The 47,717-nt window shown below is 62.9% G+C and carries 58 protein-coding genes; 19 read left to right on the forward strand and 39 right to left on the reverse strand.

Annotation, left to right across the window (positions count from 1 at the left end; genetic code table 11):
* Window positions 1–431: 431 nt before the first annotated feature.
* From G3N97_RS09825 to G3N97_RS09835, 3 genes are all read left to right on the forward strand, one after another.
* Entirely contained in the window at window positions 432–956 is a 525-nt protein-coding gene (locus G3N97_RS09825; RefSeq protein WP_205993031.1) for a gamma carbonic anhydrase family protein, read from the forward strand.
* A 63-nt stretch (window positions 957–1,019) separates the two neighbouring features.
* Window positions 1,020–1,967, forward strand: coding sequence for an Hsp33 family molecular chaperone HslO (gene hslO, locus G3N97_RS09830; protein WP_205993032.1), 948 nt, complete (start codon window positions 1,020–1,022; stop codon window positions 1,965–1,967).
* 270 nt (window positions 1,968–2,237) lie between these two features.
* A complete protein-coding gene (locus tag G3N97_RS09835) occupies window positions 2,238–2,567 on the forward strand; it encodes a hypothetical protein (protein ID WP_241030502.1) in 330 nt (109 codons plus the stop codon).
* A 152-nt stretch (window positions 2,568–2,719) separates the two neighbouring features.
* Here the strand turns inward: G3N97_RS09835 and ftsB are convergent, their stop codons facing one another.
* The 6 genes from ftsB to G3N97_RS09865 form a co-directional block, all read right to left on the reverse strand.
* Entirely contained in the window at window positions 2,720–3,145 is a 426-nt protein-coding gene (ftsB, locus tag G3N97_RS09840; protein ID WP_205993033.1) for a cell division protein FtsB, read from the reverse strand.
* A 101-nt stretch (window positions 3,146–3,246) separates the two neighbouring features.
* Entirely contained in the window at window positions 3,247–4,530 is a 1,284-nt protein-coding gene (eno, locus tag G3N97_RS09845) for a phosphopyruvate hydratase (protein ID WP_065060251.1), read from the reverse strand.
* A 413-nt stretch (window positions 4,531–4,943) separates the two neighbouring features.
* Window positions 4,944–5,798: a 3-deoxy-8-phosphooctulonate synthase gene (gene kdsA / locus G3N97_RS09850; protein WP_205993034.1), complete on the reverse strand. Its 855-nt coding sequence runs from the start codon at window positions 5,796–5,798 to the stop codon at window positions 4,944–4,946.
* The gene (locus tag G3N97_RS09855) at window positions 5,795–7,456 is read right to left on the reverse strand and encodes a CTP synthase (RefSeq protein ID WP_065060252.1); all 1,662 of its coding nucleotides are present in this window, start codon (window positions 7,454–7,456) and stop codon (window positions 5,795–5,797) included. Before G3N97_RS09855 ends, kdsA begins: the two co-directional genes overlap by 4 nt.
* A gap of 151 nt (window positions 7,457–7,607) precedes the next feature.
* Window positions 7,608–8,411 (reverse strand): alpha/beta hydrolase, encoded by an 804-nt coding sequence (locus tag G3N97_RS09860; RefSeq protein WP_205993035.1) that lies wholly within the window; start codon window positions 8,409–8,411, stop codon window positions 7,608–7,610.
* On the reverse strand, window positions 8,408–8,749 hold the full coding sequence (locus tag G3N97_RS09865; RefSeq protein WP_205993036.1) for a hypothetical protein: 342 nt from the start codon (window positions 8,747–8,749) through the stop codon (window positions 8,408–8,410). The genes G3N97_RS09860 and G3N97_RS09865 overlap by 4 nt, the downstream gene beginning before the upstream one ends.
* Window positions 8,750–9,123: 374 nt before the next feature.
* On the opposite strand from G3N97_RS09865, the gene G3N97_RS09870 reads away from it, so the two are divergent.
* Both G3N97_RS09870 and G3N97_RS09875 read left to right on the forward strand, forming a co-directional pair.
* Window positions 9,124–10,476 (forward strand): DEAD/DEAH box helicase, encoded by a 1,353-nt coding sequence (locus G3N97_RS09870; RefSeq protein ID WP_241030497.1) that lies wholly within the window; start codon window positions 9,124–9,126, stop codon window positions 10,474–10,476.
* Window positions 10,473–11,288 (forward strand): hypothetical protein, encoded by an 816-nt coding sequence (locus tag G3N97_RS09875; RefSeq protein ID WP_205993038.1) that lies wholly within the window; start codon window positions 10,473–10,475, stop codon window positions 11,286–11,288. Before G3N97_RS09870 ends, G3N97_RS09875 begins: the two co-directional genes overlap by 4 nt.
* Here G3N97_RS09875 and G3N97_RS09880 read toward each other — a convergent pair.
* Genes G3N97_RS09880 through G3N97_RS09890 form a run of 3 tightly spaced genes read right to left on the reverse strand, consistent with a single transcriptional unit; the run spans window position 11,221 to window position 13,256 of the window.
* The gene (locus G3N97_RS09880; RefSeq protein WP_205993039.1) at window positions 11,221–11,742 is read right to left on the reverse strand and encodes a hypothetical protein; all 522 of its coding nucleotides are present in this window, start codon (window positions 11,740–11,742) and stop codon (window positions 11,221–11,223) included. The two genes, G3N97_RS09875 and G3N97_RS09880, sit on opposite strands and share 68 nt — an antisense overlap.
* 8 nt (window positions 11,743–11,750) lie before the next feature.
* On the reverse strand, window positions 11,751–11,903 hold the full coding sequence (locus tag G3N97_RS09885; protein WP_205993040.1) for a hypothetical protein: 153 nt from the start codon (window positions 11,901–11,903) through the stop codon (window positions 11,751–11,753).
* 9 nt (window positions 11,904–11,912) lie between these two features.
* Window positions 11,913–13,256: a hypothetical protein gene (locus G3N97_RS09890; RefSeq protein WP_205993041.1), complete on the reverse strand. Its 1,344-nt coding sequence runs from the start codon at window positions 13,254–13,256 to the stop codon at window positions 11,913–11,915.
* Window positions 13,257–13,280: 24 nt separating this feature from the next.
* Here G3N97_RS09890 and G3N97_RS09895 point away from each other — a divergent pair, with 24 nt between their 5' ends.
* Window positions 13,281–13,643 carry a hypothetical protein gene (locus tag G3N97_RS09895; RefSeq protein WP_205993042.1) on the forward strand — a complete coding sequence of 121 codons (363 nt, stop codon included), beginning with the start codon at window positions 13,281–13,283 and terminating at the stop codon, window positions 13,641–13,643.
* On the opposite strand, the gene G3N97_RS09900 is transcribed toward G3N97_RS09895, so the two are convergent.
* From G3N97_RS09900 to G3N97_RS10040, 29 genes are all read right to left on the reverse strand, one after another.
* Window positions 13,640–15,208 carry a hypothetical protein gene (locus G3N97_RS09900; protein ID WP_205993043.1) on the reverse strand — a complete coding sequence of 523 codons (1,569 nt, stop codon included), beginning with the start codon at window positions 15,206–15,208 and terminating at the stop codon, window positions 13,640–13,642. The genes G3N97_RS09895 and G3N97_RS09900 overlap by 4 nt on opposite strands.
* A gap of 1 nt (window position 15,209) precedes the next feature.
* Window positions 15,210–16,640 carry a hypothetical protein gene (locus G3N97_RS09905; RefSeq protein WP_205993044.1) on the reverse strand — a complete coding sequence of 477 codons (1,431 nt, stop codon included), beginning with the start codon at window positions 16,638–16,640 and terminating at the stop codon, window positions 15,210–15,212.
* Window positions 16,641–16,648: 8 nt separating this feature from the next.
* A complete protein-coding gene (locus G3N97_RS09910; RefSeq protein WP_205993045.1) occupies window positions 16,649–17,620 on the reverse strand; it encodes a hypothetical protein in 972 nt (323 codons plus the stop codon).
* Window positions 17,621–17,686: 66 nt separating this feature from the next.
* Window positions 17,687–17,971, reverse strand: coding sequence for a hypothetical protein (locus G3N97_RS09915; protein ID WP_205993046.1), 285 nt, complete (start codon window positions 17,969–17,971; stop codon window positions 17,687–17,689).
* A complete protein-coding gene (locus tag G3N97_RS40150) occupies window positions 17,968–18,531 on the reverse strand; it encodes an aspartyl/asparaginyl beta-hydroxylase domain-containing protein (protein WP_205993047.1) in 564 nt (187 codons plus the stop codon). Before G3N97_RS40150 ends, G3N97_RS09915 begins: the two co-directional genes overlap by 4 nt.
* Window positions 18,528–18,905, reverse strand: coding sequence for a 3TM-type holin (locus tag G3N97_RS09925; protein ID WP_205993048.1), 378 nt, complete (start codon window positions 18,903–18,905; stop codon window positions 18,528–18,530). Before G3N97_RS09925 ends, G3N97_RS40150 begins: the two co-directional genes overlap by 4 nt.
* Window positions 18,895–19,449: a glycoside hydrolase family 19 protein gene (locus G3N97_RS09930; RefSeq protein WP_205993049.1), complete on the reverse strand. Its 555-nt coding sequence runs from the start codon at window positions 19,447–19,449 to the stop codon at window positions 18,895–18,897. Before G3N97_RS09930 ends, G3N97_RS09925 begins: the two co-directional genes overlap by 11 nt.
* A complete protein-coding gene (locus tag G3N97_RS09935) occupies window positions 19,446–19,658 on the reverse strand; it encodes a hypothetical protein (RefSeq protein WP_205993050.1) in 213 nt (70 codons plus the stop codon). The genes G3N97_RS09930 and G3N97_RS09935 overlap by 4 nt, the downstream gene beginning before the upstream one ends.
* Window positions 19,659–19,667: 9 nt before the next feature.
* Window positions 19,668–19,859 (reverse strand): hypothetical protein, encoded by a 192-nt coding sequence (locus tag G3N97_RS09940; RefSeq protein WP_205993051.1) that lies wholly within the window; start codon window positions 19,857–19,859, stop codon window positions 19,668–19,670.
* A complete protein-coding gene (locus tag G3N97_RS09945) occupies window positions 19,849–20,133 on the reverse strand; it encodes a hypothetical protein (protein ID WP_205993052.1) in 285 nt (94 codons plus the stop codon). The genes G3N97_RS09940 and G3N97_RS09945 overlap by 11 nt, the downstream gene beginning before the upstream one ends.
* Before the next feature lie 44 nt (window positions 20,134–20,177).
* Window positions 20,178–20,792, reverse strand: coding sequence for a hypothetical protein (locus G3N97_RS09950; protein WP_205993053.1), 615 nt, complete (start codon window positions 20,790–20,792; stop codon window positions 20,178–20,180).
* A gap of 3 nt (window positions 20,793–20,795) precedes the next feature.
* On the reverse strand, window positions 20,796–22,415 hold the full coding sequence (locus tag G3N97_RS09955) for a hypothetical protein (protein WP_205993054.1): 1,620 nt from the start codon (window positions 22,413–22,415) through the stop codon (window positions 20,796–20,798).
* Window positions 22,416–22,424: 9 nt separating this feature from the next.
* Window positions 22,425–23,129: a hypothetical protein gene (locus tag G3N97_RS09960; protein WP_205993055.1), complete on the reverse strand. Its 705-nt coding sequence runs from the start codon at window positions 23,127–23,129 to the stop codon at window positions 22,425–22,427.
* A 1-nt stretch (window position 23,130) separates the two neighbouring features.
* Window positions 23,131–23,553, reverse strand: a complete 423-nt coding sequence (locus tag G3N97_RS09965) for a hypothetical protein (protein WP_205993056.1) — start codon at window positions 23,551–23,553, stop codon at window positions 23,131–23,133.
* 8 nt (window positions 23,554–23,561) lie between these two features.
* The gene (locus G3N97_RS09970; protein WP_205993057.1) at window positions 23,562–24,056 is read right to left on the reverse strand and encodes a hypothetical protein; all 495 of its coding nucleotides are present in this window, start codon (window positions 24,054–24,056) and stop codon (window positions 23,562–23,564) included.
* A gap of 11 nt (window positions 24,057–24,067) precedes the next feature.
* Entirely contained in the window at window positions 24,068–25,435 is a 1,368-nt protein-coding gene (locus G3N97_RS09975; RefSeq protein ID WP_346778043.1) for a N4-gp56 family major capsid protein, read from the reverse strand.
* 69 nt (window positions 25,436–25,504) lie between these two features.
* Window positions 25,505–26,257, reverse strand: a complete 753-nt coding sequence (locus G3N97_RS09980; RefSeq protein WP_205993058.1) for a hypothetical protein — start codon at window positions 26,255–26,257, stop codon at window positions 25,505–25,507.
* 10 nt (window positions 26,258–26,267) lie between these two features.
* Window positions 26,268–26,786, reverse strand: a complete 519-nt coding sequence (locus G3N97_RS09985) for a hypothetical protein (RefSeq protein WP_205993059.1) — start codon at window positions 26,784–26,786, stop codon at window positions 26,268–26,270.
* 56 nt (window positions 26,787–26,842) lie between these two features.
* Window positions 26,843–27,196: a hypothetical protein gene (locus G3N97_RS09990; RefSeq protein WP_205993060.1), complete on the reverse strand. Its 354-nt coding sequence runs from the start codon at window positions 27,194–27,196 to the stop codon at window positions 26,843–26,845.
* A 12-nt stretch (window positions 27,197–27,208) separates the two neighbouring features.
* Window positions 27,209–28,438 (reverse strand): hypothetical protein, encoded by a 1,230-nt coding sequence (locus G3N97_RS09995; protein WP_205993061.1) that lies wholly within the window; start codon window positions 28,436–28,438, stop codon window positions 27,209–27,211.
* Window positions 28,435–28,683, reverse strand: coding sequence for a hypothetical protein (locus tag G3N97_RS10000; RefSeq protein WP_205993062.1), 249 nt, complete (start codon window positions 28,681–28,683; stop codon window positions 28,435–28,437). The genes G3N97_RS09995 and G3N97_RS10000 overlap by 4 nt, the downstream gene beginning before the upstream one ends.
* Window positions 28,676–29,026, reverse strand: coding sequence for a M48 family metalloprotease (locus tag G3N97_RS10005; RefSeq protein WP_205993063.1), 351 nt, complete (start codon window positions 29,024–29,026; stop codon window positions 28,676–28,678). The genes G3N97_RS10000 and G3N97_RS10005 overlap by 8 nt, the downstream gene beginning before the upstream one ends.
* Window positions 29,023–31,206, reverse strand: a complete 2,184-nt coding sequence (locus tag G3N97_RS10010; protein ID WP_205993064.1) for a hypothetical protein — start codon at window positions 31,204–31,206, stop codon at window positions 29,023–29,025. The genes G3N97_RS10005 and G3N97_RS10010 overlap by 4 nt, the downstream gene beginning before the upstream one ends.
* A gap of 4 nt (window positions 31,207–31,210) precedes the next feature.
* The gene (locus G3N97_RS10015; RefSeq protein WP_205993065.1) at window positions 31,211–31,387 is read right to left on the reverse strand and encodes a hypothetical protein; all 177 of its coding nucleotides are present in this window, start codon (window positions 31,385–31,387) and stop codon (window positions 31,211–31,213) included.
* A 2-nt stretch (window positions 31,388–31,389) separates the two neighbouring features.
* The gene (locus G3N97_RS10020) at window positions 31,390–31,551 is read right to left on the reverse strand and encodes a hypothetical protein (RefSeq protein ID WP_205993066.1); all 162 of its coding nucleotides are present in this window, start codon (window positions 31,549–31,551) and stop codon (window positions 31,390–31,392) included.
* A 2-nt stretch (window positions 31,552–31,553) separates the two neighbouring features.
* Window positions 31,554–33,551 (reverse strand): hypothetical protein, encoded by a 1,998-nt coding sequence (locus tag G3N97_RS10025; protein ID WP_205993067.1) that lies wholly within the window; start codon window positions 33,549–33,551, stop codon window positions 31,554–31,556.
* Window positions 33,552–34,062: 511 nt separating this feature from the next.
* Window positions 34,063–34,449, reverse strand: coding sequence for a helix-turn-helix domain-containing protein (locus G3N97_RS10030; RefSeq protein WP_205993068.1), 387 nt, complete (start codon window positions 34,447–34,449; stop codon window positions 34,063–34,065).
* 130 nt (window positions 34,450–34,579) lie between these two features.
* Window positions 34,580–36,601: an AAA family ATPase gene (locus G3N97_RS10035; RefSeq protein WP_205993069.1), complete on the reverse strand. Its 2,022-nt coding sequence runs from the start codon at window positions 36,599–36,601 to the stop codon at window positions 34,580–34,582.
* Window positions 36,602–36,608: 7 nt separating this feature from the next.
* Window positions 36,609–36,899, reverse strand: coding sequence for a hypothetical protein (locus G3N97_RS10040; protein WP_205993070.1), 291 nt, complete (start codon window positions 36,897–36,899; stop codon window positions 36,609–36,611).
* A gap of 183 nt (window positions 36,900–37,082) precedes the next feature.
* Between G3N97_RS10040 and G3N97_RS10045 the strand changes: the two genes are divergently transcribed.
* The 13 genes from G3N97_RS10045 (at window position 37,083) to G3N97_RS10100 (ending at window position 46,968) form a co-directional block, all read left to right on the forward strand.
* Complete coding sequence (locus G3N97_RS10045; RefSeq protein WP_205993071.1) at window positions 37,083–37,757, forward strand: hypothetical protein; 675 nt, start codon at window positions 37,083–37,085, stop codon at window positions 37,755–37,757.
* A gap of 155 nt (window positions 37,758–37,912) precedes the next feature.
* The gene (locus G3N97_RS10050) at window positions 37,913–39,199 is read left to right on the forward strand and encodes a hypothetical protein (RefSeq protein ID WP_205993072.1); all 1,287 of its coding nucleotides are present in this window, start codon (window positions 37,913–37,915) and stop codon (window positions 39,197–39,199) included.
* Between the two features lie 26 nt (window positions 39,200–39,225).
* A complete protein-coding gene (locus G3N97_RS10055; RefSeq protein WP_205993073.1) occupies window positions 39,226–39,774 on the forward strand; it encodes a hypothetical protein in 549 nt (182 codons plus the stop codon).
* A complete protein-coding gene (locus G3N97_RS10060; protein WP_205993074.1) occupies window positions 39,771–41,066 on the forward strand; it encodes a DUF2800 domain-containing protein in 1,296 nt (431 codons plus the stop codon). The genes G3N97_RS10055 and G3N97_RS10060 overlap by 4 nt, the downstream gene beginning before the upstream one ends.
* Complete coding sequence (locus G3N97_RS10065; RefSeq protein ID WP_205993075.1) at window positions 41,063–41,224, forward strand: hypothetical protein; 162 nt, start codon at window positions 41,063–41,065, stop codon at window positions 41,222–41,224. Before G3N97_RS10060 ends, G3N97_RS10065 begins: the two co-directional genes overlap by 4 nt.
* Window positions 41,225–41,230: 6 nt before the next feature.
* Window positions 41,231–41,821 carry an ssDNA-binding protein gene (locus G3N97_RS10070; RefSeq protein WP_205993076.1) on the forward strand — a complete coding sequence of 197 codons (591 nt, stop codon included), beginning with the start codon at window positions 41,231–41,233 and terminating at the stop codon, window positions 41,819–41,821.
* A gap of 7 nt (window positions 41,822–41,828) precedes the next feature.
* On the forward strand, window positions 41,829–42,005 hold the full coding sequence (locus G3N97_RS10075) for a hypothetical protein (RefSeq protein ID WP_205993077.1): 177 nt from the start codon (window positions 41,829–41,831) through the stop codon (window positions 42,003–42,005).
* Between the two features lie 489 nt (window positions 42,006–42,494).
* Window positions 42,495–43,010, forward strand: coding sequence for a hypothetical protein (locus tag G3N97_RS10080; protein ID WP_205993078.1), 516 nt, complete (start codon window positions 42,495–42,497; stop codon window positions 43,008–43,010).
* Entirely contained in the window at window positions 43,007–45,136 is a 2,130-nt protein-coding gene (locus G3N97_RS10085) for a DNA polymerase I (protein WP_205993079.1), read from the forward strand. The genes G3N97_RS10080 and G3N97_RS10085 overlap by 4 nt, the downstream gene beginning before the upstream one ends.
* Window positions 45,137–45,138: 2 nt before the next feature.
* Window positions 45,139–45,321, forward strand: coding sequence for a hypothetical protein (locus tag G3N97_RS10090; RefSeq protein WP_205993080.1), 183 nt, complete (start codon window positions 45,139–45,141; stop codon window positions 45,319–45,321).
* Window positions 45,314–45,619: a VRR-NUC domain-containing protein gene (locus G3N97_RS10095; RefSeq protein WP_205993081.1), complete on the forward strand. Its 306-nt coding sequence runs from the start codon at window positions 45,314–45,316 to the stop codon at window positions 45,617–45,619. The genes G3N97_RS10090 and G3N97_RS10095 overlap by 8 nt, the downstream gene beginning before the upstream one ends.
* 90 nt (window positions 45,620–45,709) lie before the next feature.
* Window positions 45,710–46,036, forward strand: coding sequence for a helix-turn-helix domain-containing protein (locus tag G3N97_RS39385; RefSeq protein WP_346778044.1), 327 nt, complete (start codon window positions 45,710–45,712; stop codon window positions 46,034–46,036).
* Entirely contained in the window at window positions 46,033–46,968 is a 936-nt protein-coding gene (locus G3N97_RS10100) for a site-specific integrase (protein WP_241030500.1), read from the forward strand. The genes G3N97_RS39385 and G3N97_RS10100 overlap by 4 nt, the downstream gene beginning before the upstream one ends.
* Here G3N97_RS10100 and G3N97_RS10105 read toward each other — a convergent pair.
* The coding region (locus G3N97_RS10105; RefSeq protein ID WP_205993083.1) for an MBL fold metallo-hydrolase at window positions 46,950–47,717 on the reverse strand (768 nt) is incomplete at its 5' end. The genes G3N97_RS10100 and G3N97_RS10105 overlap by 19 nt on opposite strands.

Genomic DNA, 47,717 nt, shown 5'->3' on the forward strand with positions numbered 1-47,717 from the left:
CCGCGCCGTCCTGGGCGAGCGCGTACAGCGCGGTCACCGCGCCGGACTTGGCGAGCGGATCGGCTTCGCACAGCGCCGCAAGCGCGGCGGCGCGCCAGCCTGGCTGCGATGTGGCGGCATCGACGGACAATTCGGCGCTGGCGCGCGCGGAGTCGGGAAATACGGAATTCATCGTCAAGCAGGCAGAAAAGCGGGCAGAAAACAGGCGGTCAAACGGCGGTGTACGAACGACGGCACGCGCTCAAACCGACGCCCCGCACGGCGGCGCAGTGGCTTGCATGAGACCTGCCGCACGCGGCGCGCAAGCCGGGCCAGGCGAACTCGGGGCGCAACCGTTTACAATACGCGATTCACCCGCTCTGCGCCGCCCGCGCCCGCTCTCACCCGCTCGCGCGCCGCAGCCTCGCAAGACAAAAAGGAGACGCAACACCGTGGCCATCTACAAGCTTGGCGAAGCCGCACCCACCATTCACGAAAGCGTGTTTGTCGCGGATAACGCGACCATCGTCGGCAAGGTCGAACTCGCCGAAGACTCGAGCGTCTGGTTCGGCGCGACGCTGCGCGGCGACAACGAGCTGATTTCGGTCGGCACGCGCAGCAATGTCCAGGAAGGCGCGGTGCTGCATACCGACCCCGGTTTCCCGCTCACGCTCGAAGCCAACGTGACGATCGGCCATCAGGCCATGCTGCACGGCTGCACGGTGAAGGAAGGCGCGCTGATCGGGATTCAGGCGGTGGTCTTGAATGGCGCGGTAATCGGCCGCAACTGTCTGGTTGGCGCGGGCGCGGTGGTCACCGAAGGTAAGGTGTTCCCCGACAACTCGCTCATTCTCGGCGCGCCGGCCAAGGTCGTGCGCGAGCTCACCGAGGCCGACATCGCCGGCCTCAAGCGTAACGCGGACGTCTACGCGCAACGCCGCGAGTATTTCAAGGCGCAACTCGTACGCATCGGCTGACGGCTGCACGCCGCCGTCACGCCGCGCGAGCGCGCCGCACGCATCGAAACGAAGGAAAAGATTGTGAACGACCAGTTGCAAAAATTCATGTTCAGCGCCGCTCCGGTGCGGGGCGAGATCGTCTCGCTGCGCAACACGTGGCAAGAGGTGCTGACGCGCCGGCAGTACCCGGCGCCGGTGCGCACCGTGCTCGGCGAAATGATGGCCGCCTGCGCGCTGCTCTCCGCGAATCTCAAGTTCGACGGCACGCTGATCATGCAGATCCTCGGCGAAGGCCCGGTCCGCATGCTGGTCGTGCAGTGCAGCTCCGACCTCTCCATGCGCGCCACGGCGCGTCTGGCCGAAGGCGTGGAAACCGTCGCCGACGACCTCTCGCTCGCCGAGCTCGTCAACGTGAACGGCCGCGGCCGTTGCGTGATCACGCTCGATCCGGCCAACAAGCAGCCCGGCCAGCAGCCTTATCAGGGCATCGTGCCGCTCAACGGCGAAGACGGCGCGCTGAAGTCGATCTCGGAAGTGCTCGAGCACTACATGCACCACTCGGAGCAGCTCGACACGCGCCTGTGGCTCGGCGCGAACGAAGATCGCGCGGTCGGCATGCTGCTGCAAAAGCTGCCCGGCGACGGCGGCATCGTGCCGCATCCGCACGAACTCGACGCCGACACGTGGGAACGCGTCTGCACGCTCGGCGGCACGCTCACGCGCGAAGAACTGCTCGAACAGGAGCCGGAAACGCTGTTCCGCCGCCTCTTCTGGCAAGAGAACGTGCAGCACTTCGAGCCCGCCGGCACGCGCTTCCTGTGCAGCTGCTCGCGCGAGAAAGTCGGCTCGATGCTCAAGATGCTGGGCCGCGAGGAAGTGGACAGCGTGATCGAAGAACGCGGCCACGTCGAAGTTCACTGCGACTATTGCAACCAGCGCTACGAGTTCGATCCTGTCGATGTGGCGCAACTTTTCGCCACGCCGGGGCTCTCAGAAGGAGTCTCTCCCGCAGCGGACCAGCGCCACTAAGCCAGCAAAGCAGTGATTGCCTCCCCGGCTCATGGCACGCCGTCTTCCGCCACGCGGACGGCGCCGCAGCGCGGCACCATGAGCCGATTCACGGAACCGGCTATCCAGGCGCCCGCGCGCGGGGCCCAGAGATCCGGAATCCGACCGATTAAGGGAAGCAAGAACATGAAGACGAACCTCCGGGCTGCATCACCTCACCTGCCCGCGCGCCGCGCGAGAACGCTCCTCACGCTCACCGCGCTGACGGCCGCCGCTGCGGGCGTGGTGCTCATGAGCGGCTGCACGCTCGATCCGCCCGGCCCTTCGCCGATCTACAGCCGCCTGCCCGCCGATCAAGCGGGCGCGACCGCCACGGTCGCGCCGCCGCAGCAGGCCGCCCCGGCTCTCACGCGCGAGCAGCTTCAGCGCTACGACGCGATCGACCAGCAGGCGCTGGCCGAATCCAATCGCGCCGCGAACGCCGAAGCAGCCGCACAGGCCTGGTCGCGCGCGTACACGCCGCCCGTGAACGTCTACGGCAGCTACTACAGCGGCGGTTGGGGCGGCGGATGGGGCACCGGGATCGGCTACGGCTATCCCGGCTGGGGTTGGGGCTGGTGAAATCGTAGCGTGCGCAACGATCGGCGCACGTTCGTATAAGGCTCGCATACGCCCGCCCCGCAAAAACACGCGGCAACAAAAAAGCGCGGCATCCGCTGGATGGCCGCGCTTTTTATTTCGACGCTATCGAGCCGCGTCGATTGTCTTGACGCTCAGCCTGCTTTCTTCTTCGTTTCCTTGCCGTGCCCGTGGTGTTTCTCGGGCACGCGCGACACCGGATTCGGCACCACCTTGACGGGCGCCGCCGACATCTCGCCACGCGTCGACGTATTCGACGAACCCGCAGGCGTCGCCGGCAACGGCTGATTCGGCGAGACGAACTGCACGAACACCTCGCCGTCCTTCACCATGCCCATCTCGTAGCGCGCGCGCTCCTCGACGGCCGCGGTGCCGTTCTGCAAATCCTGCACTTCGCCCGCGATGCGTTCGTTGCGCAGTTTTTCGTCGTCGTTCTGCTTTTGCTGCTGTGCGAGCTGCCCTTGCAGTTCGTGCACGCGCAGCCACCCGCCGTGGCCCCACCAGAGCGGATACTGGATCAGCGCGAGCAGGATGATCAGGACGACAGTGACAAGCCGCATGGATGGTGCCGGATAAACATACGCCGCCCTGCGCTGAACGCAGGGCGGCGAAGAAGGATAACGAAGAGTGACAGCAAGGCTGCTGTCGCGTTCAGGTCCGCTTAGCGGAGGTTATAGAACGCCGACTTGCCCGGGTAGCTGGCGATATCACCGAGATCTTCTTCGATGCGCAGCAGCTGGTTGTACTTCGAGATGCGGTCGCTGCGCGACAGCGAGCCGGTCTTGATCTGACCGGCGTTCAGGCCGACGGCGATGTCCGCGATGGTCGAATCTTCGGTTTCGCCCGAACGGTGCGAGATCACGGCCGTGTAGCCCGCGCGCTTCGCCATTTCGATCGCTGCGAAGGTTTCCGTCAGCGTGCCGATCTGGTTGATCTTGATCAGGATCGAGTTGGCGATGCCCTTCTCGATGCCTTCCTTCAGGATGCGCGTGTTGGTGACGAACAGGTCGTCGCCCACGAGCTGAACCTTCTTGCCGAGCTTTTCGGTCAGCAGCTTCCAGCCGGCCCAGTCGCTTTCGTGCATGCCGTCTTCGATCGAGACGATCGGGAATTTGTCGGCGAGCGTCGCGAGGTAGTCGGCGAATTCCGACGACGACAGTTGCAGGCCTTCGCCCGCGAGCTGGTACTTGCCGTCGTGGTAGAACTCGCTGGCTGCGCAGTCGAGCGCGAGCAGCACGTCTTCACCGGCGCGGTAGCCTGCCTTCTCGATGGCTTGCAGGATGGTCGAGAGGCATTCGTCGTTGCTGCCGAAGTTCGGTGCGAAACCGCCTTCGTCGCCAACTGCCGTGCTCATGCCGCGATCCGAGAGGATCTTCTTGAGCGCGTGGAAGATTTCCGCGCCGCAACGCAGCGCTTCGCGGAAGGTCGGCTGGCTCACCGGCACGATCATGAATTCCTGGATGTCCAGGCTGTTGTTCGCGTGCGCGCCGCCGTTGACGATGTTCATCATCGGGACCGGCAGTTGCATCGCGCCCGAACCGCCGAAGTAGCGGTACAGCGGCAGGCCGGCTTCTTCGGCTGCGGCCTTCGCGACGGCCATCGAAACGGCCAGCATCGCGTTCGCGCCCAGACGCGACTTGTTGTCGGTGCCGTCGAGCTCGAGCAGGGTCTTGTCGAGGAAGGCTTGTTCCGACGCGTCGAGGCCCATGATCGCCTCGGAGATTTCGGTGTTGATATGCTCGACGGCCTTCAGCACGCCCTTGCCGTTGTAGCGGCCGGCTTCGCCGTCGCGCAGTTCGATCGCTTCACGCGAGCCGGTCGACGCGCCCGACGGCACAGCCGCGCGGCCCATCGTGCCCGACTCGAGCAGCACGTCGCATTCGACGGTGGGATTGCCGCGCGAATCCAGAATCTCGCGACCGATGATATCTACGATTGCACTCATGGTTTCCTCAGGAAATGACAGTAATTCTTGCGAGACACACACCCGCTGCGAGTCCGGCGAAGCGCGGTCTACGCGCTCGCGCGGGACACACCGTCACATGGGACAGGCGGAGCGGTCGTCGGGTTCAACTTGTTGCGTCGCGAGGATTACACACTGCGTAATCGCTGCGCCGCCACGCTGCCTTGTACATCTGGCGCGGCGCGGTTCCCGTCTGGTACAGCATGGCATCGCTTCATGACACCTGCTGCGCCGGCGGGCCGCTCGCCGCGGCTCCTCCATCGCGCCGCTCATGCAATCGAAGCGGCGCGCGATGCTCTAGCACTACGAAAAAACTCTGCGATCCAACCTTGCGGTGAAGCCATACGACAAAGCACACGACGCGCATGAAGCGCGCCGGTGCCTGACTACGTGAATCAGTTGAAGTCGCTCTCGAGGAACGGCGTGCGCTTGACCGCCTGGTCGAGCGTCACGAGCGTTTCGAGCAGGTCGGCCATGCGGTTCAGCGGCACGGCGTTGGGACCGTCGGACTTCGCTTGCGCCGGGTTCGGGTGCGTCTCCATGAAGAGACCCGCCACGCCCGTTGCGACGGCCGCGCGCGCGAGCACCGGCACGAATTCGCGCTGACCGCCCGAGCTGGTGCCCTGGCCGCCCGGCAACTGCACCGAGTGCGTGACGTCCATCACGACCGGCGCCGCCGTTTCGCGCATGATCGCGAGCGAGCGCATGTCCGACACGAGGTTGTTGTAACCGAACGAGACGCCGCGTTCGCAAGCCATGAAGCGGTCTTCGGAAAGACCCGCTTCACGCGCCGCGTCGCGCGCCTTGTCGATCACGTTCTTCATGTCGTGCGGCGCGAGGAACTGGCCTTTCTTGATGTTGACCGGCTTGCCCGAACGCGCGCACGCGTGGATGAAGTCGGTCTGACGGCACAGGAACGCCGGCGTCTGCAGCACGTCGACGACCGACGCCACCGGACCCACTTCATCTTCCGTGTGCACGTCGGTCAGCACGGGCAGACCGAGCTGGCGCTTCACTTCGGAGAGGATACGCAGGCCTTCGTCCATGCCCAGACCGCGGAACGACTTGCCGCTCGAGCGATTGGCCTTGTCGAACGACGACTTGTAGATGAACGGAATGCCGAGCTTCGCCGTGATTTCCTTCAGGCGGCCCGCCGTGTCGATCGTCATCTGTTCGGATTCGACGACACAGGTGCCTGCAATCAGAAAGAACGGCTTGTCGAGGCCGACCTCGAAACCGCACAGATTCATGCTTTCTCCTGAGCGCGCGACTGCTGGTGCGCGAGCGACGCTTCGACAAACGCCTTGAAGAGCGGATGGCCGTCACGCGGCGTGGACGTGAATTCCGGGTGGAACTGAACGCCGACGAACCACGGGTGCATGTCGCGCGGCAGTTCCATCATTTCCGGCAGATCTTCAGTCGGCGTACGGGCGCTGATGATAAGGCCGCCGGCTTCGAGCTTGGGCACGTAGCCGTTATTGACTTCATAACGGTGGCGGTGACGTTCGTTCACGTCCTTGCCATAGATTTCCGAAGCGAGCGTGCCGGGCTTGATCGGGCAGCGCTGCGAGCCGAGGCGCATCGTGCCGCCCAGGTCCGAATCTTCCGTGCGCTTCTCGACCTTGCCTTCGCGGTCGGCCCATTCGGTGATGAGCGCGACGACGCGGTCCGGCGTGTCGGCGTCGAATTCCGTGCTGTTCGCGTGCTTCAGGCCCACCACGTCGCGCGCGAATTCGATCACGGCGAGCTGCATGCCGAGGCAGATGCCGAGGTACGGCACCTTCGATTCACGAGCGTACTGAATGGCCTTGATCTTGCCTTCGGTGCCGCGGCGACCGAAACCGCCCGGTACGAGAATCGCGTCGAGATGCTTGAGGCTGTCCACGCCCTGTTCGTCGATCTCTTCCGAGTCGATGTACTCGATGTTGACCTTGGTCGAGGTCTTGATCGATGCGTGACGCAGCGCTTCGATGAGCGACTTGTACGACTCGGTCAGGTCGACGTACTTGCCGACCATGCCGATCGTGACTTCGTGCTGCGGATGCTCGAGCTTCTCGACCATTTCGGCCCACATCGACAGGTCGGCGGGCTTGGCGGACAGCTTGAGTTCGTCGCAGACGATCGAGTCGAGACCCTGATCGTGCAGCATCTGCGGAATCTTGTAGATGCTGTCGGCGTCCCACACCGAAATGACGGCGTCTTCCGGCACGTTCGAGAACATCGAGATCTTCGAGCGCTCGTCGTCCGGAATGCGGCGATCGGCGCGGCACAGCAGCACGTTCGGATAGATACCGATTTCGCGCAGCTTCTGCACGCTGTGCTGCGTGGGCTTGGTCTTGAGTTCGCCGGCCGTGGCGATGAACGGCACCAGCGTGAGGTGCACGAAGCACGCGCTGTTGCGGCCAAGGCGCAGGCTCATCTGACGCGCGGCTTCGAGGAACGGCAGCGACTCGATGTCGCCGACCGTGCCGCCCACTTCAACGATCGCCACGTCGGGCTCACCGCACGTCGCGGATGCCGCGCCGCGCTCGATGAACGCCTGGATTTCGTTGGTGATGTGCGGAATGACCTGCACCGTCTTGCCGAGATAGTCGCCGCGGCGTTCCTTGCGGATCACCGATTCGTAAATCTGGCCCGTGGTGAAGTTGTTGGCCTTGCGCATCTTCGTGCTGATGAAGCGCTCATAGTGGCCGAGGTCGAGGTCGGTCTCCGCTCCGTCTTCCGTCACGAACACTTCGCCGTGTTGAAACGGGCTCATCGTGCCGGGGTCGACGTTGATGTAGGGATCAAGCTTGAGGAGGGTGACTTTCAGACCGCGCGATTCGAGGATCGCGGCGAGGGAGGCGGCGGCAATACCCTTGCCAAGGGAAGAAACTACGCCGCCGGTGACGAAAACATATTTGGTCATCGCTGGATGCTCGCGGGAAAAACGGATTATACCGTAAAGCAAGGGCTAACCCTGAATTTTGAAAGAGCATCTTGCGTGACGGGGCGCGGCGCGAATGAAGCATGTGCCGAATTGATCGTGCCCCGCCAGACGGCGGCCAGCGGGCGCGCGTCTAACCGCCGTTATCCATCGCGTAGAGCATGCGCTGCACCGCGCGCGCGGTCTCGATGGGCCGCTCCATCGGATACAGATGGCTGCCTTCGATCCACTCGAAGCGCTCGCCCGCGATGCGCCGCGTCGCACCGAGACCGACCTGCCGCACCTCCTTCGAATGCGTGCCGCCGACGAAGCTCACTGGCACCGGCGAGCCATGCGCGAGGCGCGTGCCGAAGGTGTGCGGCAGCGTACGGTAGATGAGGTATTCGGTGCGGCGATCGAAGGCGAGCGTACGCGCGCCGTCGGGCGAAGTCTGAGGAATACCGAAGTCGATGTAGTCGGACAACACGCGCTCGTCCCAGCGCGCGAACGCAGGCTTCGAGTGGAAATGGCGCCAGGCTTCGTCGCGGCTCGCCCAGCTGGTGCGGCGCGCGCGCGTGGCGGCGGCCGGCGACAAACGCTCGTCGAGCCCGGTCCACTGCGACACGCGCAGCATGCCGCTGCGCCAGCCGGCGATCACGGGCGAATCGAGCATCACCACGCCCCTCACCCACTGCGGCTTCCTGAGCGCCGCCATCAGCGAAAGATAGCCGCCGAGCGAATGACCGACGAGCCAGACCGGCTGCTCGTAGCGGCTGCCGATGTCCTCGATCAGTTGCTCGACGAGGTGCGGCCAGTCGCGCGTGACGGGATAGCGCGCGTCGTGGCCGATGCGCTCGATATAGCGCAGCTCGTAGGTGTCGCCGAGTTCGGCGAAGAAGGTGCGATAGGTCGAGGCCGGGAAGCCGTTCGCATGGGAAAAATGGATGACGTTCTTCAATCTGGGCCTGTCTCCGTTCCGTTCGTTCTTGTCGGATTGTCGTTGTCGTCGCTGTCTTGCGCGCCGGGCGGGCGGACCGCTGCCGCTCTTTGCATCGCGCCCACCGCCGCCTCTTCGGTCCGATCCGGCCGCTCCAACCGGTCCATCCAGTAACGCCGCCGCGTGTCGCGAAAGCGCTCGACCGTCAGCGCGCCGGGCGCGGCCTCGATGCGCGCCGCGCCGTCCCAATCGCTGCGCGCCAGCACGATGTGGCGCGACGCGTAGCGCGCATAGACACCCGGATAAGGATGATGAAAGCGATTGATGAAGCCTAGGGCACACCGTTTTGCCCTGAGCACCCTAACTATCTGTTTTTAAACGCATAGCCCGCGCCGGTCAGCAAACGGGTTTATTGCATTTTGAAGGAAAAACAGATGGCTTCGTTAGAGTGTGGACACAAATCGGGCACACCGGGGCGCGCCATGCAGTGCGCGAAGCCCCGCGGCCGGCGACTCTACCCGGACCAGTGGACCGTCTACGGACACGGCATCACCGCTTTCGACACGTCGCTCGATGGCGCGCTGACGATGTGGCGGCGTTGCTTTCTGCTGCAGCTGATTGACGCACACAACCGGGCGCACCCGTGACTCGCCGCGCCTTTTCACCCCACCCTTATCAGGGTCTTATCATAGACCACCAGTCGGGCGTCGAGCGTTCGAATGTGTGGGCCGGGATGGGACTCGGCAAGACCGTCAGCACCCTCACGACGCTCGAATCGCTCTACCACCTTGGCATCGAGACAATGCCCACCCTCGTCTGCGCGCCGCTGCGCGTGGCGCAGTCGACGTGGCCGGATGAGTGCGAGAAGTGGGATCACCTGAGCGGCATGGAGGTAGTGCCGATCGTGGGCGATGCGAACCGGCGCGCGATGCAGCTGCGCCGCGACGCGCCCGTATTCTCGATCAATTACGAGAACCTGCCCTGGCTGATTGACTGGTTCAAGCACAACCCGCGCCCCTGGCCATTCGGCACGATCGTGGCCGACGAATCGACGAAGCTCAAGTCGACGCGGATCTCAAACCAGAAAAGCAAGACCGGAAAGGAGTTCCTGCGCGCGGGTTCGGGCGGCAGCGTGCGCGGCCGCGCGCTCGCGCAGGTGGCGCACACGAAGGTGCGGCGCTGGACGAATCTGACCGGCACGCCGTCGCCCAATGGCCTCAAGGATCTGTGGGGCCAGCAGTGGTTCGTGGACGGTGGCCAGCGTCTCGGGCGTAGCTACACCGCGTTCGAATCCCGCTGGTTTCGCCCGATGAAGGGCGATCGGGGCTACCACGCAATGGAACCGCTCGAACACGCGCAGGAACAGATCCAGATCGCCTTGCGGGACTGCACGATTTCGCTCGACCCCGCCGACTGGTTCGATCTTGAACAGCCGATCATGCGGCCAGTCTATGTCGACCTGCCCAGCGGTGCACGGCGGCTCTATCAGGACATGGAGCGCCGGATGTTCATGGAAATCGACGAAAACCCCGTCGAAGCGTTGAACGCCGCGTCCCGCACGCTCAAATGCCTGCAGCTCGCCAACGGCGCGGCATACGTCGACGACGCCGGAAACTGGAAGGATGTGCACGATGAAAAGCTCAAGGCGCTCGAGGACATTGTCGAGGAGGCTGCTGGAATGCCTGTGCTCGTCGCTTATCACTTCAAGTCTGATCTGGCTCGGCTCACGCGCGCTTTTCCGCGCGGTCGCGTCCTCGACCAGAATCCGCAGACCATAAAGGACTGGAACGCCGGGAAGATTCCCGTGCTGTTCGCCCACCCTGCGAGCGCCGGTCACGGCCTGAACCTGCAGGACGGCGGCAACATCCTGGCCTTCTTCGGTCACTGGTGGAACCTCGAGGAGTATCAGCAGATCATCGAGCGTATTGGACCAGTCCGCCAGCTGCAGGCCGGTCATCGCCGCCCGGTGTTCATCTACCACATCATCGCGCGCGACACCGTCGACGAAGACGTGATGCTGCGCCGCGAAAGCAAACGCGAAGTGCAGGACATCCTGCTCGAGGCAATGAAACGGAGGAAGCGGTGAAACTCTATCGCACCAGCTCTGTGTGCGCGTCCATCCGGAAAGCACACAGCAGCTTCACGCACATTCACGTTCATCGCATGTACGTGAACGCCCATCCAATCCTCGTCAAAACGAACGACCTCAAGGACCTCCCCCTGTATAGCTGGGCAGAGTGGTTGAAGGAAGCGGGCGGCCAGCTCGCGCGCTGGCGCGAACATGGCGGCGTGCTGCTCAACCGCGGCCGCGCTGTGCGGACCGAAATTGCTGCTGATGCGATGGTCTTTTTCGAGTGCCCGCTCAGCGTTGCGTGGCTCGAAAGCGCGATAGTGGGTGTACGCGATCAGGTGATTGTGCCGGTGCCGCATACCTGGGCGCAACACGAACTGACCATCGATCTGCAGACCCCCGCCGAGATGGAGCTGCGCGCGCTGTGGGTTCACTGCGCCGGGCGCCGGCTGACTGATCACGAGCTCGCTGACGAAAGTGGTCTTCCGCAGCAGCACGTCATGCGCATGCGGCGCTCGTTCAAGGCGGGTGAAGAATGGGATCTGCGTGCGCGCCTCGCCCCCGAGGAACCTGGACTGCTACCGGCGTGGGGATGGGTCGGCGGTGGGCGCATTGCCACGAAACGGGAAGTGCGCGCCTCGGGGCATAAGACGGCTCTGCGGGAGATGGCGCGGCGCGGCCACATCGCGCTGTCGAAATACCACCTTTATCCTGAGCAGGAGCCTGACTGGAACGCGCTCATGAAAAAGCGCGCGCAGGCTATAGAAGATCTAGACCGGATTCGATCACTGGTTGAATCGCTTCCCGACCACCTTCAAGGCGAATGACAGTCTGCCGGATTTCTTTTATGCGAGGTGCGTTCAAATGGTAGAGCTGGTTCAACTCGACGAGTGCGTGCTCGACTTCCCGGTCCCCGCCGACACGGTGCTCACCGCCACGAAGGGAAATTGCCGCCTGGAGTTTTACCTTAGCCATAGCGGCACTGTCGCCATGGTCCATCGTGGCCAGTTTATGGAGTTCCTCAAGGCCGACAACTTTAAACGCACGGCCAAGGTCTGCGAGCTGGTTCTCAAACTGCTCGGCCGACATTCGCGAGTAGGCGGGATCGATCTTGACCTGCTCAATCGCTGCCGCGAACTGCTGGAGAGCTGGGGATGCACGGATATAACGATCCACTTCGAGCGCAGTACAGTCCAGCACTGACGCCGTCAGAAACAGATCGCCCCGGCTCTCGGTCAGGGCTTTCTGGATCTTCGCTTCGGAAATCAGACCATCGCGCATCGAACGCCTCATTTCTTTTTCCGTTCCGGCAGGCGCTTAACGGACTTGCCGTGTTCCGCGCTGACAAATTCTTTGCCCACCTTTTTCGGGATGCCCAGCTTCGAGCGCCCTTCTGCGGCCGCGTGCATGGCGCGGTTCTGCGCCTTCGATTTCATCGGCATGATGCCCTCCTAGTAGCTCAGACCCTTCGCGTAGCCCATTCGTTGCAGGTCGGGCAGTTGCTTCTTCAGGCGCCCCACCCCGATGTCCGTCCGGTAGAACGGGCTGTTGGGAATCTTTACCTTTTTGATCGCGCTGTACGCGCTGCGGCGCGCGCCCGTGATCGTCTCCCCGGTGCCTGTGGCGATCAGCACGTAATCGCCCGCCGTCACCGGTCCCGGCAGATCGACGACCTTGCCGTTCACTTCGCGCGGCGCGGTGCCGAGCATGACCTCGGAAAAATGCAGGTGCTCCATATCCTCGGCGCCGTAGATCGGGATGCCGCAGAGCTCCTTGTTCGTGATCTTCGAGTACGGAAAATCCGGCAGTGCCATCAGCACCGAAATGCACACCTCGTCCATGCGGATGCGCAGCGTGTCGCGCCCGTCGAGCTTGTCCTTCATCCACTGCGCCGGATCGCCTTCGATCAGCGCGGTCAGGTTGTGCCGGATTGGCCAGCCGTCGCGCATTGTCCACTCCAGCGGAAACGGCCCCTTGCCGTCGGTCGGGATCATGCAATTCACGTCGACGTAGCCAACGTAGCCGATATTGCGCAGGTGTTCGGTCGCGGGCGTCAGCACTTCATCGGCCAGCTTCGACTGGCGCACCACGCGCACCGTCGTCCCCATCTCGCCCGTGTTCACGCCGAGATCGCCGTTCATCAGCTTCTTGTTTTCCCAGTTCTCAACCCAGCCGCGCGACCAGCCGTCGGGGCCGAAGAAACCGCCCACGGCCATTTCGATGCCGTCGATTTTCTCCTGCAGGATGAACCCGTCCTGTTTCGCCGCCGCGCGGTATTTGTCGATCCTGTTCCAGCGCCCGAGCATGTACACCATGTCGGCAGCACTGTTTGCGACGTAGGACATTGCGCGCTCACCGTCGCCCGAAGGTTTCGAAACGAACGCTTTGCCCTCTTTCTTTACGTACGCGATCGCACTGTCGTAGTCGTGGAAGGTCTTGCCAGGGATGATGCGCATGCCGCATTCTTCCATCACCTTCTGCCCGATCTCGCGATCGAGCTCCCATTCAACGGCCGCCAGATTGCAGCCGTAGATCGGATAGCCGATACGCCGAAACGGCTCAAGCATCTCAAGGTAGCTGACGTTATCCGGGGTATAGATCAGGTCGGCCCAGCCGAGCCATTTGCGGCGCAGTTCGTCATAGTCGCGGATTTTCGGCACGAGGCCTTCGCCTGCATGCCGGTCCGTGCCGTCGGGACGCGGTTTGTCGTACCATCGGACCTGATGCCCCCACTGCTGGCAGCGCATCAGCCAGTCGAGGCAGTTGGAACCAACATCGATTGCCAGAATTCGCATGGTCGTTTTTCCTGGGAGACCACTATGAAAAACACTCTTAAAACAGCATGCGCCGCAGCTGCGTTACTGATTAGCGCGAGCACGTTTGCTAACTGCATTGGCAGCGCCAACCTGCAAACCTGTAACGATCCCAGCGGCAACACGTACACCGTCAACCGGATGGGCACGATGACCAACGTGACCGGCTACAACGCGCAGACCGGAAACAGCTGGAACCAGTCGTCCAACACCTACGGCAACACGACGCAGATCAACGGCAATGCCGCGAATGGCGCCCACTGGAACGAGACCATCCAGAACTACGGAAACGGAAACCGGGCAATCTACGGTACTGATTCGCGCGGCAACGCCTACAGCCATTACTGCACCGCCTACGGCTGCAATTAAGGACCTGGCGGACGCTGTAAAAGCATCTGCGTGACATTCGGCCCGAAGCGGTTGTACGCTGCCGCCCCGGGCGCTGTCAGCGCAGCGGTACCGCCTGCCGCGACTGTGCCAACGGGGTGCGTGAGCAGGTTTTGCATTAATGCGCGCTCGGCCGTGCCGCTCGAAGGCTGTTCTTTCATGAAGCGCTGCCCGATGTCGGCCAGCGTTCCCAGATCCCCAGCCGCACCGCGCGCCATCGCCGAGCGCCCTGCCTGATTGCGAGTCACTGCGCCGAGCAGCGCTGCAGGGGCGATATTGCCCGTTGGGGATTTCGCAACGAGCGGCTCGAGCGTCTTTCCGACGGCGTACTGGCGGCGCGCGGTGTTGTAGCGCGCGAGCTCTTCCGCATTTAGCTGCGAGATAAACTGATCCTGCAGGTCATCCTGCAGACCGCTCAGTGCATTGCGCAGATCGCCATTCTGCGTATTACGGATACGCGTGTTCAGATTCGTGTTGATCTTGCGGAAGGCCTCGCCAGAGAGCTGACCGCCTTTCGCCTTGTCCGAAATCTCGTTGACCACGCTGGTAACGACCTTTTCCACGTCACCGGTCTCGTACTTCTGCGCGGCGTCGACGTGCCCGGCCAGTTTGTTCACCAGGCTTTCATCGAACGGCACACTTTTGGACGACGCGATATCGCCGATGGTTTGCCCCGAGCGATTCATCGCGTCGTTGAAAGCCTTTCGCGTGAGCTTGTCGCCTTCCCCGCCAATTGCCTGCACCAGATGCGAGTTGAAAACGCTCTGGTTGTGCTCGCGCACCGTCTTTCCGACGAAGGGATTATCCTGCGCGAGTTCACCTGCCTGACGGGCGTATTTATTGCCATAGACCATATCCGGCGTGAGCCGAAAACCCATGTTGTGCGCCTGGCGCGCCAGCTGCAACGTACCGGGATCAACATCAGGGAGCGCGCTGGATACCGCGCGCGCCGCTCCGCGCCCGACAGCATTCGCGCCGGCACGCGCGGCGCCTGCAGCGCCCTCGCCTGTGGCCAGCACGCCGCGCGGCACCTCGGGGATACGCGCGATCATTGGCCCTTCGACAGGTAGACCCTGCAGGCGGCTCGCGTCGAGCGCGCGCCCGGCCGTGTCGAGCATCTCGCGCCCGGCCTGCGTGCGCGGCTGGTAGGTCAGCTTGTCCGCCAGTTCGACGCCCGCTTTATCGCCCTCACGAATACCCTGCTGCGTGCCGTATTTCCCGCTCGCGAGCGTCTTGCCGACGCCATACACTGCACCGATCGGCGCGGCGAGTGCGCCGGTGACCGCCGAAAGTCCGGCCTCACCGATGCCGAGGATTTTGTTAGCGATGCCGTCGGCGTGCTGCGGCGTCAGGCCCGCTGCCGATCCCGTATCGCCCGGAAGACGATCGAGAGGCGCGACAGAGCGGCCTTGCGCTGCCGGTGCAGCGCTTCCAGCTGAGCCAAGTCGTTGCTGGAGAATCCCGAACGCCTGCTCCTTCGTAGCGCCGTCAGGCCCCTGGACGTCATAGGTTTTCCCGTCCGGAGAAGTGAACGTAAAGGTCGGCATGTCAGTGCTCCGTCACAGACCATCCGGCCGGCAAACCGCCACCCGGAGGCGGTGGATTCGCCATCGGCTTGCCGCGCGTCACAGCTTCGCGAAACTCGCTGCGCACCTTGCCCGGCGATTGCTGGGCTGCTGCCATCTCACGTTTCATCATGCCGATCACGGCCTGATATTGCTCCGGCGTCTGCGCGGTGTTCAGCATTTCGCGCGCGTGCTCCTTGTCGCTTACCGTCGGCGTGCCGCTGGGCGACACCGCGCGCGCGTACGCATTAATTAATGAATTCGTGGCTGCGCCGAACGCAACGACCTTCGGATCGCCGGTGTTCGACTGGTAGGCCTGCAGCGCCTTGTTAGCGGGCACGAACTGGCTGCGCGGCACCTGCTGGGACGCTGTCGACGCGATGTCGGCGAACTGGTCGGCCTCGTTCACGGCCATACCGGCCTGCGCCGTACGCGTGCCGAGCGCGCGTTCGCCGGACTTCACGCCCTCAAACTCAGCAACGGCCGCTGCGAGATCCGCGCCGGTCATGCCGTTGGCCTGCGCCTGCTTGCGAACCTCGTTGCGCAACGCCACGAGGTTTTTTGAGCCCTGTGCACCACGCCCAAGGTTCTGCAGCACGGTCCGGTCACCGGCCATATACTGCTGCGCCATGAATTTCAGGTCATCCGGATCGAGCGTAGCATTCGGATCGCCCTGCGTGCGCGCATTCAGCGACTCACGGCGCAGTTGCAGCATCTGTTGCTGGATACCGAGTGAATCCTGATGCGCCTGCATGCGATCGGCGCGGTTGGCGGCGTTATCTTCGGCACGCTGACGCAACGAGTCGTAGCGTTCCTGCAGCTGCGCCATCTGCAGCTCGCGCGTGAATTGCTGCTGCATCTGAGCGGCCTGCGCTTTTGCCTGCGAGTCGAGGATCGGCATGAGTTGTCCGAGCCCCGCCATCAGATCGGCGCCAGACAATCCTTGATCCTTGAGCACCTTGATTGCGCTCTCGAGCGTGAGCGGACCTGACGATGGCTGCTGCTGTGGTGCGGCCGTCATCGGCGGTGCGGACAGCTGCGGCGCGGTACCCTGCGCAGGCGAGCCTCCCGTCGGCATTGCGCGAAAAGGCGGCAACGGAGGCTTAACACCACCGGGTGCCGGGCCCATACCGGGCAATGGAACACCGCCCCCTTGAGATTGCGCGGGCTGGGAAGCCTGACCCGGCATCGGTGCCTGGGGAGGCGGCGGCATTTGTGCCGGCTGGCCTTGGGCAAGCAGTTGCGGCAGTGCATTGCCTGCCGCAGCGAGCGCGGCCTGCTGTCGCTGCCGATCGGTCTGCGCCTGCTGGAACTGCGCGAGCTGAATCTGCTGGTACTGGCGATTCATCGCCTGCTGCTGCGCGGCCTGCGCGCCTTCCATCGCAGCAAGGTAGTAATTGACCGGCTGTGCCATCGTTCACCTCACATCGTGAACCCGTACGAATTGCCACCACCCGAGTAATACGGACTGGACGTGAACGCACCACTAAAGTCTCCGCTGCCGTAAGAACCCGTTGTGCCACTAAACAGATTGCTCAGGCTTCCCGCGTTCTGGTAAGCGGTGCCCAGACCGCCAAGCGCGCTCGAAACGGTCGACCCGAGACTTTGCGCATTCGTGGTGCTGTTCTGATACGGCAACGATTGCGCGCCCGTGCCGTAATTCATGTACGGGATAATCTGGCTCTGGATACTCTCAGCAGGGCCGTAGAGGTTCGAATTCAGATAGGAGCCGTAGGTGCTGGCGAGATTGCCGGGCGTGGCGGCGGTCGACTGCGCGGTGCTGTACGGCAGCGATCCAGAGAGCAGCGCGTAACCGGGTGCGGCCTCCGCCTGCGAGCTGGCGAGCTGGCCATAATTACCGGCCGTGGTTGCGGCGCCCGTGTAGGCGGACAGTCCCTGCGTCGCGCGCGAAAGCAGATTGTTCTGCCAGTCGATATTGAAATTCGACATGGCCTGATTAGCCACGCCCGCGCCTGCTGCAGACGAGCCGAGGCCATACATCGAGTTCGTGGCCCCCGTCTGATCCTGCAGTTGCTGCGCCGTGCGGTTATAGAGCGCGTTCTGCGGGTCCAGTGCGAGGTTGTAGACGTTCTGCCCCGCAGCAAGGAGGCTGTTCTGCGTCCCCGTATTCTGCTGAGCCTGATTGTTCAGATAGCTCGCAAGACCGGCGTAGGTGCCTGCGGCCGAATTTGCCGCCGTCTGGTAACCCGGCGCATATTGATTCGCGGCGTTGATGCCCGCCTGCTCGGAGCCCAGCGCAATCTGGTTCTGGGAGTTGGCGTTGGCGTAATAGCTGTTCTGGAGGCTGTCCAGCAAGCCCTGCCACGTCTGGTCGGCTGTGCCGAGGCCGGTGGGCACATAATAGGACGTGCCACCCGATGTCGATGGCGACATGGCACTCGATACGGCCGCGCCCGCTGCGCTGCCCAGAACTCCGGCTGCTACACCCCACGGCATGGCTCACCCCTTTGTCAGAATTTCCGGATCCGCGACGTTCTCTGCGTGGATACAAAGCCAGGTCAGGTCCGTAATCGCCTGTATCCTATGTTTTTTTCCTGCCTTGACCTCGAGCATGCAGGGCCCATGCAGCACGCTCAGCTCACCATCGATATCAATCAGCGCGCTACCATTCGAGAGGTAACTGAGGTGGTCGTAATCATGGACGTGCTTCTCGACCTCCTGCCCCGCCAGCAAACTTTGCTCGCGCGCGTAGACGCCCCCCGCCGAGAAGTGATGGAGGATCATCGCTCGCACCGAATGCAGATGACGAGCGTAGTGCGGTCGGTATCGCCCTCGTTCACGACTTCATGCTCTTTCGTATTGTCGAAATACCAAACTTCACCCGGCGCCATCGCGACGCGCTCATCTTCAACGCGATTCCAGCATTGCGGATTCGATTCGAGCACGACGTAAAGCTTCGTGTTGTAGTGGTGCACGTGCCAGTTATCGTCGCAATGCGGTTTCACGCTACCGCCTGGCGGAATCTTCGTGATCATGACGCCGCCCAGGCGCGTGCCTTCCACTCGCGCCATCAAACCGAACACGATAGGCCGTACCTGAGGCAAGGCATACCATTCCGGATAGAACACGGCGTCGTGCGGCTCGTTGAATCCGGAATAGTCGCCCTTCGCCTTGAAGGGCTTCTCGTCGTTGTAACGCAGCCAGATATCTGACACGCCGTGATGCGGTGAATCTTCGGGCGCGGTGCGCGCGGTGCGACGGTTCCACAGATTCGGCTGACGCGCGAGCGCGAGCAGCAGGGGCGCGGTATCGATCCCCGCGGCGATACGAACAAGATTCCTCACGAAGCCCCCTTGATTCGCTCGGCCACGTGCAAACCGCCGAGACCGAGCATGCCCAGCGTGAGCGTCGACAGCTCGCTCAGGTCCATCACCGGCAGATTCACGGGATGGCCGATAACCGCAGCTACAGCGTTGGTGAGCGGTTGCAGGACAAAATTCCAGGCATAGCCCGCCACGCACACCCAGCCCATACCGCCGCGCCAGTGTTGCAACGGGTCGGTACTTTGCGCTTCGGCCTGATTGATACTCATCTGGCCTTGCACCATCGCCAGCACCGCTGCCAGCTGCTGCTGCTCCTGCTGCGTCTTGTCCGGCCAGATTCGTTCGACGATGCTCGAGGCCAGATCAAGGCCTGCGGTAATCGGGTCAAGTGCCATCGTTGGCTCCTAGTGCGGCCTTTGCCAGTTTCCAGAGTGCGAGCCGGTCTTGCAGGCCATTCAGACCACCGTTTATGCGCTTCGTGATCGTGGTGAAATCGCCCTGTTCAGCCAGTTGGCTAAGCCCGTGGCTGGTCCAGAACCATGCGGCGGACAACGAAGCGTTTCCTGGCTCTTCAAGCAGCTCTGGATGGGAAATGAGATCAATGCCAAGTGCGCTCGCACAGCGCCGGTAATTCGCCCGGCCTGTCACCTGAATCAAGCCTCGCCCACGAAACCGGAATCCGTCTCCCCGCTCGGTGTTCCCGAGTTCGGTTGCTTTTTCCGATTGCGGCTCATAGAGCTGCTGGGTTTTCGTCGGCCCCCATAGCTCCCGCACATATACAAGCCGGCCAGATTCGTGGCCCACCTGCGCAATGAACGCTGCCTGACTGACCATCCCCTCGATCGAATAGAGCGCCATCGCAGCGCTCAAGGGGTCCGCCCATATACGCGCGCGCGCCATCGGCACGTTCAGGCAGGCGGCCAGAACTTCGGGCGTCATACTTTGCCGATAGCCTGCAGGATTTCCTGCACCTTGTCGGTCGTAGCCTTCGCGGCGTCTTCGACGATCGTGGTCAGCGTGGCCTCGAGCGTCGAAAGGCTCTGCGCCTTGCCGTGCAGATCGACGAGCGCGGCGAGCTTCTCGGGGATCGAGCGAGCGTCCGTCACGATTGCGTTGAACTCGCTTTCGATACTGGTCCAGATGCTCATGGTGTTCTCCTAAAGAAACTTTCTGAACCCGCCTCCCGCGCCGTACACAGCGAGCAGGATCAGGGCATAAAGCATGGCCTTCCACGCCATGCCCAGCACGCCGCGGCCCACGTTGAGCTGAAATCGCTGCGTGATGCCTGCTTCGATTTCACGTGCGATGGCCTTGACATCGGCGTCCGTCAATGTGCGGTTATCGTCCATTCTTTTCCCCGTGATTTGAAGATTCGAGGCGATCAGCCTCGTGCGGCACGTTCTTTATTTCTTTCGCGGCCCGGTTAGCGTTCAGCACAGCGTTGTTCAAAACGTCCTGCCGGGTCACAACTTCATTGCGCATGGACTCCGTCGCAGCCTGGACGCCCCGAATGTGACGTCCGTTTTCGACCAGCATGATCGGGAGCCAGCGCATCGAGCAGTCGAACTGGTCAACAGGCTGACCGGTTTGCGGATGCATACCGAGCATATGCGTCCAGAACATGCAGTCACCCTCAATGCACGATTTTTTAATAAGGGGGCACTTTTTCATGATTTTTGTGCTACGCACATGGTGATGTATTGCCACGTGGTGGTGATGGTGTGGGCGTGGGCGCCACTACCACCCGTGTTCTGGAGGTTCGCAGCGCCGTTGTTCACTGAAATGCCCGTTGTTGCTGCGGCAGTCGTGGAATAAGCGGCGTAGGCACCACCCGTCGACGCCACGTTTGCATTGCTGGCGTTTGTAAGAAAGGCACCCGCCGGCGGGGTGTGCGTGTGCCCGGGGTCCGTGATCCCATGGCTGTGACCCGCATCGGTATGGCTATGCCCCGGCATTTCGCCAATGGTCAGCGTGTGATTGTCCGCTGCCCATCCGGAATAGCAGAACGACGTGTAGCCCGCGCCGGTTGATACGATCGTGCCCCCACCCGTTGCTGAATACAGGCAGGTATGGTTGGTGATCGATGTATCGATAGCCCAGCCGCTCGGTGCAGCGGCCTGATGGAATGCCATCCGCGTGCCCGAGGGCGCGGTGAGCGTACCCAGCGGATTCGCGTTCGAATTGACCTGATTCACGATGTAATTCAGATCCGCCATAACCTGTGAAGCATCGGCCGTGGTTCCGTTCTGAAGGTTGTCCGGCAGCGTTCCGATGATTGCCATGGCTTACCCCTGATTCATGTAGCCGGTGTCGGCGTAGCGGGCGAAAAAAGTCCCGATTGACAGACTGTTCGATGACGCGGCGGAGACGTCGATCGCCATTTTCTGGAACACCAGCGGTGCCGCCCACGGAATGCTATAGACGTGAGGAATGCTGATATTCGTGTTCCACTGGCCTTGCCCCCATATAAAGCTGCCCCAGAGCGAACCGCGCACCGGCGTGACCACAAAGGTGGAACCGAGCGTCGACAGCTGGTCATCCAGTGCCGTGAGGTTGTAATTGACCGACGCGCCTGACGATGCGAGCTCAATCGTGGACTCGACGACCTGAACCTGTGCCATGTGCGCCGTTTTCGGAAACGACGACGAACGCAGGTGGCTGGTGATCTGCGCGCCAGCATCGTTATAGACGCTATTCGACGAAGGGATCGACGCGCTCGTAAACAGCGCGGCCCCCTGAGCAGCGCTGGACAGCAGAAATTGATTGCCGTACTGCGCGGCGCAGTCGTACGTGAACGTGTGCGGCCCCGTCCACCGCTTGCGCCGGATGTCGTACCAGTAGTCATTCGTCGCCGCCTGCCCCTGAACAAGCGTCGGTACGCATACGCGATAGACGTTGCCTGAAAACGCGGCGCTGATCCGGCTCGGCACAGTGGCATTCTGAAAAGGCACCTGCAGATCGGCGGGATAATCAGTTCCCGGACGGCTCGACAGTGGAACCAACGTGCCAAGGAAATTCAGGATATACGGGGCGTCCTGTCCAGCGAAAAAGATTCCGAACGGTCCTTGCACAACGCTACGCGGTGCGATGCACCCGGTCGTGAGCGAAATGTAGTTCAGTGCAAGATTGCTGGTCGCTGTGTCGCCCGTGATCTGCCATACCTGCGAACCCTTGAATGCAACGAGTGCGCCGATCACACCGGCGGAAACCGTCTGTACTGGAAGGCCTGAAAACACCGTGATCGGCGTTGTATCCCCAAGCGTTACCGACTGGCTCGCATTCGTTCGCGTGGTTGGCACCAGCACATCGCTGTAATAGGCTACGTTGCCGACTGCGAAGTACGCGCGGTTATTGAAGTTCGCTACCGCCGCTGGCACCGCCGGAAGAGGATTTGTCGCGAGATTCGCCGCGCTCCATGCGGGCGCGGCAGGGTTGCTGATGTCGATCACGCCGAAGAAGTTTGACCCGACGCCGGAAAAACCCGGATGCGTGACGATTATCTTCGTGCTGACAACGGCCATGGTAGGCGGTGTCCACGGGCCGCTTGTTGCAGGCGATGCAGGCGTGTTCGCCGCCGTAACGCCGCTGATGGTGATAAAGCTGTTCGACGCGATGTTATACGCAAAAGGTTCATCCTGCCCGGTGTTACGCCCACTCGAGACCATTCCATAGGCAATCGTCCCGATGACGAGAAACACCGAAACAAAGGTCGGGGTCGTGAAACTGGAGAAGGTCGTATCAGCGGTCCCTACGCCCGGTCGAGAAACAACGATCTCGGGATTGCCTTGATCGAAAACGAGATTGGAGAGCAGCTGGCACGCGCCTGCGAACGCATCAGTCGAATCGTATGCATCGCACAGGCCTTTCGGCGTGAAGCGGACAGGCTTGCCATTGCGAATTGCCATGGCCGCCTCCTAGTCCGTGATTTTCGTCGGCTTGAGCGTGCGGTTCGTATGAAAACGCCGCGGATCGAGACGTACAGATTTGACGACCTGCTGCTCGTCACCTTCCATGATGAGATGCGTACGCAGCATTGCTTCGCATTGAGCGCGCCAGGACTCCTGACGCGTGTCGTCCGACTCTCCCATCAGCTCGACAGCGGTCGCCTTGATCAGATACTGCTGGTCGGGAAACCATGGAATCACGGTCGACGTTTCAGGCGTCTGGATATCCGGCTGCTTGACCATGTACCGATGCGTCAGCGAGATCTGTCCCGATGACTGCGGGTAGATGAAAAGCTGCCCCGCCGAGCTGTTGGCCTGTGCTGTCGTTTCATCGTACAGCAGGGTCATGAACTCGTACGGGTAGTTCGCAATGGAAGGATCCTTGAATTCCTGATCCCACTCTTCCGGCGAGATGGGGTAGAGAAAGTACGGCAGGTTGTTCTGCAGGAAGAACAGGTCGTACGTGCGCAGATAATTCAAAGGCAACGTGAACGGGCCATAATTGTTCGCCTGCACAACGACCTGTTCGACGGTCCGATTGATCTTCAGATCACGATGGAGCCACAGGTCCTCCAGGACCATGTTCAGATAGATACCGCCCTGCTGCGTGAAGCCGGGGCATTTGGCGATGGCGCATGCGCGCGCCACAATCTGTTGGGCCTGGAGGTATGCCACATCAACCTGCCTTGCGAACTTCCGCGATCCGCGCTTGTGCCTTGGCGAGCTCTTCTTCGATCTTCTTGATCTGGATCGGGTAGTTCTTGACGTTGGCCTGTTCCTGACTCGGCAGCGATTTCGGTGCTTTTTTCTGGCGCTCGAGCAGATCGGCATACGCGCGCTCGAGATCGAGTTTCGCGGTTTCCATCATGCGCACTTTTTCTTCGAGAACCGGGATCTCGAGAATGTGCTGCTGGCGGATCAGCGCTTCGCGGCACACGTCCATACGGTCATCGAGTGACGCACGCGATTCGTCGCCGTAGATATAACCACTCACCGAAAGCTGCGCACCATTCGGTGCAGGCAGCGTAAGCGAAAAGTTACCGATGACAGCATTGGTCGCAGCCGTAGCTTCCTGGGAGGCTTGCGTATTTTCGGACATGATTTTCCTTATTGATATGCCCAATTGGGCGCTGCGCCACCGCCGAGAACCTTGTTCTGGGCCTTGCGGTAGGGATCGAACTTGTTACCGTTGATGTCGTTCTCGTGAATCCACGTACGCGCGACGATCTCCTTCACCGTGCGCAACGTGTCCGTATCGAACTTGTACGTCTCGCCGTGCATATACGGCTTGCCATTCATCAGCACCTGCACGCCACCGCACGGCGCAAGGTCGATGCGATACCACCACAGGTCTTTGCCGTCTTCGGTCTTGCCCGCGAAACGCTCGATAACGCTGCTCGTGAGCAGCGCGTTCTGCGCCTGCGCGGACAGACGCGCCGATTCTTCTTCGGCAAGATTCTTGGCCGCGGTCGACTTTTCGAGAGCAGCTTCGAGCGACTTGATCCGCTCGCGCAACTGTTCGGGCGTTTCTTGCGGCGTCTCGTCGCCGATCAACTCGGCGGCGGCCTGGTCTTTCAGTTCGGACGGGGTGCGCGGGGGCATTAATCAGCTCCTTACGGCGTCGTGATCGTGCCGCCCTGATAACCCGGCGCGAATGCTGAGCCGCATTCCACGCGAGCCAGGAAGGCCGAATTCAGCAGGATCGAGCCGTAGAAAACCTTCCACGACACGACACGGGTTTGATTCAGCGGGTCCGACTTGTCGGCGCCGGTCAGATAATGGAACTCGGGGTTTTCGAGCAGCACCTGACCGTAGCTGTGGTTGCCGATGAAGATCGTCGGGAACACCGACACGCCATTCGCGGGCGCGGCCGGCGGCGTCTGCGTCACGCCGATGCCGGTGAGCGTCACGGTCTGGCCCGGCTGCAGCTGCGTGGCCTGGCCGGCGAGCACGCCGGTAACAGGCACGCCCGTACCGATGGCCGTCGCGAGGTTCGAGGGGTTCGCGGTCGTTCCGATGTACACGTTGAAAACGTAGTTCGGGAACGACGGGAGAGTGACCGAGATCGACCCTGTCGGGCCCGTCACGCTCATCGAGCTGGAGACCTGGTAGATCGTCTGCTCGACTGACGTCAGCGCCGGCGATGCCGTGACCTGGATGTAGTACGTGCCCGTCGCGAGCTGGCCGCCCGACGTCGAAGCCGTACCGTTGATCTGCGGGCCGCCCGTCCAGTACGGCATCATGTTCGTTTCGACGTAGCGCACGCCACCGAACGCGCCGAGCTCGTTGTTGTAGAGCCGATTCACGTCGCTGTACGCCCACGCCTGCTGCACCGACGAGTTCTCGCGCATGTCCTGCGCCGAGAGCGGGTGAATCAGTGCGACGTAGTGCTGCGCGACAGCCGGCGAGCGCGACGGATCGCGATACGCGCCCGCTTCGATCATCATGTCTTCGCGCTCGTCACCGTTGAAACGGGGCACACCGTACGTGAGCATCGAGCCGAAGATGCGATTCGATTCGTGCGGCGACATAACGTCGGACGCGACGATTGAGGCGCGGTTCGCAACGCCCTGCGAGTAGTTCACCTGCGGCGCGGAGAGCAGCGTGTTGAGCGTATTGCGCTCGAGCGTTTCCGGAAGCTGCAGGGCGACAAGCTCGCACGCCTGCTGGAAGAGCGGGTGCTTGATCGTGAGGTTCGCGACGTCGGTAATGATCACGCGATCGCCCCACTGCTGCGCGGTGGCCGAAACCTGCTGCAGCGTCATTGCTTCACCCGGAGGCGCAACACCTTCCTGCAGCGGAGCGTACGGCAAGGGCAGGCGCTGGTAGCGCGACGCGGTGTAGGTCGTGCCGCGATTCGTGTCGAGCTTGAGCGGCTTGCCGAACTGGTACGCGACCAGCTGGCGGCGTGCGAGCGGCTCAACTTCTTCCTGAATGTACGCTTCAACGTCGGCCGTGAAGCTCGACGATTGATTCGTCACCCCCGGGCACACCAGACCCAGCAAAAGGGCCAATTTGGTCGAGATGATCATGTTTTCCTCTTCTGCTGGTCAAATCTGCACGTTCTCAAGCCGCGAACGCAGCTTGTCGCGATCTGTAGCGCCGCGGCCGCGCGTGGGCACATCGGCGCGAGCATTCGCTCCCGGCGAACGGCCGCGCGGCACGTCAGCGGCGGGAGCTTTGGCACGGGCTTTCGCCTTGAGCTTGCCTTCGGCGATGTCCTTGCCGAGCATGTAGAAATAAACGGCCTCGCGCGAGGCATTGCGCCCTTGCGCGCGTTCAGCCTGCACGGCTTCCTCGACGCGATCGGCGTAGCGCGCGCGGCGGGGGTCACTCGTGGCGCCCGCCTGGAATTGCGTGCGATCGGCCATGTCCTGCGCCTGGAACATCGCGCGGCGTGCTTCCTGCTGGGTTGCACGCAGCGTGCGATTCGCCTGGATCTGCCAGCGTTCCATGTCGCTGGTATCGGGGCTGCGCAGGCGCTCTTCTTCGCGATCGAATTCGGGATCGGCTACCGGCGTGGCGGGCGCGCGACTGTGGTCGACTGCGCGGCCGCGGCGTTCGACTTCAGCTTCCAGACGAGCCAGGCGATCAGCATCAGTGCCGCGAGACGCCGAAGCGGGAGGGGTGTCATCGACGAAATCGATTTCCAGATCGTCGAGGTCTCCGCCGGGATCGCCGCCACCAGCATCACCAGATGCGGCGGGATCGCCGCCACCATCTGCAGGATCGGAAGGGGGATCTCCACCGTCGTCGACGCCAGGAAAAAGCAGGCCGAGAAGTCGCTTGAGAAGTGCGCTCATATCGCCTCGATCAGGATTGCGTGCCGGTGCCAACCGACTGAATCGTTGCCGTCGTCGCGCCGGTGATCGTGACGATGAAGTCGCGCCACGTGTTCTGCGCAACCGATTGCGTGCCGTTGAGGGTCCAGCCGGTGTTCGTGGTGAGCGTCCAGGCGAACGCGCCGGACGAACTGTTGATCACGCGCAGCTGGAAACTGAGGCCAACCGGTGCGTTCTGCACCACCGTCGGCAGCTGCGCGATCAATGATGCGACGGTAGGCAACTGCGCGTTCGCAGCGGCAGTGAGTGTGCCGGTCAGATTCAGGAAGTTTTGCGCGGCACCAGCGACCTGCGCCGGCGCGAGCGTGAACCCCGCCGTGTTCGTGGCCGCGTTGTAGCCGGTTTCCTGAAACGGATTCATGCCCAGAATCGCGTTGCTCAAGCCGATCTGATCGGGCATGGCGCCGTTGTCGGGGATGTTCGGTTGATTACCGGCGCCGACTGCGGGGAACAGCGCGACGATCAATGCGGCGAGTCGATTTTTACGCACAATGCTCTCCTGAGGATTGCGAGATTTGTACAAATATTTCCTGACCCGGACAATCGTTACGGCGCAATAGCTGTTTCGTAGTACGACTGCACCACCATTGCCGTAGCCGGTCCGCTCGCGTAGAAAAGCCGCTTTGTCCCTGCAGCGATGACGTTGGTACCTACGAATGTCGTGGCGGAATCGCCCTCGAGTGTGAGCGGGTACGGGGTGGGGTTCGCGACGCTGAACGCCCATGACGCGCTCTCCGTGCCCAGCGTTGGGTAATACGCTGCCATGTTCGCAGCCCCCGGGAACTGATCCGTAGTAGCTGCGGTGAGCCCGGTTCGAATGAAATCACCGCTGCCCAGATCGCTTGCCTGAATCGAGTAAGCGCCGGCCTGATCGATAAGATTGGGTGCAACGAAGCTCATCACGTTCTCCCGTTAGCTGAATTCCCAGACGATCACGAGCCCGGCAGAGCCGGCGCTCCCCGCATACGGTCCGCTGCTTGCATTCACGACGACGCCCCCGCCGCCTGCGCCGAAACCAGTTGCCGCAGCAGGGTTGGCATTGATTTTTGACTGTGCACCGGCGCCGTAGATAGAACTGCCGCCAACTCCATACACAGCGTAGTTCGTCGCATTTCCGTAATTTGTCGAAGTCGCGTTCTGTCCCGACACATTGACGATCGTTCCGCCACTGGCCGCCCCGCCAGCGCCCCCGGTCTGATTGGCCGGCCCGGCACCGGCCGTTGCGACGCCGAGACCACCGCCACCACCGGACGCTGTGAGCGTGCCAAAAGACGTACTGCCGCCCGTGCCACCACTTGTTCCCGAAGTTGTGCCCGCGGTGCCTGCAGTGCCGATCGTTACCGTGACGCCACTGAACCCGCTAGTCAGCCTGCTGACGATATAACCGCCCGCACCCCCGCACTGGCTGGCGGATCCCTGACTCGCGCCCATCGCAACGATCCCACCGCCGCCACCGCCCGCGCCGAGCACCTCCACGATTACGCTGTTCGTGCCGGTATCGGGCGTGTAAGTGCCGCTTGCCGTGAACACCTGAACGCCGATGAGCCGCCCCGGGAATCCGGTAAGCGTGCCGGTGGCGCTCAGATTCGTGAACGACCCCGCTGCGGGTGTTGTGCCGCCAATCGCAGGTGGGGAAGCCAGATACGATGAGAAGCCAGCACCGCTTACCGTGCTGCTGGCGGAAAGAGTGGTAGCGCCGATAGCACTGCTGGTGACGGTACCGCCGGTAATAGCAGCACCGGAGATGCTCGGCGCGGTTCCAAACACCAGAGATCCGCTGCCGGTCTCATCCGAAATCACGCTGGCGAGTTGGGCCGATGTAGTCGCGGCAAACTGCGCAAGCGTCCCCGTCGTCAGCGCGAAAGAACCTGCGCACGTGAAACCAGTGCCGCTTGCGTATTGAAGCGCACTACCGGCGGTGTTGCAGCTCGGTATGGCGACGGCGGTGGGCGACGCACTGGCCGCCGTGACGTTCGCAACGACCGTATTTGCAGCCTGTGCAGCGAGGTTTGTGAGGCCCACCTTTCCCGTCGCGGTAAAGGTGCCAACGACCGTCAGGTTGTTGTAGGTGGGTGATGGATAGCTCTGCCCGAATGCAATCGAGCAGAACAGCAGAATCGGAAAAAGGATCAGTTTTTTCATGATTGGGCCAGAGTTCCGCCGTTATTCCAGAGCACGCCAGCCTGCGCCGGCAATGTGGTGGGGAGACTGTTGAACCACGCGAACATTGCGGCTGCGAACTGGGGACTCGCGCCGTTACCAAGCTCGTTAAGCGCAACTGTCGTCTGCTGCGCGAGCGAATTCACGGCCGCCTGAATCGTCTCCGGCGGCGCATCCTTGCCTTCTGCGCGTATAAACGGCGGGACAATCCGGAATGCATCAGCCATGAAGCGCCTCCAGTCGATCGCGCGCGCTGGGATAGCCCGGTCCGGCGGGCAACCCGATGCGCTTGGCCAGAAAGACCTGCATTCCGACGAGATGCCCCTCGCTCACCGCGTGCTGGTCTGCTTCGTACTCCTGCGCTTTGCACATCTGCAAAAATCCATCGAGATCACGTAGCGCGCGCAAGGTGATAACCCAGCTGAGACGCTTGAGCGCGTGACGCTTTGCGATGTGCCCGCGCTCGTGCGCAAGCACCGCTGCTTTCTCCTGCGGGGACAGAAAGCGGAAACCCGGGCCGGTACGGATCGTGCCCCACGGTGTGCAGCGCGCGATGAAATCTTTTTTCATCGTGGCGCCTGCATGGGGGATGCGAGCTGGTCCGGATGGATCATGCCGGGGGGGCCTTGCGGACGCGGCATGCCAGGCTGTGCGCCCTGTCGAGGAGTCCCCGCCACGCCCGGCCCTGCGCCGCCCGGGACGCCTGGTTGTCCCTGCGGCTTCGGCATCTGCGCCTGCGACTTCGCCTGCATTGCCTGCTGGTGCTGCTGGATATGCGCGCGGAACAGGCCGCCCGGGTCTCCGGTCATCTGCGCACCCGCAAGATGTGCCTGAATGTGCCGGCGGTCGTCATCGGCCTGATGCACTTCGGCTGCGAGGCCGTTGTGCATCATGAGGTTTTCGTCTTCCGGCTCGACGTGGAACATGTTGCGTTCGTCGATCAGTACGCGCGGCGCGACCTCCGGTCCGAAAATCTGCTCCGTCCCGTATTCGAGGATCGGGCCGATGTTCAAACGCCGCCCGTCGAGCTGTTGCGGTGGGATGCCGCGCAGCACGTTCATCCACGCGATCATCTGCTGCATGCGCTGGAGATTCTGCTGGTACGACGTGCCGCACCAGCGGAAGAAATAGCGCTCACCAAAGGCCTGCACAGGGATCGTCTGCAGGTTGGCGCGTACGCCCACTTCGCCGAGGATTTCGACGGTCAGCTCTTCGGTACGGAACTGCCGGTCAAGTTCGAACATCCATTCGAGCAGCGGATTGAGCATCACCTCTTCGTAACGCTCGGCGTGATCGATGATGTTCGATTCCTGCGCCTGCGCCATGGCGGCCATCTGCGCCTGGTTTTTGCGGCCCTGTGGCGCCTTGCCGAGCATGGCGTCGTTCACGTCCATCGACTCGTTGATCTGCGCTTTCAGGTTCTCGCACAGCGGGATGGCGTCCTTGTAGATCGCCGGGAAGTTCGCGAATTTCGTCTTGTTCGGATCGGTGAGCCACACCGCGGCGAGCCCCACCACCATCGACTGATAGTTCGGGTTCGATACCGGGTCGACCATCGTGATCGGCAGCAGGCTGTATTGCGCCGAATCCTGCCCCATGTTCCAGAAGTCGTTCAGGTTCCACTGCAGGAACTTGACCGGTTCGATCATTGAGACGCCGAAGGCGGAACCCTGGATGCGCTCGATCGGCGCGGACAGAATGGGCCGCTTACCAGACCAAAATGGATTGCGGATAATGCCAAGAATTTCATCCTGACCTGCGTAATAGACGAAACACGGCTCCTTGCCGTTGCCGAGGTCAAGATTCGTGTGGACTTCATAGATCAACGCGTATTTGTAGGTGCCTTCGGTGCGCACACCCGCGTCGCCGGTACGCTTTTTCGGTGCGACGTACTTCTCCCGGCCCTTGCTCGGCTGCGCCATGCGCTCGATGATGTCCTTCGCCGTGTGTCCGACGAATACCCCTTCCTCGACGAACTGCTCGAGCATGTCCTGCGACATGCGCAGCTTGATCGCGGTCGCGGTCGCTTTCTGGATATCGTTGCAGGTCGGCGGATACACCGCCAGATCTTCCGTGGCGAACGGCACGACGTCCGGGCCTTCCTCGGTGACTTCCTTCTGCTCTTTTTCCCAGTCCCAGTCCTCGTCATCGGCCGTGACGTCTTCGACCTCGCCGCCCAGCTCGTGGTCTTCGAGAATCGGTGGTTTCTTGACGAGCTCGGTAATGCGCCGGTAAGTGCGCGTCCAGTCGATGTACAGGTTCCACTGCCCCGTCACGTCACCCGCGAGCAGATCCGCGCGCACCACGTCTTTCAGGTTCGCACTGCGGATGTAATGCTCGAGCAGGCTGATCTGAGCGAACGGAATGTTGCCGTCCGGGCCAACCGCGCCGACGTGCTTGTGATTGACGGGAAAGAGCTGCTTGAGCGTGCGCTTCATGCGCGCCTTGATGGCATTGCGCACAGCGGGGATATAGCACTGCGAGTTGCCCGAGTATTGCTGGTTTTCATCGGGCTGCGCATTGAAGATGGACCAGTATTCCTCGCAACGGTCCATCTGCTCCTGCTTGTTCTCGAAGCATTTGGCGATCTTCGTGTAGAGCTTTCCGGCCTCGATGTAGGCCTCGGACTCGGGCTGGTCGGCCCAGTTTTCGAGCTCGTCGCCAGAGCGCTCAGCGTCGATGGCCCGCGCGTCTACCACTTCGACAGCGGGCTTTTTCTCTTCGTTTTTCGCTTTTTTAGCGCGGGCCATGTGCTCAGCCGATCACCTTGCCCCGGAGCTTGCGCTCGAGCGAGGTGCCCGTGTTGCGGTCGCGCGGCGTGCGCGCGGGCCGGTCATCGGGTTCGGACCAGTACGGCGTGCGGCCACCGAAAAACTCACGCACGTCGCGCGATTCCGAACGCGTGCCCTTGAACTCGCTGCGCTTCTTCACGATCACAGCCCCTCGCGGCGCATCTTCTCGCGCATCGGGCCGCCCTGAATCTTTTCAGGCACACGCTCGGCCTTGCCGTACGCGCCACCCTGCTGCTTGCTCTGGTAGAACCCCGTGGGGTTCTGCGACGGCGCTTTCGGCGTGATTTTTCGATCGATTGCCATGCTCATCTCCGTGGCAGTGTGGTCAGGTAGCTCGCCCCTTGCGGGTTCTGCGCGGTATGCATCGCCGGGAGGGTGTCATTGCGCTGCGAGCTGATCACCCAGGCCGCCGCTTCGACGCCCTCCATGAGGGTGCGATGCGGACCAGTCTCGGGAAGGCTATCTTTATTTCCTGAGCGGTTCACCGGGAAGTTGTAGCCCCCGGCCAGCGCGTTCAGGGTGTGCGTGGCGGCCGAATCCACGAGCAGCAGCCGGCGCCCGCGCGCCTCCGTGCGCATAGCAGGAGAGAGCGCCCCGCGCGCGACGTTCACGTACGCCCCGCGCATCGGCGCGAGCTTCGCCGCGCGCAGCGCCGTGACCACCGGCATGCGCTCCTGCTGGTCGAGCACGTCGGCGGGAAGCCACGCCGTCACCCGCGCTCGAGGAAACGCTGCGCGCGTGAGCTGCGCGATATCAGGCACCGCCTGCGCGGGCGGCACGGGCGAAATCCAGTCCGCGACAACGACCATGCGCTCACCCTCGATGCACAGCAGCGCGGCGGTCGTCTCCGCCCCATTGGCATTGAACGCCAGCGCCATCGCGTGCTGCTGGCTCGGCTCGTACCCGTCCACAAGGTTCCACTGCCCGAACTCCTCGTACACCGGCGTGCCCGCGAACACGCGCTGGAAATACGCGAGCGCGTTCAGGATGTCGCGCTTTCCCGAGGGGAAATTCAGGATCTCGGCCACGAGCTGCGGATGCGCGCCGCGCCCCCCGACGAGCACCACGTCGCCCGCCTGGAAAAACGGCTGCATACCCATGATGAACTGCACCTTGTCCCGGTCCTGCGGCGCGCTCAGCGGTTTGAGCGCGAGCGACACGCCCCGGCGCAGCATCTCCGCGCGCATCGGCTGCAGCAACCACTCGTCGAGCGAATTTTTCTCGATCGCCACCATCGCGTTGCCGTGGCGCGCCGACGTCACGAACATGTCCTCGATGATCTGATCCGGTTTCCAGTACTCGCCCGAGGACTGATGCACGAGAATCTTCGTCCCCAGACGGCTCACCACTACGCGCCCCGTGCGGTCGCTCTTTTTCACGTCGACCGTGCGCGCGGGGTCTGCAATCACGATCTTCGGCAACCACGGCGCCGGATCCACGGCACATTCCCGCACGTGTTCTTCGCCGAACGGTTTGTCCTGCGAGCCGATTGCCATGAGCATGTATTCCTGCAGGAACCCGCGCAGCTGCCCGGCGCGCTCGGCCTCGTCGCGTTTTCTGCGGATCCACTCCATCGGATACCGTTCCGGCCATGTCGCCTTCGTCGCCGGGTCGTCGATGTCGCCATCGCAGATCGGGTACCGCCGGCAGGTCCAGTCCGGATTTCCGCGCAGGCGCGTGATCATGCAGTCTTCGGCCAGTGGCGTGCCCGTGATGCGGATCTTGCCCTTGACCTTGTCCATCGCCGGCATCAGCTCGAGGTAGAGCTTTTTCATCGACGCGTCCACGGCCGCTTTGTCCTTCACGCGCTCCTTGTTCTCGATATCGTCGAGATACGCACGGTCCGGCCGCAGGTCGTGCCACTTGAACCCGCGCAACTCCTCCTCCCACCCGTGCGCCTCGAGCAGCACGCCGTTGGCAAGCTCCATCTGGTTTTCGTTCCACACGCGCCCGGCCTGCTTCAACGCTCCGAACAGGCTCGCGAGCCGCATGTTGCGCGTCGCTTCGAACTTGATCGCCTCGAGCCTCTGGCACGCCTTCGTGTACGTCTCGCCGATGATGATGCAGTAGCCAAAGTTGCCGAAAGCCGCTTCCAGCAGCAGGAACTCCTCCGACAGCGTAGACTTGCCGCCCTCGCGGAACATCTCGATTTCCACGAACTCATCGCTGCTTCGCCACAGATCCATGATCTCGACATGGCACGTGGGCGATGTTTGCGGGTGGCGGTGTGGAAACATCATCGCCGCGCCGAGCGCGCGGTCATCGGAGATCGATTTCAGGAGCGAAGCGTTGGTGAAGGCCATGTTCTCGAATCCGTAAAAATTTGCATGAGTGTTTTTTCGGCTCGCGGATTGGTGAGTGGGTCTGCAACTTTGTTCACCCCGTCCGTGGGGCCCGAGGGTGGTCCCAGAGTTGCGAATCATTCTCAACAACCGGTCAAAATGCTGATAAATACCATTATGTTAAATTGCACTGCAGCGCACCAACTCAATTAAATCAATGACTTAGGACGCGACTGTGAGTCTGTATGCATCCGCTTGCTGTTTGTGCAGCGCACAAACACTCCGTTTGAAATCTTATCGAAAGGTAGATTCGACGTCTGAAAGGCGTGCTCGTGGATGTTTTTCCGGCGCAGTGGCCACCTGATTGCTCCACCATTCCGGCCCACGAAGGTAGCCACCTGAGAGCCTCACTCTCGCGTGCGCACATACGCACGACATTCCGGACACAACCACACGCCCCGGCTGCGCGTGAGCGCCATAAGCGGCACGCTGTACTCGCGCCCGCACCTCGGGCACCGCACCGTCTGCGGCCTCATGCGCATCCCCTGATCATCGAATCCACCACCCGCGACAAGGCAGGAAGTGGCGCCCCCACGTCGACCGGGCGCACAGGCTGCTCCGTCCTCTGTCTCGCCGTGCGCTCGTAGAGCGCCGGATACCGGCCCGACATCCCGGCGCGATCGCACTCATCCCCTTCCCGGCGCCGCACATACCCTTCGGCCACCAGCAGCTGCAGGCATTTGCACACCGCCCCGATCGTGAGCCCCGTCACTCCGGCCAGCTTCGCCTGCTTGCTCTTCCCCTCGCGCTCAAGCGCGGCCAGCACCCGGCAACACCCCGAATCCGGCCGTCCAAGCTCCTTTCCGATTTCCATTTTCCCTACCCCTGAATGTGCAAAACGTTGCGCGTTCAGGCTCATGCAGATATTTTCAAGTTGGTAAATTTTTACGTACTCCTATCCTTCCGTCTCACATCCGGGGCGTCTCAATGTCTCATGCCTATAGGCATTTGAGACATTTGAGACGCTACCCCGGTGTTTGTCTCAAGTCTCAGATGTCGTCTGAGACATTCTGAGACGCTGAGACACGTGCCTTACCATCGAACACGTCAAAAATTTCAAGTTTGTTAGCACCGGAAATCCACCGCCGAACATTGAATCGAGCCTGCCGTCCGGCGTCAGGTTGTCCCTGCAGCGCACGATCGATGATGGCTTCGATCTCAACCCAGCCATCGTCAGTAAACTCGGCAAGCTCCGTATAGGCGTCAACCGCACGCGCCGCTGCTGCGCTGCGCGGGCGCTGCGCCACTTCTGCCGGGCGCTCGTCGCTCGGCACCGCCACCGCCGAGTAAGCCGTCTCGCCGTCGGCGTCCACGCCCACTTCGACCGAAGACAGGGTGAAACCGAATTCGGTTCCATCAATGTCATCCTTGGCCTTCGTGACCTTCACGCAGCGCCATTGCGTCTCGAGGTGGCGCGTAACGGACAGTTCGAAGTCCGCCGCCGCGCGCAGGGTGGACGAGCCGCGCACGCCACGTTCGGCGTCCTTGCCCGCGTGGGCCACGACGATGACCATGCAGGCCGTGGCGCGGCCCAGTGCGTGGCAGTTCTCGATCACCTGACTCATGTCCTTCGCCGAGTTCTCTTCAACGCCCGGGATCGAGCGCGACAGGGTGTCGATGATGACCACGCCGTGACCGCCCAGCGCGTTGATGTCCTCGGCCGCCTTGACCCATCCGTTTTTCGCATACAGGTTCACGCCGCGCTCGCGGCTATAGAACGGCGCGGTGGCTTCGACGCCGTAATGCATCGCATACGCGCGGGCGCGTTTGCGCACGCCCAGCGCCCCTTCGGCGGCCACATAGAAGACGGTGCGCTGGCGCGTTTTGCGACCCCGCCAGCTGCGGCCCAGCGCCAGATGAAAGCCCAGATCGATCGCGATGAAGGACTTGCCCGCGCCCGGGGCGCCGAAGATGATGCCGAACGCGGCGTCGGGCACCACGCCCTTGATCAGATCCGGCTTGATGGCTTCGTTCGACCGGGTCAGGACCAGCTCGAACGAGTTCTCGCGCGCGGCGGTCGCTTCCGGCTCGAGCGGGTCGAACTCATCGTCCATCGGTTCTTCGAATCCGTACTCGCGCGCCAGATGCAGGATCGAGCGCGCGGTGACAGGCGGGCGGGTTTCGTCGGACGTCTTGCCGATGTGCGGCCAGACGCGCGCGTCGAGGAAATCCGGGTTGTACTTGCCTGAGCGCGCCGAGAAGGCATGCGCGAGCGCGTGGCCGTCGTCTGACCCCTGCGTCGCATGGTGAATCCCGAAGATCACATTGCGCCAGGCGTCGTAGTCGAGCTCGTGCGGGCCGGAATTCGGGATCGCGTCGAGTGCGAGTTTCAGGGTTTCAAGACCGACAGGAACGTCGGTGACGGGCGCGGCGCGTTCTTCCGGCACGACCACCGGTACCGCCGCGCTCGCCGCCCACTCCATCTGGGCGGCGTACTCACGCGGCATGTCATCGAGCTCGAAAGCGTCGAGCGGCACGGACTGCCCCGCCAGCGGCAGCACGAACATGTTGCCGTAGCCGTCGGCAGGCACGCTGTCCTGCTTCGGGAAAATCTCGACCTGCCCGGCCGCCAGCCCTTTCGTGCCGGCAGCAAGCTCGCAGCGCAACAGCAGCTCGCGCAGGCACGCGCGCACGCTGTGGGCGTCCTGCGGCGCGTCCCACAGGAAATAGACGTGGATACCGGCGCCGCCCGAGGAGCGGAACGGCAAAGGGCGCAGGCCCATCGTTTCCGCTGCCGCGCAGACAGCCGTGGCCGCCGCGCGCATTGCGTCCCAGTCCAGGGTGCGGGCGTGGTCGTCGAAATCCAGACAGGCTATGCGGGTAGTCGACGAGCCCGGCGCGATCTGCGCGCAACCGTAGTACGGGCCGCCATTCAGGTGATGGGCCATGCGCTCGCGCGTAAGGGGATCGCGCAGGTGGGAAAGCTTCCCGTTGCGCTTGACCCAGCAGTGCGACGTGACCACGCGGGAAAAAATCGGCGCGAGTGCGCCGATCAGGATGTCGTTCGTCATGGCGGGGTCAGCTCGTGAGCGGTTCCTGCTGGGCTTGCGGGCGGCGCACTCGCGGCTTGCGGCCTTCCATCAGATCCGCGGACGTCACCATCGGCAGGCGTCCTTTCGACCTGCGACGCAACGTCTCACACCCGTCAGCCAGGCGCTGCGCCAGCGCTGTGCGCGGCACGCGCCGGTACCGCGCGGATTCGTCAGCAGCGATGTGGTACAGGTACATTCGGGAAGTGCCGGCAAGCCGCGCCAGCTCTGTCTGTTCGGCCGCCGTTGCCGCGGCCATCCACTGCTTAAACGCGTTCATGGGTGTCTCTGCACTGTTTGCGTGTCACGCATATTAGCATTTGCGTTTGTTAAAGCAACGTCAAAATCGGGGCGTGTTTCTTAGAAGTGGTCTAAATGCTAAACTCCAGCCCATTGATAATTCACGCAATTCTGATTGCAGAAGGTCATGGCAATAGATCGATTGGGAACCCTCGCGGTGCTAGTGGAAAAGCTCGGCGGCCCGAGCAAGGCCGCGCGTCTGTTCGGCTACAGCGCGCCTTCATTTCTGTCGCAAATGCTTAAAGGCGACAGACCTGTAACCGAGAAGACTGCACGCCGGATGGAGCGCATGATCGGGTTACCGATCGGGTGGCTCGATGAGAACTGGGAATCACCGGAAGCGCTCCAGAAAGATCTGTCAGAGCGCAACACGATCGACGACGTACGTGCGTTCTTTGACGACGACAAGCTGCCGCCAGGTGTTACGTTTGCGGACTATCACGAAAGCCTGAAAGCGGCACGGGACGAGGAATACAGCGAACCGGAGGACTGGCCGGAGTATGGCCGGAAAGTGCCGTTGCGCCTTCCGTCGGGCCGCATACTGCCACGGCGGCTCACACCAGGAGAGGCAGAACTGGGCCCCATCGGTCTGCGCATAGGTTTCAACACGACGGGTAAAAGTGGTGCCGTGCTGAATGTCCTTCGATGGACGGAAGCAGCTGCTTCAATTGTCAAGGAACAACTCGACACGCACGAAGACCTGCACATCGTTGACGACAAGGCTGCGCTGCTCGTACAAACGATCGCTGACCTGCTGATGGCGACCGAAGGCAGCATCGACCGGAAGGTCATCCGCAACATCATCCGGCTGGCTGGAGAGATACGCAGCTCAAGCTAAACCCCCGTCGCCAAAAGAAAAGCCGCCTTCGGGCGGCTTTTTTGTTGCACGCAAATTTTCGCAAAAAGTAAAATCCGCTTGACAGAGCCGAATCTGATTGCTTAAATCCAGTCGCAGTTCAACGCATTTGCGTTTAACCCAATCTGGAGTCAGCCATGTCGAGCGAAAAGCCTGTCGAGGCCTTCAAAGGTTTCGACAAGAACCTGCAGTGCCGCGGTTATCAATACGAGATCGGCAAGTCCTACGAGCATACCGGCCGCGTCAAAGCTTGCGCCGGTGGTTTCCACGCCTGCGAAAACCCGCTCGACATCTGGGGTTACTACCCCGTCCACAATTCCCGCTTCGCCAAGGTCACGCTATCCGGCGCGCTGAGCCGCGATGGTAGCGACAGCAAGATCGCGGCCGCTCGCATTTCCATCGATGCCGAGATCGGCATCCCCGGCGTCGTCAACGCCGCCGTGCAATACATGCTCGGTCTGGTCAAGGAAGCACTCGCCACACCGTCGAAAGTTGAAGGCCCTGCCGAGAGTGACGAAGGCGGCAACTCCGCGCGGATCGGCTCGAGCGGCTACTCCGCGCAGATCGGCTCGAGCGGCAATTCCGCGCGGATCGGCTCGAGCGGCAACTCCGCGCGGATCGGCTCGAGCGGCGACTCCGCGCGGATCGGCTCGAGCGGCAACTCCGCGCAGATCGGCTCGAGCGGCTACTCCGCGCAGATCGGCTCGAGCGGCGACTCCGCGCGGATCGGCTCGAGCGGCAACTCCGCGCAGATCGGCTCGAGCGGCTACTCCGCGCGGATCGGCTCGAGCGGCAACTCCGCGCAGATCGGCTCGAGCGGCTACTACGCGCAGATCGGCTCGAGCGGCTACTCCGCGCGGATCGGCTCGAGCGGCAACTCCGCGCAGATCGGCTCGAGCGGCTACTCCGCGCAGATCGGCTCGAGCGGCAACTCCGCGCAGATCGGCTCGAGCGGCTACTCCGCGCGGATCGGCTCGAGCGGCAACTACGCGCAGATCGGCTCGAGCGGCGACTCCGCGCGGATCGGCTCGAGCGGCTACTCCGCGCAGATCGGCTCGAGCGGCAATTCCGCGCGGATCGGCTCGAGCGGCAACTCCGCGCGGATCGGCTCGAGCGGCAACTCCGCGCGGATCGGCTCGAGCGGCGACTCCGCGCGGATCGGCTCGAGCGGCGACTACGCGCAGATCGGCTCGAGCGGCTACTCCGCGCAGATCGACGCCACAGGCAAAGACGCTGTGATTGCGTGTGCGGGCTTTAACTCGTCGGCCAAGGCCGGTGAGAATGGTGCGCTCTGTCTGCCGTGGCGTGACGCCGAAGGCCGCGCACGTTTCGCCGTCGGCTATGTTGGCGAAAACCTCAAACCCAATACGTGGTATCGCGTCGACGATGCCGGCCAGTTCGTCGCTTTTTCTTGCGACGAATGATTTAGCAGTCCTCAACGGAGAACAAGATGAGTCTCGAGCAAGCACTGGCCGACAACACGGCCGCGATGAAGGAATTGACAGCGGCGCTGCTGTCGGCCGGCACGTTGCAGAACGCACAGGCCATGACGTCGCCCGGTGTGCAGGCAGTCGTGCGCGCGCAGAAGGAAGCCGACGCAAAAAACACGGATGGCGCTGCAGCTGCGGCGCCTGCCGAAGAAGTCGTGAACGCATCGAAGCCGTCTGGCAAACCGTCGAAACCGACTGGCAACGAGCCCTCGCCCGAGCCGGAAGTCGATCTCCAGCCGTGGGCGGCAGCGACTGCTGAGGTCTACGGCGAGCTGAAAGACGCGGATGCCACCGCCGACAACGTCAAAAAGGCGATCCTCGCGATCAACGCAAAAATCGGCCGCCCGCAGGCCGAAGCGGTGCTCGCGCGTTTCGGCGTGCAGGCAGTCACCAGCAAGGGCGACAAGCGCGGTCTCGATCTCGATCAGTACCCGGCGTTCCTCGTGCTCTGCCTGGACGTGCTTTCGGGCCGCGTCGATGCCACGCTCGCGATTCCGGAGGCAGCATGAACGCGCCGACGGCGCTGGTCGAGGAGCGCGAGCACGCCCTGCTCGCGCCGTCGGCCGCGCACACCTGGATTCTCTGCCCCGCTTCGATTGCTGCATCGATCGATCAGCCGGACGAGAGCAGCGAATACGCTGACGAGGGCACCGCCGCGCACACGCTCATGGCGTGGTGCCTGCAGGGTAAATCGGACGCGATCGACTACGTCGGACACATCATCGAGGTCGGCGAGCGGAAATTCGTTGTCGATCACGAGATGGCCGACTTCGTGCAGTTGTACGTCGACCGAGTGCGCGAGCGCGTCGAAGCGCTGCAACTGGCCGGCGCTTCGGTCGAGATGCTGATCGAGCAGCGTCTGTCGATCGAACATATCACGGGCGAGCCCGGTGCGAAGGGCACCAGCGACACCGTGCTGATCGCGACGTGGCCGGATGGCCGCGCCGAGCAGGAAGTGTGGGATCTGAAGTTCGGGCGCGGCGTGGAAGTGCTGGCCGAATGGAACCCGCAAGGGCTCGTCTACGCGGGTGCGGCCTACGAAGAACACAGCACGTTCGTCGACTTCCAGCGCGTGCGCATCGTGATCCATCAGCCGCGCGTGAACCCCGACCCGAACGAATGGGAACTGGTGCCTTCGCAGCTCGTGCAATGGATCGACACGGTCGCGCGCCCCGCTGCCGAGCATGCGCGCGGCCTCATCGGCCAGAAACTCGCAGCCGCCGATTTCAACCCGGGTGAGAAGCAATGCCGTTTCTGCAAGGCGAAGGCCGTGTGCCCGGCGCTCGCGCGTCACGTTGAGCACATGCTCGGCGCGGACTTCGAATCGCTCGACCTCACCCCCGAGCAGCGAGGACCGCTCTCGCTGGATCTGCTCGATAACGCTGCACTCGGGGTGATCTATCCTGTTCTCCCGCTTATCGAGCAATGGGGTAAGGCCGTGCTCGCGCGCATTGAGATCGAGCTGCATGCCGGGCGCGAAGTGCCGGGCACGAAGCTCGTGCAGGGCCGCCGCGGTGCGCGTCAGTGGGAAAGCTCGGACGACGCCGAGAAGCTGCTCAAGGGCATGCGTCTGAAAAACGACCAGATGTACAACTTCAAGCTCATCAGCCCCACCCAGGCCGAGAAGCTCCTGAAAGCGGAGTCGCCGCGGCGCTGGAAGAAGGTCGAAGCCCTCATCACGCAGCGCGACGGCGCGCCGTCCGTTGCATCGGAGTCCGACAAGCGGCCTGCGCTGGTCATTTCGCCGCCTGAGGACGATTTCGAGGCAGTCACGGACGACGATGGAGGCGACCTGACATGAACCACGTATCCCAGCATCTCCCGGCAGATGCCATTGCGGCGCTCACCCTGGCCGCAGCCGAAGCGAAGAAGATCGCGGACCCGGCCATGCGCGCCGCCCGTATCGACCTCGCGATCTACTACGTTCGCACTACGCATCCCCAATATTTCAAGGAGTAAGTGGTCATGCCAATCGTAAAACTCGAGAACGTTCGTCTGTCGTTCCCCGATCTCTTCGAAGCAGTCCAGTACGAAGGCAAGGGCCCGTTCAGCTACCGCGCGGCGTTCCTGCAGCCCGAAGATCAGCCGGTGCTGGTCCAGCAGGACGACAAGACGTGGAAGAAGTCGACGATGTCGAAAGTGCTGCTCGCGGCCGCCACTGAACAGTGGAAGGGCAAGGCTCAGACCGTGCTGGACTCGATCCGCAACAACACCCAGAAGTGCTGCTGGTACGACGGCACGATCAAGGACTACGACGGCTACGAAGGCAACTACGTCCTGTCGGCCACGCGCGGTCAGGAAAAAGGCCGCCCGGTGATCAAGGACCGCGATGCGACGCCGCTGGAATCGAGTGACGGCAAGCCGTACGCAGGCTGCTACGTGCACGCCACGGTCGAGATCTGGCCGCAGGACAACAAGTGGGGCAAAGGCATGCGCGCGACGTTGCGCGGCGTCCAGTTCGTGAAGGACGGCGATGCGTTCAGCGCGGGCACCCCGCTCTCGGATGACGAGTTCAGCGAAATCGCTGCGCCCGACACCGAGGACGACATCGCCTGAGATAGTCATGGAAACGTTGACCGAGCCCCGTTATGTGATCGTCGGCCCGTGCCGTACCGGATTTATCTGGCGCGACACACAGACGGGGCTCTATCCGGTTTTTGCGTCGGGTGTCGATCCGAATAGCGATCAGACTCCCCGACGCGCGGAGATCGATTACAAGGCCGGCTGGCACAGCCGATAAAGAACTCCACGGGGCGCCTTGATAGAGCCGCAGCCGGCACTGCGGCACACAGCCCTGAATTGCTAGCGCACGCCTCCCGTACGGCTTCAGCGGGCGTGCAGGTGCATAAACCGCAGGCGCTTAATTCATGCAGCGGAAATTCAGGGAATGCCGGATGTTAAGGACTACTGGAGACTGATCATGTTCTGGTTTTGGTTCTGGGTAGTCGTGATGTGCTTCTCACCCTCGATCGGCGCTGTCGCACTCGTGGCGATATCGCCGAGACCCGACATGCTCACAGCCATGTGTGGCACGTCGATGGGGCTCGTCGTCGCGACCTGCATTTTCTTTCTGGTGACGTGATGGCGCGCTCGCACATCCGCTGCAGCCGCGAGACGTGCAAGTTGCGTTACACGCTGCCGCGCCATCCCGACGAGTACGTGCGCCAGTGGAAGTGCGCAGGATGCGGCGGAACGAAATTTCGTGTGATCAAGCATTGGGACAAGGAACGTGGAAACACTCTCTGTAACTGCGGCGCTTACGCCCACTGGCAAGACGAGCACAGCGCTGGCCCTGCACCCCATCGTCGCGGCTCACGTGCGTGCTGGTTCGGAGCCGACGGCACGCCGCGCGCACCTGATGAATTCGGACGCGCAACTTACTCTTGCCCTCATGACGGGCTGGCACGATGGCCCGCTCTTTATTGTTCAGAAGAGACGCGCCCCGGTTATTCACGGTGGCACTTTGGGTGGCAAGCGTCGCAGACAACGCGAAGCGAGAGCGACGCCGAGCCGGCTCCCGCCTGAATTTCGCGCCGCTATCCGCGTGCTGTATGCGCAGGCTGCGCGTCTCACGCGCGAAACCGGTGAAATGCACGTCGTCGACCACATCGTGCCGCTCGACGGCAAGCTCGTCTGCGGCCTGCACGTGCACTGGAACATGCGCGTCGTCCACTGGCGCGAGAACGCGGTGAAGTCGTGGCACACGTGGCCGGATATGCCGTTCGAACAAATGGAGCTCCTGTGAAACTCTGGCTCGACACCGAAACGTTCTGCGAGAAGCCGCTGAAACACGGCACGCACGCCTACGCCGAAGGGGCCGAGGTGATGATCGTGACGTGGGCTGTCGATGACGGCGTGGTGGGCACGTGGGACCGCACGACGGGTGCGCCGATGCCGGATGAGCTCGACTTCGCCATCGACGAAGCCGATGAATACTGGTGGCAGAACGGCGGCATGTTCGATCGTCCCGTCCTGCTGCACGCCTTTCCGGAAATGTTTGAGCGCATGCCCGCCGAGCGCTGGTGCGACACGATGGTACAGGCGTATTCGCATTCCCTGCCCGGTTCGCTCGATCTGCTCTGCCAGATCTTCCGTATTCCGGTCGAGCAGGCCAAGCACAAGGAAGGATCGACGTACATCAACCTGTTCTGCAAGCCGCGGCCCGCGTACAGCGAGCTGCGACGCGCGACGCGCCTGACGCACCCCAAGGAGTGGGCCGGGTTCCTGGCCTACGCGGGCGGCGATATCACGGCCATGCGCGCGGTGCACGAGAAGATGCCGAAGTGGAATTACCCGAATCGCGCGGGTGAGCTCGGTCTGTGGCATCGCGATCAGCGGATCAACATGCGCGGCATCCAGATGGATCTGGACCTCGCGCGCGCAGCGGTCGACGCCACGGATCGCGCGAAGAAAGAGCTCAAGCAGCGCACGCAGGAGATCACCGACGGCGAAGTCCAGTCCGCCACGCAGCGCGACAGGATGCTCGAATACCTGCTCGCCGAGCACGGTATCGACCTGCCTGACCTGAAAAAGTCGACGCTCGAGCGTCGCATCGCCGATCCGGATCTGCCGGACGCGTTGCGCGAACTGCTGGTGATCCGCCTCGAAGCGACGATGACCAGCACGAGCAAGTACCAGACGCTGCTGCGCGGCGTGTCGAGCGACGGCCGTCTGCGCGGCACGCAGCAGTTCTGCGGCGCGAACCGCACCGGCCGCGTGGCGCACCGGCTGTTCCAGCCGGGCAACATGCCGCGTCCCGACGTCGGGCTCATGGCGCGCGAGCTGGGCGTCGAAAAATGCGGCAAGGCTGAAAAGCACCGCTACACCGAGATGGGGATCGACGCGCTCAAGTCGGGCTGCGCAGATCTGCTGTTCAGCAACGTGATGGGTCTGACCGCCAACGTCGTGCGCGGCACGATCGTCAGTGCTCCCGGCAAGCGCCTGGTGGTGTCCGACCTGTCGAACATCGAAGGCCGCGTCGCGGCGTGGCTGGCTGGCGAAACGTGGAAGTTGCAGGCATTCCGCGAATACGACGAAGGAACGGGCGTCGATCTGTACATCCAGGCGTATGCCCGGTCGTTCGGCGTGGACATCGACGGCGTGTCGCCCGAGCAGCGCCAGCTCGGCAAGGTGCAGGAGCTCGCACTGGCCTATGAGGGCGGCGTGGGTGCATTCGTCACGTTCACGATGACCTACAAGATGGAGCTCGACGACGTGCGCGCGGCGGTCACGGCAGCGCTCGGCACCGTCGATCCGGAGATCGTGCGCGACGCGCGCGGCATGTGGGATTGGGCCGTCAAGAAAAAGCGCACGCTCGGCCTGCCGCGCGACGTGTTCGTCGCCTGCGACATCCTCAAGCGCGGCTGGCGCCATGGCCACCCGGCCATCAGCAGCTACTGGCCCGAGCTGAAAGACGCTGCGATCGAGGCGATCTGCAACCCGGGGCGCACCGTGCGCGCGCGACGGATCGTCCTGCGGCGCGACGGCAACTGGCTGCGCGTGCAGCTGCCGAGCGGCCGCCAGCTCTGCTACATCGCCCCGCAGGTCGACGACGGCGGGCAGATCTCGTACATGGGAGTGAACCAGTACACCCGCAAGTGGCAGCGCGTGAAGACCTACGGCGGGAAGCTGTTCGAAAACCTGTGTCAGGCGGTCGCGCGCGACGTGCTGTTCTACAACATGCCGCGTGTCGAAGACGCGGGCTACGAGATCGTGCTCTCGATCCACGACGAGCTGCTCACCGAAGCACCGGACACCGACGACTACAACGACACCCACCTTTCGGAACTGATTTCCACGGTGCCCGACTGGGCCGAGGGCTTGCCTCTTTCTGCCGGCGGATTCACCGGCTACCGCTACCGCAAGGACTGACCATGAAACGCCTGATCAAACGAATCATTCTTCGGCACCAGCTCGCCAGCACCGCCGCGCAACTCGAAGCCATCACGCGCGAACGTGAGGATCTGGCGCGCCTCGAGCACCACCTGCTGGTGCGCGCCAATCTGCTGCGCGTGAAGCTCCTGTACCTTGACATCGAGGCGCGCTGCCATGCGTGAGTCCACCGTCGAGGCCTATTTCGTGGCCCGGGTTAAGGCGAGCGGCGGCGAGCAGCGCAAGCTGCAGTGGATCGGTCGCCGCCACGGGCCGGACCGGTTCGTGAAATACCTCGGCGTGCCCGTCGTACTGGTCGAGCTCAAACGGCCCGGCAAGACGCCGCGCGAGGGGCAGGAGCGCGAGATTGCGCGGCTGCGCGCGGTGGGCTGCGACGTGCGCGTGATCGATACGAAACAGGGCGTGGACAACTTCATCCGCGACATGACCGAGTGGAGGCAATATGACCCACGAACGCTATGAACAGGTCGAGCGTACCCTGCTCTACGTGCGCATCGGCGCGGCCTGCGCGATTGTCGCGGTGTTGATCGTCATGCGACTCAAGGGGCTGCTGTGAACGCACGCGCCCTCACCCTCAAGGAAGCCGCGGAGATGCTCGGCATCAGCTACGCCACGGCGTACGCGCACCGCCGCGAGCTGGGCTTTTTCCAGATCGGCTCCGTCTGGCGCATCTGGCCGGAAAAACTGATGGAAGCCACCGCGCAGTACAATCCGGGTCGACCGGCGCGGGGTGAACAGGAGAATCAATCATGTCCATCTATCGGCGCGAAGGATCTGACATCTGGTACGTCGATCTCCGCACGCCAGGCGGCAAGCGAATTAGACGCTCTACTGGCACAACCATCAGGAAAGAGGCGCAGGAATACCGCGACAAGTTGAAGCACGACCTGTGGCGGGTAGCAAAATTGGGGGAACGGGCATCGCGCACGTTTGACGAGGCGGCGCTGCGTTTCCTGCAGGAAAGCGTGGGCAATGCCGATTACGTCCACCGCGTGCTGCACGTGAAGCATTTCCGCGAGCAGTTCGCCGGGCGCAAACTCGAGAGCCTGACACGCGACGAGATCTTCGACGCGCTGCCGCAGGTGAGCCGCAAGTCGAAGCAGGTCACGCCGCTCGCGAACGGCACGCGCAATCTTTACCTCGGTACCCTGCGCGCGATGCTGAACAAGGCAGCGCACGAATGGGGCTGGATCGAGACCGCGCCGAAGCTGCCTAATCTGGCCGTAGCGAACAAGCGCGTGCGCTGGATCACGCGCGAGGAAGCGCAGCGGCTACTCTCGGCAATCCGCACGGAGTGGATGCGCGACGTCGCGGTGTTCGGCTTAGCGACGGGCCTGCGGCAGGCAAACATTCTCGGTCTGGAGTGGTCGCAGGTCGATCTGGTGAAACGCCGTGCGTGGATCCACCCCGACCAGGCCAAGGCGCGCAAGCCCATCGGCGTGCCACTGAATACCGAGGCGGTCGAAGTCATCCGGCGCAACCTCGGCAGGCACAGCCGGTTCGTGTTCTCGCGCAAGGGCAAGGCGATCCCGAAATGGGATCTGGCGCAGTGGAACCGCGCCGTCGCGGTGGCCGGGCTCGAGCACTTCCGGTTCCACGACGTGCGGCACACGTGGGCAAGTTGGCACGTGCAGGGCGGTACGCCGCTGAACCGTCTGATGGAGATGGGCGGCTGGTCGAAGTATGAGATGGTGCTGCGTTATGCCCACCTCGCGCCCGACCATCTGGCACAGCACGCCGAAGCGGTCACAATCTGGGCACACCAAAGCGAAGAAGTCACAGCAGAACCCCGTCAAAGCCTTGTAGCATAAGGGTTTGCCGGATAGCAAGGAATGCGATAGTTCAGGAAGCCTACCTGAAATATCGCGACGAGCGGCCAGACAGAATCGAGGAACGGTTCAGTCGACGACGTGCGGCTGCCATGGTGCGGCACCACAAGGATCTGGGCGCGCAGCTTGTCCGGTCCGCGGGCCATCAGCGTACGCTCGGTGGCGGCTTCGATATCGGCGGCGAGCAAGGCGGTGACGGCGCCATCCGGCGCGGACGCGGCGTCGCGTGTTCCCGCCGTGGTCACGCGCAGCACGCAGCAATGCGCATTGGGTTTGCCCGCGAGCGGCCCCGCATCGGGCCAGAGCACCTCGAAGGTCACGCCGTCCCACTGCCAGCGCTGCCCGGCCGCGCACTGCACGCGCTCCGCCCCGCGCGACTGCGCTGTCGCCCACAACGGGTGCGCGGGCAGAATGCCCGCCACGAACTGTCTCACTCGCAGCGCTTCGAGCACGGCCTGAGCGCCGCCCGAGTGGTCGGAGTCGTCGTGGCTCACCATCAGCATGTCGAGGCGCGTCACGCCGTGCGTCTGCAGATAAGGAACGACGATCCGCTCGCCCGCGTGCGTGGATTCCGGACCCGGCCCGGCGTCGAACAGCAAGGTATGGCGCGCGGTCTCGATCAGCACGGAGGTGCCCTGCCCGATGTCCAGCGCGGTGAGCCGGAACGCGCCGTCGGGCGGCCCGCCCGGCGACGGCGCAAGCAGCGGCAGCCACGTGAACGGCGCGAGCCA

This window comes from Paraburkholderia sp. Ac-20347, assembly GCF_017104805.1.
In the GTDB taxonomy this organism is placed as follows: domain Bacteria; phylum Pseudomonadota; class Gammaproteobacteria; order Burkholderiales; family Burkholderiaceae; genus Paraburkholderia; species Paraburkholderia tropica.

Excerpts from the sequence above, each read along its gene's own strand:
- G3N97_RS09835 (WP_241030502.1), top strand. The coding sequence starts at position 2,238 with ATGAGCGGCTGCACGCTCGATCCGCCCGGCCCTTCGCCGATCTACAGC.
- ftsB (WP_205993033.1), bottom strand. The coding sequence starts at position 3,145 with ATGCGGCTTGTCACTGTCGTCCTGATCATCCTGCTCGCGCTGATCCAG.
- eno (WP_065060251.1), bottom strand. The coding sequence starts at position 4,530 with ATGAGTGCAATCGTAGATATCATCGGTCGCGAGATTCTGGATTCGCGC.
- kdsA (WP_205993034.1), bottom strand. The coding sequence starts at position 5,798 with ATGAATCTGTGCGGTTTCGAGGTCGGCCTCGACAAGCCGTTCTTTCTG.
- G3N97_RS09855 (WP_065060252.1), bottom strand. The coding sequence starts at position 7,456 with ATGACCAAATATGTTTTCGTCACCGGCGGCGTAGTTTCTTCCCTTGGC.
- G3N97_RS09870 (WP_241030497.1), top strand. The coding sequence starts at position 9,124 with ATGGGACTCGGCAAGACCGTCAGCACCCTCACGACGCTCGAATCGCTC.
- G3N97_RS09880 (WP_205993039.1), bottom strand. The coding sequence starts at position 11,742 with ATGCGCGATGGTCTGATTTCCGAAGCGAAGATCCAGAAAGCCCTGACC.
- G3N97_RS09885 (WP_205993040.1), bottom strand. The coding sequence starts at position 11,903 with ATGCCGATGAAATCGAAGGCGCAGAACCGCGCCATGCACGCGGCCGCA.
- G3N97_RS09890 (WP_205993041.1), bottom strand. The coding sequence starts at position 13,256 with ATGCGAATTCTGGCAATCGATGTTGGTTCCAACTGCCTCGACTGGCTG.
- G3N97_RS09895 (WP_205993042.1), top strand. The coding sequence starts at position 13,281 with ATGAAAAACACTCTTAAAACAGCATGCGCCGCAGCTGCGTTACTGATT.
- G3N97_RS09900 (WP_205993043.1), bottom strand. The coding sequence starts at position 15,208 with ATGCCGACCTTTACGTTCACTTCTCCGGACGGGAAAACCTATGACGTC.
- G3N97_RS09905 (WP_205993044.1), bottom strand. The coding sequence starts at position 16,640 with ATGGCACAGCCGGTCAATTACTACCTTGCTGCGATGGAAGGCGCGCAG.
- G3N97_RS09910 (WP_205993045.1), bottom strand. The coding sequence starts at position 17,620 with ATGTCGCCATCGACATCGGGTGGCACGTCCTATTATGTGCCCACCGGC.
- G3N97_RS09915 (WP_205993046.1), bottom strand. The coding sequence starts at position 17,971 with ATGATCCTCCATCACTTCTCGGCGGGGGGCGTCTACGCGCGCGAGCAA.
- G3N97_RS09925 (WP_205993048.1), bottom strand. The coding sequence starts at position 18,905 with ATGGCACTTGACCCGATTACCGCAGGCCTTGATCTGGCCTCGAGCATC.
- G3N97_RS09930 (WP_205993049.1), bottom strand. The coding sequence starts at position 19,449 with ATGACGCCCGAAGTTCTGGCCGCCTGCCTGAACGTGCCGATGGCGCGC.
- G3N97_RS09935 (WP_205993050.1), bottom strand. The coding sequence starts at position 19,658 with ATGAGCATCTGGACCAGTATCGAAAGCGAGTTCAACGCAATCGTGACG.
- G3N97_RS09940 (WP_205993051.1), bottom strand. The coding sequence starts at position 19,859 with ATGGACGATAACCGCACATTGACGGACGCCGATGTCAAGGCCATCGCA.
- G3N97_RS09945 (WP_205993052.1), bottom strand. The coding sequence starts at position 20,133 with ATGTTCTGGACGCATATGCTCGGTATGCATCCGCAAACCGGTCAGCCT.
- G3N97_RS09950 (WP_205993053.1), bottom strand. The coding sequence starts at position 20,792 with ATGGCAATCATCGGAACGCTGCCGGACAACCTTCAGAACGGAACCACG.
- G3N97_RS09955 (WP_205993054.1), bottom strand. The coding sequence starts at position 22,415 with ATGGCAATTCGCAATGGCAAGCCTGTCCGCTTCACGCCGAAAGGCCTG.
- G3N97_RS09965 (WP_205993056.1), bottom strand. The coding sequence starts at position 23,553 with ATGTCCGAAAATACGCAAGCCTCCCAGGAAGCTACGGCTGCGACCAAT.
- G3N97_RS09970 (WP_205993057.1), bottom strand. The coding sequence starts at position 24,056 with ATGCCCCCGCGCACCCCGTCCGAACTGAAAGACCAGGCCGCCGCCGAG.
- G3N97_RS09980 (WP_205993058.1), bottom strand. The coding sequence starts at position 26,257 with ATGAGCGCACTTCTCAAGCGACTTCTCGGCCTGCTTTTTCCTGGCGTC.
- G3N97_RS09990 (WP_205993060.1), bottom strand. The coding sequence starts at position 27,196 with ATGAGCTTCGTTGCACCCAATCTTATCGATCAGGCCGGCGCTTACTCG.
- G3N97_RS09995 (WP_205993061.1), bottom strand. The coding sequence starts at position 28,438 with ATGAAAAAACTGATCCTTTTTCCGATTCTGCTGTTCTGCTCGATTGCA.
- G3N97_RS10000 (WP_205993062.1), bottom strand. The coding sequence starts at position 28,683 with ATGGCTGATGCATTCCGGATTGTCCCGCCGTTTATACGCGCAGAAGGC.
- G3N97_RS10005 (WP_205993063.1), bottom strand. The coding sequence starts at position 29,026 with ATGAAAAAAGATTTCATCGCGCGCTGCACACCGTGGGGCACGATCCGT.
- G3N97_RS10010 (WP_205993064.1), bottom strand. The coding sequence starts at position 31,206 with ATGGCCCGCGCTAAAAAAGCGAAAAACGAAGAGAAAAAGCCCGCTGTC.
- G3N97_RS10020 (WP_205993066.1), bottom strand. The coding sequence starts at position 31,551 with ATGGCAATCGATCGAAAAATCACGCCGAAAGCGCCGTCGCAGAACCCC.
- G3N97_RS10025 (WP_205993067.1), bottom strand. The coding sequence starts at position 33,551 with ATGGCCTTCACCAACGCTTCGCTCCTGAAATCGATCTCCGATGACCGC.
- G3N97_RS10030 (WP_205993068.1), bottom strand. The coding sequence starts at position 34,449 with ATGAGCCTGAACGCGCAACGTTTTGCACATTCAGGGGTAGGGAAAATG.
- G3N97_RS10035 (WP_205993069.1), bottom strand. The coding sequence starts at position 36,601 with ATGACGAACGACATCCTGATCGGCGCACTCGCGCCGATTTTTTCCCGC.
- G3N97_RS10040 (WP_205993070.1), bottom strand. The coding sequence starts at position 36,899 with ATGAACGCGTTTAAGCAGTGGATGGCCGCGGCAACGGCGGCCGAACAG.
- G3N97_RS10050 (WP_205993072.1), top strand. The coding sequence starts at position 37,913 with ATGTCGAGCGAAAAGCCTGTCGAGGCCTTCAAAGGTTTCGACAAGAAC.
- G3N97_RS10055 (WP_205993073.1), top strand. The coding sequence starts at position 39,226 with ATGAGTCTCGAGCAAGCACTGGCCGACAACACGGCCGCGATGAAGGAA.
- G3N97_RS10060 (WP_205993074.1), top strand. The coding sequence starts at position 39,771 with ATGAACGCGCCGACGGCGCTGGTCGAGGAGCGCGAGCACGCCCTGCTC.
- G3N97_RS10065 (WP_205993075.1), top strand. The coding sequence starts at position 41,063 with ATGAACCACGTATCCCAGCATCTCCCGGCAGATGCCATTGCGGCGCTC.
- G3N97_RS10070 (WP_205993076.1), top strand. The coding sequence starts at position 41,231 with ATGCCAATCGTAAAACTCGAGAACGTTCGTCTGTCGTTCCCCGATCTC.
- G3N97_RS10075 (WP_205993077.1), top strand. The coding sequence starts at position 41,829 with ATGGAAACGTTGACCGAGCCCCGTTATGTGATCGTCGGCCCGTGCCGT.
- G3N97_RS10090 (WP_205993080.1), top strand. The coding sequence starts at position 45,139 with ATGAAACGCCTGATCAAACGAATCATTCTTCGGCACCAGCTCGCCAGC.
- G3N97_RS10095 (WP_205993081.1), top strand. The coding sequence starts at position 45,314 with ATGCGTGAGTCCACCGTCGAGGCCTATTTCGTGGCCCGGGTTAAGGCG.